The organism is Streptomyces sp. JH34 (assembly GCF_029428875.1).
GTDB lineage: Bacteria > Actinomycetota > Actinomycetes > Streptomycetales > Streptomycetaceae > Streptomyces.
This window is the reverse complement of the sequence record NZ_JAJSOO010000001.1, coordinates 2,684,040-2,739,749: the sequence shown is the minus strand read 5'-3', so window position 1 is coordinate 2,739,749 and position 55,710 is coordinate 2,684,040. Positions and strand designations below refer to the sequence as shown.

Here is a 55,710-nt window from a genome sequence, read left to right as displayed (position 1 = left end):
CCGACGCCAAGGTCGCGGTGGCCGACTCCGCCTACGCCAAGGAGAAGGGGCTCGCGGTCGGCAAGACCGTCAGCGTCTCCGGCACCAAGTACACGATCATCGGCGTCTCCACGGCGGACAGCGGTGATGCGGCCGCCAACGTCTACATCCCGCTGAAGCAGGCGCAGACCGTCGCCGACTCCGAGGACAAGGTCACCACGGTCTACGTCCAGGCCGCCGACTCCCAGCAGATCGACACCGTCAAGGCCGCCATCCAGAAGAACATCTCCGGTACGACGGTCACCACCTCCGCCGACCTCGCCGACACGGTGTCCGGCTCCCTCTCCACCGCCTCCGACCTGGCCTCCAGCGTCGGCAGGTGGCTCTCGATCGTGGTCCTCGTCGCCGCGTTCCTCGTCGCGGGTCTACTGACCTCCTCCGCGGTCAGCCGCCGCGTGCGGGAGTTCGGCACCCTCAAGGCCCTCGGCTGGAAGAGCGGACGCGTCACCCGCCAGGTCATCGGCGAAGCCCTGGTCAACGGCCTGATGGGCGGTGTCCTCGGTATCGCCGTCGGTCTCGCCGGCGCCTATGTCGTGACCGCCGTCAGCCCCACCCTCACCGCCCAGCTCGGCTCCACGGGCGGCGGAGGCGGCGGCGGCCCGATGGGCGGCGGCCCCGGCCGCCAGACCGCGTCCAAGACCCTCGACATCGCGCTGACCGCCCCGGTCTCCCTCACCACGATCCTCGTCGCCGTCGCCCTCGCGGTGGCCGGCGGACTCGTCGCGGGAGCCTTCGGCGGCTGGCGCGCCTCACGGCTGCGGCCGGCCGACGCCCTGCGGCGCGTCGCGTGACACCGCCCCGCCCCACCCCTTCCCGTACGTAGCAGCAGGAGTCCACACGTGTACCAGCTCAAGGGCGTCACCAAGCGCTACATGCGCGGCAGGAATCCCGTCGACGCGCTCGCCGGTGTCGATCTGACCATCGAGGACGGTGGCAGGCTCGTCATCCAGGGCCCGACCGGCGGAGGCAAGTCCACCCTCCTGCAGATGCTGGGCGGGCTGGACCGGCCCACCTCCGGCACCGTCGAGCTCGACGGTGTCGACCTGGCCGGGCTGCCCGAGTCCCGGCTCACCAAGGTCCGGGCCGAGTCCATCGGATTCGTCTTCCAGAGCTTCAACCTGATTCCGACGCTCACCGCCCAGGAGAACGTCGAGACAGCCCTCGTCCCCCTCGGCCTTGGGGCGAGGACGCGCCGCGAACGCGCCGCTGAGGCGCTGGAGTCGGTGGGCCTCGGCGACCGCCCCACCCACCTGCCGAGCGAGATGTCCGGCGGCCAGCAGCAGCGCGTCGCCATCGCCAGGGCGCTGGTCAAGCGACCGAAGGTGCTGCTCGCCGACGAACCGACCGGCAACCTCGACGAGTCCATGCGCGACGAGATCATGGACCTGCTCGACGGACTGTGGAAGGAGCACGGGCTGACCTTCGTGATGGTCACGCACGACAGCTCCCTGGCCCGCAAGGCGCCCCGGGTGGCGACCATCCGCAAGGGGAAGGTGACGGTGACGGAGAACGCGGCGGTCTGACCGGTGACCCCGCGGACCTCACAGCCGCCCTCCTCCGGCTGTGAGGTTCGCCACCCGCACGGCCCCGCGAAGCGGGTGCCGTGCGGCCCCTCGGCCCCGGCGGCAGAGGGGTGCGGGCGGGCGGAGGCGTGCGTACCGAAACGAACAGTGAGGGCCACTATGTGGATGTCGCCCGGGCAGGGCCGTGAGGCACTGCGAGACTTGCCGGGTGCAACGGCCCCCACGGGCCGGGGGCGCCTCCGGGGACAGGGAGCGCCGACGCGCAAGAGCCCACCCACGGAAGGTTGATCAGATGCCGGCCAGTTCCGACTCCCTCACCCCGCGCACCACCGGGAACCGTGTCATCGAGCCGCTCTACGCGGAGATCCTGCGGCGCAACCAGGGCGAGGGCGAGTTCCACCAGGCGGTGCGCGAGGTCCTCGAAACCCTGGGCCCCGTGCTGGCGCGGCGACCGGAGTTCGTCGACGCCCGCATCATCGAGCGGATCTGCGAGCCCGAGCGTCAGCTGATCTTCCGGGTGCCGTGGTCGGACGACGCGGGTGACATCCACGTCAACCGCGGCTTCCGCGTCGAGTTCTCCAGCTCGCTCGGCCCCTACAAGGGCGGACTGCGCTTCCACCCCTCCGTCAACCTCGGCATCGTGAAGTTCCTCGGCTTCGAGCAGATCTTCAAGAACGCCCTGACCGGCATGCCGATCGGCGGCGGCAAGGGCGGCGCGGACTTCGACCCCAAGGGACGGTCCGACGCCGAGGTCATGCGGTTCTGCCAGTCGTTCATGACGGAACTCCACCGCCACCTCGGTGAGTACACCGACGTCCCCGCCGGGGACATCGGCGTCGGCGGCCGGGAGATCGGCTACCTCTTCGGGCAGTACAAGCGGATCACCAACCGCTACGAGTCCGGGGTGCTCACCGGAAAGGGCCTCGGCTGGGGCGGCGCACAGGCCCGCACCGAGGCGACCGGCTACGGCTGCGTCCTCTTCACCGCCGAGATGCTGCGCGTCCGCGGGGAGTCCCTGGACGGCCAGCGCATCTCGGTGTCCGGCTCAGGCAACGTGGCCATCTACGCCATCGAGAAGGCCCAGCAGCTCGGCGCGACCGTGGTGACCTGCTCCGACTCGGGCGGCTACGTCGTCGACGAGAAGGGCATCGACCTCGAACTGCTCAAGGAGATCAAGGAGACCGGCCGCGGCCGGATCTCCGAGTACGCCGAGCGGCGCGGCGAGCACGTGCGGTACGTCGAGGGCACCGGCGTCTGGAGCGTCCCCGTGGACGTCGCCCTGCCCTGCGCCACCCAGAACGAACTCCACGAGGCCGACGCGCTCGCCCTCGTACGCAACGGCGTGAAGGCGGTCGCCGAGGGCGCCAACATGCCGACCACTCCTGAGGCCGTCCACATCTTCCAGGAGGCGGGTGTCGCCTTCGCGCCCGGCAAGGCGGCCAACGCGGGCGGCGTGGCCACCAGCGCGCTGGAGATGCAGCAGAACGCGTCACGCGACTCCTGGACCTTCGCCCACACGGAGGAGCGCCTCGCGCAGATCATGCGCCACATCCACGACTCCTGCCACACGACCGCCGAGAAGTACGGCAGTCCGGGCAACTACGTGGTCGGCGCGAACATCGCCGGCTTCGAGATCGTCGCGGAGGCCATGCTGGCGCAGGGCCTGATCTGACCCTGCCGCACCGGGGCCCGGGGCGGCACCGGGCCCCGGTGCGCCCGCCGAGGGCGTGACGAGGCGTCACCGGCTTCGGACGTGCTCCGCGCGCAGCCCGTGTCCGCCACCGGCAGCACGGCGAGGACCGCCGCCGTCGTCGTCCGGCCTGCCCGCTCGTCGGCGCCTCGTCGGGCAGCGCTGTTTCACGGACGTCATGCGGACGCCGGAGCCTCGTCCGCCCGTACCGCGTCGACCGTGTCGAGCGCCTCGCGCCGCCTCCGCTCGGCCCCCCAGGCACCGAGCGGCCCGAGGGCCTGGTTGAGCGTGCGTCCGTGCTCGGTGAGGGAGTACTCCACGCGCGGCGGCACCTCGGCGTACACCTTCCGGTGTACGAGGCCGTCCTCCTCCATCTCGCGCAGGTGCTGCGTCAGCATCTTCTCGCTCACTCCCACAAGACCGCGGCGCAGCTCACCGAAGCGGCGTGTCCCATGGGCTTCGAGCTCCCAGAGGATGAGCCCCTTCCACTTGCCGCTCACCACGTCGAGCGCGGCGTCGATGCCACAGATGTAGGGCCCGTTCCTCGGAGCCTTGGCCATGCGTAGTCCCCTTACTCAGAGGTAAGTACCGCAGTAATCAGTGGGTACTTCCGAGAGTAGTGACGCGCGCCGAGCATGGAGGGGTGAACGGACAACAGAACCCCACCACCAGCCGGAACAGCGGCGTCACGGTCATCGGACTCGGCCCGATGGGCCGGGCGATGACCCGCACACTCCTCACCGCAGGACACCCGGTCACCGTCTGGAACCGCACCGCGGGCCGGGCCGACGGCCTCGTCGAGGACGGGGCGACGCTCGCGGCGACACCCCGCGACGCGATCGAGGCGAGCGGCCTCGTGCTCCTCAGCCTCACCGACTACCAGGCCATGTACGACGTCCTCGACGGCGCCACCGCGTCGCTCGCCGGACGGACCCTGGTCAACCTGAGCTCCGACACCCCCGAGCGCACACGCGAGGCGGCGGCCTGGGCGGCGGGCCACGGCGCCGCCTTCCTCACCGGAGGCGTCATGGTCCCCGCGCCGATGGTCGGCACCGAGGCCGCCCACGTCTACTACAGCGGCCCCGAAGAGGTGATGCGGGCCCGCAGGGACACCCTCGCGCTGCTCGGCACACCCCGGTACCTGGGCGAGGACCCGGGCCTCGCCCAGCTGATGTACCAAGCCCAACTCGCCGTGTTCCTGACGGCCTTGTCCGGCCTGATGCACGCCACCGCCATGCTGGGCGCCGCCGGGATGAAGGCCGAGGAGGTGCTCCCCGAACTGCTCTCCATGGCCGACTCGACCGGCGGCATCCTGCGGGCGGGCGAGGAAAAGCCCGGCGCCGCGCTGGACGCCGGAGAACATCCGGGCGACCTCAGCACGGTCACCATGATGGGGGCGACGTCCGACCACATCGTCGAGGCCAGTACCTCGCTCGGGCTGGACCTCGCGCTCCCACGGGCGGTGCAGGCCCACTACCGGCGCGCGATCGAGGACGGGCACGGCGGCGACAACTGGACGCGCATCATCGACGGCATCCGCTCACCGCGCTGACCGGACGCGGTACGGGACCACGGCCTCGGGGACCGCGGGGCGAGGGCCGTTCTGCCGACGGCAGATACGCCCGGCGCGGAGGGCGAACCTCTCCCGCGCCGGGCGCACCGCTCCTAGGCTCGGACGATGAGCAGCCACACACCGGGCCGTGCCCGCGTGATCCCCCTGCGCCCCGTCCCCGCGGCGCCGGACAGGGAGCCCCTCTGGCGGGACGTCGTGGGTGGCGTCCTGCGCCGCGAACGCACCGGTCAGCAGCGGACGCTGAAGGACGTGGCGGAGGCCGCGCGGATCTCCGTCCCGTATCTCTCCGAGATCGAACGCGGGCGCAAGGAGGCGTCGTCCGAGGTGCTGGCGGCGGCGGCCCGTTCACTCGGGCTGGGACTGACCGACGTGCTCTCCCTCGCGCAGGACGAACTCACCCGCCGGAGCACGGCCTCCCGTGCGTCCACGATCCGGATGCCGAGGGGAGCGGTCCGGCTGGCCGCCTGACCCCACGTCCGGGTGACGTACGCGCAGGACTCGCGGACGCCGGTGAATTCGCCGATGGCATCCGGGGCCCGGGGCCCGAACCTTGTCGGACCAGGCACCCCCCCGATCCCCGCCAGGAGCGTTCCATGCGTCGTCGTTCACCCCGCCGGCTTCTCGGCGTCCTCGCGGCCGTCACCGTCGCGTTCTCCCTGTTCTCCTCGGCGTCGACGGCGGGCGCGGCCCCGGCCGCGAGGACCACCGCCACGTCGACGGCACAGGCCGGCGCCGCCGCCCAGCCGCTGTCGACGAGCACACCGGTCGTCTTCGTCCACGGCTACACCGGCAGCGCCTCGAACTGGGTCACCGCCATGAGCGTCTTCCAGCTCAACGGCTGGTCCAGCTCCAAGCTCTTCGCGTACGAGTACAACTCCTACGGCAACAACATCACCAACGCCCAGGGCCTGGCGTCCTTCGTCAACAACGTGAAGTCCCGGACCGGAGCGAGCAAGGTCGCGATCGTCAACCACTCGATGGGAGGCCTCGTCAGCCAGTACTACCTGAAGGTGCTGGGCGGGAACACCAGCGTCAGCCACCTCGCCTCGATCGCGGGCGCGAACCACGGGACCACGTTCGCCTCCGCCTGCCTGATCTACACGACCTGCCAGCAGATGTACCCGGGCTCCTCGTTCATCTCGCAGATCACCTCGGGCGACGAGACCCCCGGTGACACGAGGTACGCCACCTGGTACTCCGCGTGCGACGGCGTCATCCTGCCGTACACCAGCACCAGGCTGAGCGGCGCGACGAACAACCTCGTGGCATGCCAGACCCACATCGGGTTCCTGGCGGACACCATCGTGCTGGGCCAGATCGCGCGCTTCGTCGCCTCCTGACCCGGACGCGCCCCGTCCCCGGCACCCCGTGACGGGTGCCGGGGACGGGGCGCGTCGTGCGTCCGGGTCCGGGAAGCCTCAGGCCCCCGGTGCCGGGGCGATGCCCGTCGGGCAGGCGCGGCCCCAGTTGGTCTCGGAGGGGGACTCCAGAGTGGCGCCCGTGCCGCCGATGCCGCAGTAGCCGTCGGGGTTCTTGTCCAGGTACTGCTGGTGGTAGGCCTCGGCCGGCCAGAAGGTCCGGCCCTCCGCCGGCAGGATCTCCGTGGTGATCTCCTTGAAGCCCGCGCCCGTCAGCACCTGCTGGTACGCCTCACGGGACGCCTGGGCCGCCTCCGCCTGCTCGGGGGAGTGGGTGTAGAGCGCCGAGCGGTACTGCGTACCGACGTCGTTGCCCTGGCGGAAGCCCTGGGTCGGGTTGTGGGACTCCCAGAAGAGCTTCAGGAGCTCGGCGTAGCTCACGACCTTCGGGTCGAAGACGACCCGGACCGCCTCCGTGTGACCGGTGAGGCCGGAGCAGGTCTCCTCGTACGACGGGTTCTCGGTGTAACCGCCCTGGTAGCCGACGAGCGTCGTCCAGACGCCCTCCGTCTGCCAGAACTTGCGCTCGGCGCCCCAGAAACAGCCCAGCGCGAAGTCGGCGACCTCCAGGCCCTGCGGGTACGGGCCCGTCAGCGGGTTGCCGAGGACCGTGTGGCGGGAGGGCACCGTGAATTCGGGGGTGGGGCGGCCGCGCAGCGCCTCCTCCGGGGTGGGGAGCTGCGGGGTGCGGTGGGTCAGGAACATGCGGGGGCTCCTCCGGGGTCGGGGTTCGCTGGGTACAACGCCGCGGGGGCGCCGCGGATTCCGGGGCCTCAGGCCGCGGGGGCCGGAGGATCGCGACGTTCGTCACCTTCGCGGTTCGCACCGGCCGGGTACTCGTAGGAGGCCATGTACGCGGCCGTCTTCCTGCGTGCGCGCAGCCAGAAGAAGACGGCGAGGCCTATCAGGATCAGCGGGATCAGTCGTGCCATGGGTGCCGGTCCAATACTTCAGGGGGCGTGCCGGGTCAGTGGAGCAGGGTCGCGGGGCTGCCGCCGTTCGCCTCGTACCCGGCGACGGCCAGGGCGCGGTACACCGTGTACTCGGCGGCCGGGTCGGGGTTCTGGGTCCAGGGCAGGGCGCCGACGTGGCCGTCGACGTGGACGAACTGCTGCATCGCCTCCGACCAGCGTTCCATGCGGACCAGGAAGAGGAGCAGCAGGTGCCGCACGTGCGCGAGCATCGGGTCGTCGGCGCGGGCCGCGTGCACGGCGAACATCGCGCCCTCCACCGCCTTCGTCACGACGACACCGCGGTAGAAGCCCTGCACCAGATTGACCTCGGGCAGGTGCTCGTACACCGCGAACAGCGGCAGCGCGGCGAGCAGCGAGCCCTGCGGGGCGCGGGCGGCGGCCGTCGTCGCGAAGCGCTCGGCCTCCTCGCGGGAGCCGTGCCACTTCTCGCACCAGAAGTGCAGGGCCGCGATGTGTGCGCCCATGTGCGCGGGAGCACGGTCGATGATCTTCGCCCAGACCTGGTCGAACTGCTCGTGGGAGTACCCCAGACCCCGGGCGACGGCCAGCTCCACGATGTACGGGACGGGGTCGCCGGGGGCCAGCAGGGCGGCCTCGCCGCACACGGTGCGGGCCTCCTCCAGGATGATCCGGAAGTCGTCGGTGCCCACCGTGCCGGTGCGCCAGGCCTGCTGCACCAGGAACTCCGCGTGCACCGCCGCGGCGCCCGCGTCCTTCGGGGCCTCGGCCCGCCACGCCCGCAGCCACGAGCCTCCGGCCCCGGGCCGCTGCGCCAGCTCCAGGGAGGCGGCACCGGCGAACGCCTGCACCCGCTGCCAGCGGATCTCGCTCTCCTTGGGCGTACCCGCGAGCAACTGGGAGGCGGCCTTCCAGCTCTGGGTGCTCTGGACGACATCGAGGACGTCGAGCAGGTCCTGGTCGGGACCCGGCATCCGGACGTCGAGCTCCTCCTGACGTGCGAAGCCGTAGGTGTCCGGGTCGGCGGCGTCGGGCGAACCGGGCGCGACCTGGCGGATACCGCCACGGCGCCGCAGCATGATCGGGCCGACGACGGCGACGAGCATGCACAGGGCGAGCAGGAACCACAGAATCTCCATGCGGCCCATTGTCCCCGGACGGGCATCCGGGCGGCGAGTGGCCTGTAACTCCCCTCCCGACGAACTACGCTCGGGCCCCATGAGCGACCAGCACAGCTTCGAGACCCTTGCGATCCACGCCGGCAACACGGCTGATCCCCTCACCGGCGCGGTGGTCCCGCCGATCTACCAGGTGTCCACGTACAAGCAGGACGGCGTCGGCGGACTGCGCGGCGGCTACGAGTACAGCCGCAGCGCCAACCCCACCCGCACGGCGCTCGAGGAGAACCTCGCCGCGCTGGAGGGCGGCCGTCGCGGGCTCGCGTTCGCGTCGGGCCTCGCCGCGGAGGACTGCCTCCTGCGCACCCTGCTGACACCCGGCGACCACGTGGTCATCCCGAACGACGCCTACGGCGGCACCTTCCGGCTGTTCGCGAAGGTCGCCTCGCGCTGGGGCGTGGAGTTCTCGGTCGCCGACACCTCCGACATCAGCGCGGTCCGGGCCGCCCTCACCCCGCGCACCAAGGCGATCTGGGTGGAGACGCCGTCGAACCCGCTGCTCGGTATCACCGACATCGCGGCCGTCGCGGGAGTGGCCCGGCAGGCGGGCGCGCGGCTGGTGGTCGACAACACCTTCGCCAGCCCCTACCTCCAGCAGCCGCTCTCGCTCGGCGCCGACGTGGTGGTGCACTCCACCACGAAGTACATGGGAGGGCACTCGGACGTCGTCGGCGGGGCACTCGTCGTCAGCGACCCGGCGCTGGCCGAGGAACTGGCGTACCACCAGAACGCCATGGGCGCCGTGGCGGGGCCCTTCGACGCGTGGCTGGTGCTGCGCGGCATCAAGACCCTCGCGGTCCGCATGGACCGCCACGACGAGAACGCGACCAAGGTCGCCGACCTGCTGACCCGTCACCCCAAGGTCACCCAGGTCCTCTACCCGGGACTGCCGGAGCACCCGGGCCACGAGATCGCCGCCAAGCAGATGAAGGCGTTCGGCGGGATGGTGTCGTTCCGGGTCTCGGGCGGCGAGGAAGCGGCCGTCGAGGTCTGCAACCGCGCGAAGCTCTTCACGCTCGGGGAGTCGCTCGGTGGCGTCGAGTCGCTCCTGGAGCACCCGGGCCGCATGACGCACGCCTCCGCGGCGGGTTCTCCGCTGGAGGTGCCGGCCGACCTGGTCCGGCTGTCCGTCGGCATCGAGAACGCCGACGACCTGCTGGCCGACCTGACGCAGGCGCTCGGCTGACGAGCTGCTGGAAGGGGCGCGTGCCGTCAGAGCCGCGCCCCGCGTCCCTCAGCAGACCAGGTCGAGGAACAGGGCGGCGGCGAGCAGAGGTTCGCTGCCGCCGGCCCCCAGCTCGCGGGCGCGGAGCTTCTCGTCCAGGGTCCCGAGGGCTTCCCTGCCCCCGGCCGTCCCCACGCCTCCGGCCTCCAGGACCGCGCGCGCCCCGCCCTGCACCGGGCGGAGACCGTGCGGGCCCGCCACGTGCGGGAGCCCGGTGTCCTGGAGGGTGCTCATGACGCCCAGCAGGGCGTTCAGCCGGGCACCCTCCTCCTTGATCCCCTGCCCACGCGCGCCCCGGTAACGGGGTCCCTGGGGAACGTCCGTGCCCCGGCTGTGACGCGGCTGTGCGTGCGGCCACCGGGTGAACGGCCGACGTCCGGCGGCCGGGACGGTTCGGTCCCGGCGCCGGACGGCGCGTGACGAGGTCAGACTGCGACCCTCTCGTCCTCCAGCGAGCCCCGGATCTGCTCACGCAGTTCCGGGCTGTCGGTGTGCTCGTGGACCGAGACCGCGTGTTCGGCGGCGGCCCGGACGACTTCGTCCTCCTCACCGGAAATGGTGAGCGTGCAGTTCGAGACGCTCGGATACTTGCGGCAGTCCGCGATCTTCCGTGTCATGGCGGCCTCCTCGACTCGCGAGTGCGCACTTCCAGGGTAGATCCGCCGGGCCCGGCGGACAGCCGGGCGCACCGCGCGGGACCGCGGGTGCGGAGGGTCAGCCCTCCTGAGCCGGCTGGTTCGCCGCCTGCCGGGCCGCCAGGGAGGAGTTGAACCGGGTCAGCAGGGCGCAGAAGGTGTCACGCTCCTCCTCGGTCCACTCGCCCGTCACCTGCGACATCAGCTCACGCCGCGAGGCGCGGACCTCCTCGAGGCGGGACTGGCCGCGAGGTGACAGCTGCAGCACGACCGCGCGCCCGTCCTCCGGATGCGAGGTGCGCTTGACCAGGCCGGTGTCGACCAGCGGCGCGACCTGTCGCGTCACGGTCGAGGAGTCGATCCCCATGCCCGCGGCCAGCGCCTTGACGCCCATGGGCCCTTCCGCGTCGAGCCGGTTCAGCAGCAGATAGGCAGCCCGGTCCATCGAGTTGCGGACCTGGCCGACACCGCCGAGGCGGGTCTGCTCGGCACGGCGGGCGAAGACGGCCACCTGGTGCTGGAGTGCGTCGAGCAGGCGGTCCGTTCCCGGATGTCCGGGGGCGGCGCCCCCGGAAGGAGACGCAGCAGTCGTCATGTCCTGAGGGGGCATGGCCGGGGGCTCTCTTCGTGCGGTGTCGGATGGGTGGGGGACAGAGTACGCGGCCACGGGGCAACGTGTACCAGCGCTGCACAAACCTGTGGACACCACCGCAGGCCGCCATGAGATGCGACGGCTCCCAGGGCTCCGAGCTGCAAGACTTGCTGTCATGACCTTCCGTACGACAGGGCCCTTTCCTCCGCTGATCCTCGACGACGTCCGAGGGGCGCAGAAGATGCTGTCCGGGGTGGCCAGAACGACCGCGATGGAAGGCAGCCGTCATCTCAGTTCCCTCGTCGGCGCGCCGGTCCACCTCAAGTGCGAGAACCTCCAGCGCACCGGCTCGTTCAAAATCAGGGGCGCGTACGTGCGGATCGCCGGACTCGGCCCCGCCGAACGGGCGGCCGGGGTGGTGGCCGCGAGTGCCGGAAACCATGCGCAGGGTGTCGCACTCGCGTCTTCGTTGCTCGGCGTACGCTCCACGGTCTTCATGCCGGTCGGGGCACCCCTGCCGAAGGTGGCGGCGACCCGGGACTACGGCGCGGAGGTCAGGCTCCACGGCCACGTCGTCGACGAGACGCTGGCCGCCGCGCAGGAGTACGCCGAGGAGACCGGGGCGGTCTTCATCCACCCCTTCGACCACCCGGACATCATCGCGGGACAGGGCACCGTCGGCCTGGAGATCCTCGAGCAGTGCCCGGAGGTCCGGTCCGTCGTCGTCGGTATCGGCGGGGGCGGTCTCGCCGCGGGGATCGCGGTCGCGGTGAAGGCGCTGCGCCCCGACGTCAGGATCGTCGGTGTCCAGGCCGAGGGCGCGGCGGCCTTCCCGCCCTCGCTGTCCGCCGGGTATCCCGTGGCGCTCGACGCGGTCCAGACCATGGCCGACGGCATCAAGGTGGGACGGCCCGGCGACCTCACGTTCCCGCTGGTCCAGGAGCTGGTGGACGAGGTCCGAACGGTCACCGAGGACGAGCTGTCCAGCGCGCTGCTGCTGTGCCTGGAGCGGGCGAAGCTGGTCGTCGAGCCCGCGGGGGCGATCCCGGTCGCGGCGCTGCTGAGCGATCCGGAGTCGTTTCGCGGACCCGTGGTCGCCGTGCTGTCGGGCGGCAACGTGGACCCCCTGCTGATACAGCGCATCCTGACGCACGGCATGGTCGCGGCGGGCCGCTACCTGAGCCTGCGGCTCCGGCTCACCGACCGGCCCGGGGCGCTGGCCGCGATGCTCGCGACCCTGTCCGTCGCCGACGCCAACGTGCTCGACATCCAGCACGTACGGACCGACCCGCGGCTCGGGCTCACCGAGGCGGAGGTGGAACTCCACCTGGAGACGAAGGGGCCGGAGCACTGCGAGGAGGTCGCCGCCGCGCTGCGCGCCGCCGGCTACCTGGTGCGCTCCTGAAGGACCGGTTCCCTCGTGGAAAACCTGTTGTGTGTCGCGATGTATCGCGTTACGGTGCATCGCCGAACACTCGGTGTTCCCCGCCTGCGAAGGCCGGGAACTCTACGATCCGCTCAGGAATTCACGCGAAGCAACTGGGGGAGCACGTATGCCAGGCGCCATCTACGCCGAAGGCCTGGTGAAGACCTTCGGCGATGTACGAGCACTGGGCGGCGTCGATCTCGACGTGCCCGAAGGCACCGTCCTGGGCCTGCTGGGGCCCAACGGCGCCGGCAAGACGACTGCCGTCCGTGTCCTGACCACCCTGCTCCGGCCGGACAGCGGCCGGGCCGTCGTGGCGGGCATCGACGTCCTGAAGAGCCCTGACGAGGTGCGGCGCTCGATCGGCCTGTCCGGCCAGTTCGCGGCCGTCGACGAGTACCTCACGGGCCGCGAGAACCTCCAGATGGTCGGCCAGCTCTACCAGATGAGCTCGCGCGCCGCGAAGAAGCGGGCCGGGGAGCTCCTGGAGAAGTTCAACCTCGCCGACGCGGCCGACCGCACCGCCAAGACGTACTCCGGAGGCATGCGCCGCCGCCTCGACCTGGCGGCGGCGCTCGTCGTGTCCCCGCCGGTGATGTTCATGGACGAGCCCACCACCGGGCTCGACCCCCGCAACCGGCAGCAGCTGTGGGAGGTCATCGAGGAGCTCGTCGCGGGCGGTACGACGCTGCTGCTGACCACCCAGTACCTGGAGGAGGCCGACCGCCTCGCCCACGACATCTGCGTCATCGACCACGGCAAGGTCATCGCCCGCGGTACGTCCGACCAGCTCAAGGCCCGCACCGGCGGCGAGCGCGTCGAGGTCGTGGTGCACCGGCCGGACCAGATCGAGCCGGCCCGCTCGGTGCTCGCCGCGTACGGCAAGGGGGAGATCTCCGTCGCCGCGCACACCCGCAAGCTGACCGTCCCGGTCATCGGCGGGGCCAAGCTGCTGGCCGAGGTCATCCGCGACCTCGACACCCGGGGCGTGGAGATCGACGACATCGGCCTGCGCCGCCCCACCCTCGACGACGTCTTCATCTCGCTCACCGGCCACGCGGCCGAGCGGGAGAAGAACTCCGGCAACGAATCGAACGAGGCCGCACAGGGCCGGAAGGAGGGCGTGCGGTGAGCGCAGTGACGGACGCACGGGAACCAGCAGTGCTCAAGTCCCGTGGGGCGGTCAGCAGGTCGGTGGCCGACTCCCTGGTCGTGGCGCGGCGCAACCTGATCCGCATGGCCAGGATCCCCGAGATGGTCATCTTCGGCCTGGTCCAGCCCATCATGTTCGTGGTGCTGTTCACCTACGTGTTCGGCGGCTCCATCAAGGTGGGAAGCTCCCTCTCGCCCACGGCCTACAAGGAATTCCTGATGGCCGGGATCTTCGCCCAGACCGTCACCTTCGCCACCGCCGGCGCGGGCGCGGGTATCGCGGACGACATGCACAAGGGGCTGATCGACCGCTTCAGGTCACTGCCGATGGCCCGCGGCGCCGTCCTCACCGGACGTACCCTCGCCGACCTCGTGCAGACCGCGCTCACCCTCGTCGTCCTCGCCGGTGTCGCGCTGATCATCGGATGGCGGACCCACGAGAACCTCGGCAAGGTGCTGCTCGGCTTCCTGCTGCTGCTCCTGCTCGGGTACGCGTTCTCCTGGATCGGCGCGCTGATCGGTCTGGTCGTGCGCACCCCGGAGGCGGCCACATCCGGCGGACTGATCTGGCTCTTCCCGCTGACGTTCATCTCGAACGCCTTCGTGGACGCCAACCAGATGCCGACCGTCCTCCGCCACATCGCGGAATGGAACCCCTTCAGTGCCACCGTGGCGGCCTGCCGCGAACTGTTCGGCAACGTTCCGCCGGGCTTCGTCACCTCGGACGCCTGGCCGATGCAGCACCCGATCCTGGCCTCGGTGATCTGGTCGGTCCTGATCATCGTGGTCTTCCGGACGCTTGCGGTCCGCAAGTACCGCTCGGCGACCGCCTGACCCCGCCCACCACGGAGCCCCGGCCGCGCCTGCGGCCGGGGCTCCGTGGTGCTCCGGGGGTCAGCCCTGGTACGGCTTCGCCGAGACGATCTTCACCGAGGCCTTCTTGCCGTTCGGCAGCTCGTACTCCGCGTCGTCGCCCACCCGCTTGCCGTTCACGCCGGTGCCGAGCGGGGACTGGGGGGAGTAGGTCTCGATGTCCGTGCTCGCGTATTCGCGGGAGGCGAGCAGGAACGTGACCGTGTCGTCCGGGTCGCCGTCGAAGGCGATGGTCACGACCATGCCGGGCTCGACCACGCCGTCGTCGGCAGGGGCCTCGCCGACCTTCGCGTGCTCCAGGAGCTGGGTCAGCTGACGGACCCGGAGCTCCATCTTGCCCTGCTCCTCCTTGGCCGCGTGGTACCCGCCGTTCTCGCGGAGGTCACCCTCCTCGCGGGCCGCCGCGATCTTGACGGAGATCTCCGTGCGCGCGGGACCAGACAGGTACTCCAGCTCCGCCTTCAGCTGGTTGTACGCCTCCGGCGTGAGCCAGGTGACGTTATCGCTGGTCTGGGTCACAGGGTGCTCCTCGTCGGTGCTGGGAATACAAAGCAACGCCCTACCCCAAGCATGCGCTGCCACGGGTGGGCGAAACCACGAGCCTAACAATTCCGTGCGAAAAGGGGGAGAAGGTAAATCGTCACACGCGCGTCCGCGCAGGTCGGCGCGGGAGTGCGGGCATCCGGGGCGGCGCGCGCCCCCGGGCGCGGTCAGCCGCCGGCGGTACAGCCCTTCAGCTCCACCGCGGTCGCCCTGGAGGTGGTGCGCAGCGAGACGATCTCGTCGATCCGCCCGGAGCGCTCGTCGAACCGGAAGTCCGCCCGCCCGACCTCCGCGCCGTCCTCGCTCAGGGCGCGGAGCGTGCACTGCCCCTCGGCGTCCCGCTCCTTGCGGACCTCGAGGTGCGCCTCGGCGCGGCCGTCCGAGACGATCCTCGACTTGATGAGCTCGGCGCTGACGTCCTGACCGGCCACGTAGTCGTAACCGAACCAGCCGATCATGGCGAGGAACGCCACACCCAGCACGGAGCCGGTGATCTTCAGCTTGCGGTCCGCGCGTTCGTCCTGCGACCGGCCGTAGCGCCCCTCGGGCAAGGCCTCGCGTACCGCTGCCATGATCGTTCCTCCCGTACCGGGGATCGAGGAATTTTCCACCCCCCGGTTCAGTCACTATAGAAGCCGACCACCGCGACGAATCACTGAGGACCGAGACTTGACCGAGCAGCTGAGACTGATGGCCGTCCACGCCCACCCCGACGACGAGTCGAGCAAGGGCGCGGCCACCATGGCCAAGTACGTGTCCGAGGGGGTGGACGTCCTGGTCGTCACCTGCACAGGTGGTGAGCGGGGCTCCATCCTCAACCCGAAGCTCCAGGGTGACGCGTACATCGAGGCGAACATCCACGAGGTGCGCAAGAAGGAGATGGACGAGGCCCGGGAGATCCTGGGCGTCGGCCAGGAGTGGCTCGGCTTCGTCGACTCGGGCCTCCCCGAGGGCGACCCCCTGCCCCCGCTTCCCGAGGGCTGCTTCGCCCTGGAGGACGACGAGACGGCGGCGGGGCGTCTCGTCGCGAAGATCCGCTCGTTCCGGCCGCAGGTGATCACCACCTACGACGAGAACGGCGGGTACCCGCACCCCGACCACATCAAGACCCACACGATCTCGATGATCGCGTTCGAGGGCGCCGCGGACACCGAGAGGTTCCCCGAGGCGGAGTTCGGCCCGGCCTTCCAGCCGCAGAAGCTCTACTACAACCAGGGCTTCAACAAGCCGCGCACGGTCGCCCTGCACGAGGCGCTGCTCGCCCGGGGACTGGAGTCCCCGTACGGCGACTGGCTGGAGCGCTGGAAGGAGTTCGAGCGCGCCGAACGCACGCTGACCACGCACATCCCGTGCGACGACTTCTTCGAGATCCGCGACAAGGCGCTGATCGCGCACGCGACGCAGATCGATCCGGACGGCGGCTGGTTCCGGGTGCCGATGGACGTCCAGCGGGAGGTCTGGCCGACCGAGGAGTACGAGCTCGCCAAGTCCCTGGTCGATACATCCCTCCCCGAGAGCGACCTCTTCGCGGGCATCCGCGACAATGCCTGATATGTACGCGACCCAGGCACTGACGCAGCTCGTTCCGCTCGCCGCCGACGAGCTCGACAAGAACAAGGTGACTCCCGGCGTCCTCGGCTTCCTCGTCTTCGCGGCGCTCGCCGTGGGGGTGTGGTTCCTGATGAAGTCGATGAACCGCCACATGGGCAAGGTCGACTTCGAGGAGGCCCCCGACCCGGCGGCCGAGCCGGAGGCCGCCGACGGGAAGAAGCAGAGCGCGGCGGCCTCGGGCTGACGGGCGGGGCGCCGACGCCCCGCCCGCCCGCACGACGACGGCTCAGGGCCGCACGCCCACCGGCACCCCCATGACCTCGCGGGCGTGCCGGGACGGTGTCAGGCCGAGGCGCCAGGCCTGCCAGCCGTCGTCCAGGTCCACACCGCGGTTCAGGACCACCCGGAAGGCCTCCGCGCAGTCCTCCAGCTTGGCGTCCCGCAGCGGGTGGGCGGCCTCCAGCAGGTCGGCCAGCTCCTGCTGCGCCACGGCCGTGCCCACCTCGCTGCCGCCCGGTGAGGCGTACGGCAGCAGCGTGCACCGCAGGAACGCCGCCCAGTCGCCTCCCCGGACGTCGCCGTACGAGGCGAACAGGGCGACCGCCTCGCCGCAGAGCTCCAGCGCCTGCGCCGCGCGGTTGTTGCCGCCGTCGATCAGGGCCAGCTCCAGGCAGGTCCAGGCCTCGCCGTGCGCCACCCCGATCCGGCGGAAGTCGGCCCGGGCGTCCGCCAGCAGCTGCCGGGCGAAACCGGAGTTGCGCAGGTTGCCCGTCTGCGCGGCCCGCTGGTCGCGGGTGACGCGCCCCGAGTGGTGGCGGGCGCACGCCAGCCCGTACACGTCCCGCATCCGGGAGAACATCGTGCGGGCCCGCTCCAGCTCCCGTACCGCCTGGACGGTGTCGCCGTCCTCCTCCAGGGCCTGGCCCAGGTAGTAGCGCGTCCACGCCTCGCCCCGCGCGTCCTCGTTGCCCCGGTGCCGGTCGAGGGCCCCGCGCAGTTGCTCCACCGCGGGCGTGGGGTCGCCGTCCAGCAGCCGGGCACGGGCCAGCTGGGTCAGGGCCCACGCCTCGCCGCGCTCGTCCCTGGTACGGCCGTACAGCTCCAGCGCGGTCGACAGCTCCTCCTCCGCGCGGGCGACCTCGCCCATCCGCAGGCAGACCTGGCCGAGCTGGAAGTGCGACCAGGCCTCGCCGTGCAGCGACTCGCCCTCGCGGTGCAGGGCCAGCGCGGTGTCCAGCAGGGTCAGGGCCTCGGCCAGATTGGCCCGGTCGCGTTCCACCGCGGCCAGGGCGTGCAGGGACCAGGCCCGGTCCTCGGCCTGCTCCGGTGACTCCTGCAGCGCGAGTGCCTCCCGCAGCCGCGCCGAGGCCTCCGCCAGGTTCCCCTGGTGGTGCAGCGTGATGCCGAGCGAGCAGAGCGCGAGGGCGGCACCCGCGTCGTTCTGCGCCTCGCGGTACAGGCCGACGACGGAGGACAGGGTGGTGCGGGCCTTGTCGAGCTCTCCGAGCTGCCTGGCCGCGATGCCCGTACGCCACTGGACCGACCGCTCCAGGAGCCCTTGGTCGACGGCGCGCGTCAGCTCGCTGATCTCCCCGAGCCGGTAGAGGTCGCCGCGCAGCAGGCAGTAGTCGCACAGGGCGCCCAGCAGGTGGAGCACCGCTCCCTGGTCGACGCCCTCCGTGTGCCGCAGCGCCGAGGTGATGAAGCTCGACTCGTCGTCCAGCCAGCGCAGGGCGGCGTCCAGCGAGCTGAAGCCGTGCGAGCCGAACTGCCCGGCCCGCGTCGACATCTTGCCGTCGACCATGCGGATCACGGCGTCGGCGAGCTCCGCGTAGTTCTGGATGAGGCGTTCCTGCGCGGCCGTGCGGTCGGCCGCCGCCTCCTCGTCGAGCAGCCGGGCCAGGGCGAAGTCCCGCACGAGGTCGTGCAGCCGGTAGCGCGCGCCCCGCACATGGACCAGGAGTCCGGCCCGGGCCAGGGACTCCAGCAGCCGGCCCGCCTCCTGCTCGTCGGAGGACAGCAGCGACGCGGCGGCCGCGGCCCCGAGACTGGCGCGTCCGGCCAGGGCGAGCCGCCGCAGCAGCCGGCGGGCCGCCTCGGACTGGTCGGTGTAGCGCAGCCACAGGGCACGCTCGGCGGGGGCCACCGGACCGTACGCCCCGAGGGCGGCGGCGAGCTCGGCCCGGGTGCGCGCGCCGAGCGAGGATCCCGCCACCCGCAGGGCCAGCGGCAGCCCGCCGCACAGCTCGACGACCGTCTCGGTCGAGGGGAGGTCGTACGGACCGCCCTCCTCGTCCTGGGCGGACTCGCGCAGCAGCTCCTCGGCGCCCGCGGCCTCCAGACCGCCGACGGGCAGGTGGTACACCCGCGCGGGGATGTCGCCGGGCAGGTCGAGGGGCTCGCGGGCGGTGACGAGGACCAGGCTGTCGGAGCGCTCGGGCACCAGCGTGCGCACCTGGGCGGCGTCGGTGGCGTCATCCAGGACGATCGTGACGGGCGTTCCCGTCAGATGCTGGTGGTAGAGCTCGCTCAGGCGCCGCACCTGCTGCTCGGCGGAGGACCTCTCCCGGAAGAGCAACTGCTCGCGCGGAGCCCCCAGCCGGTTGAGGAGATGCAGCAGCGCGTCCCGGGTCGGCAGCGGGGTCTCGCCGGCCACGTCGCCCCGCAGATCGACCACGCACGCCCCGCGGAACTGGTCCTTGAGCTCGTGCGCCGCCCGCACGGCGAGCGTGGTGCGCCCGGAGCCCGGGGGACCGTGCAGGACGACCACGGTCGGCCGGGTCTCGGTCGCCGCGCGGGCCGCGTGCACCCACTGGGCGATCTGCGCCACTTCACCGCGACGGCCGGCGAACGGGCCGTCGGCGGCGGGCAGATGACCGAAGGACTGTTCGAGGAGTGAGCGGGTCCGTGCGGCTGCGCTGCGGTCACCGCCGCGCAGCTGCGCCACCACGGACGCGCTCGACTTCTTCGGCGGTCGGGTGGACGCGGTCAGCATCCGCTGCTGGTCCAGGAACGGGCGGATGCCTCGTACCTCCAGCGCCGTCAGCCACTCCAGCCGCAGCTGCTCGGGCCCGCCGGGCTGGTTCCGTTCGCCCGCCCTGCGGTGCGCGGCGGGCCAGTGCGAGGCGGTCACCCTGGCCATCGTCGCGGTCGTCCCCGCCACGGCGACGACCGCGCCCGCGCCCAGGGCGAGACCGGTCGCGGTGCCGAGCGCCAGGTCCGCCCCGAACGCCGCGGCGGCCGCAACACCCGTCACCAGCAGTGGTGTTCCCAGCGTCGCCCTGCTGAATCGCGCCGACAGGGGCTGCTGTCCGGCCCCCGCGGCGTCCAGCGCCCGGGTGTAGGCGGCGTACTCGTCGGCCGCGCCCACCGCCATGCTGTCGAGCGCGCCGCGCCCCCGCGACAGCAGCACGCCGGAGTCCGTCCGGCCTCCCGTCCGCCGCGCCTCCTCCTCCACGGCACGTACCAACAGCCGTTCGGCTTCCGCCCGATGGCTGTCCCGCATGCGTCCCCCTAGGTCCCGGTGACTTCGATCCGTCCGGCTGTCACACGTCCCCAGTGTCCTGCGTACGGCGCGTCGGCGCGAGACCCTGCCGGGCCCCGCACGGTTCCTCGGGAGAGGCCGGTCAGTCCGAGGCGAGCGCGGCGGTGAGCGGCGCGGTGAGCTCCTCGGGCAGTACCCTCTCGGCGCGTACGTGTGTGCAACCGACCCACTCGGCCGCCTCCCGCAGCGCCTTCGCCGCAGCCGGTACGTGGGTGGCGCCGGTGAGCGAGACCTGGCGCGCCACCAAGGTCCGTCCCTCGCGCGCCGGATCCACCCGGCCCACCAGGCGCCCACCGGAGAGCAGGGGCATGGCGAAATAGCCGTGGACGCGCTTCCCCTTGGGGACGTACGCCTCCAGGCGGTGGGTGAATCCGAAGACCCTCTCGGTGCGCGCCCGGTCCCACACCAGCGAGTCGAAGGGCGAGAGCAGCGTGGTGCGGTGCCGGCCACGCGGCCGCTCGACCAGGGCGGCGGGGTCCGCCCAGGCGGCAGCCGTACGGCCGTCCTTGCTCCAGCCTGCCACCGCGACCTCGACCAGCCCGCTGCTGGGCAGGGCCGAGAGGACCTGTTTGACCGTCAGCCGCTGGTAGTCCGCGAGGTCCTTCACCGTGGCCACCCCCAGCGCCGCCCCCGCCCGTGCGGTCAGCTCGCGCAGGCAGGCCGCGTCGTCCATGTCCCGCGCCAGCAACTCGGCGGGTACCGCCCGTTCGGCCAGGTCGTACACACGCTTCCAGCCCCGGCGTTCGGTGCAGACGACCACACCGGTGTCCAGCAGCCACTCGATGGCGATCTTCGATTCCGACCAGTCGTACCACGGGCCGTCCTTCTTGGCGCCGCCCAGCTCGGTGGCCGTCATCGGGCCCTCGCCGCGCAGCCGGGCCAGTACCTCCGCGCAGGAGCGTTCCTTGTCCGTCATCTTGTGCCAACGGTGACCGCGCTCGACGAACGCCCGGCGCCGGAAGGCGTACAACGGCCAGGCGTCGATGGGGAGTACACAAGCGGCGTGCGACCAGTACTCGAACGCGCGGGTCTCCTGCCAGTACGCCGCCTCCACCGTGCCGCGGCCGACCGCTCCCAGCCGGGCGTAGGGCACCAGTTCGTGCGAGCGCGCCAGCACCGAGATGGTGTCGAGCTGCACGGCGCCCAGCCGCCGCAGCACGGCCCGGGGACTGCCACGTCTGCCGTACGGGGATCCGAGCAGACCCTGGGCGTGCAGGAAGATCCGGCGCGCCTCGTCGGCGGCGAGGGTCAGTTCTGGCATGAACGCAGCCTAACGATCTCGTACACGGGAACGGACTCCGGCAGCCGCCTCGTCAGCCGCCGGCAACCGGCCCTCACCGGTCGGCTGCGGGGTGTGCTCGGCCCTGGGCGCGGGCGGCGGCCCAGGATGCCCGTGAGGCCGCCGCCCTCCAGGTCGAATCCGCGCGCGCTCTCGAAGAGCAGAGGGATGCAGTCGCCGCCCAGGTGCGGGCGACAGGGCACGACGCGCGGCCCGTGGGGAGCGACGCCACCAGGGTGCGGGACGGGCCGGAACGTTATCCGAGCGCGGTCCCGCATACCGCGAGATCGCCCTCACCGCCCGAGGTCAGCCCCCAGGGCGTGAGTCCTTGTGTTTGCCGGCGAGGAAGCGTTCCTTCTTCTCACGGTTCCCGCAGGTGTTCATCTCGCACCACCTGCGTGTGTGGCCCCGGCTTGTGTCGAAGAACGCGGCTCGGCACGTCGGTGATGCGCACAGGGCGATCTTTCCGAGGCGCTCTCCCGCAATGACACCGATCGCGTCGGCGGCGATCACGCTGAGAGCGTCTTCCACGGACGCGGAATCCAGTCGCCACCGCCAGTTGCCCTCGGGCGTCAGGATCTGCGCGGCCCCACCGTGCGTACTGGCGTCATTGATGACCTGGACGGCCGAAGGGGGAAGCGGGTCCTGCTGCGCGACGGCGGTGGCAGCGGCATGAATTGATTCCCGCAGTTCCCGGGCGTGATTGAGCTGGAGTTCGGTGCAGGAGCCGACCATCAGCCCATTGACTGCCAACCAGTCCACGAGTCGGGACGGCACGGGAATGCGCTCCAGTGAATCGCCGCAACGCTCCGTCAGAGTCGCCGTGAAACTGGTCGCCAGTACCTTGCCGAGTCGAAACTCAGGGACATGCACAACGGACATGGAACCACCTTAGCCGGTCCTCATCAGGATGCAAACGCGAGGGGCGCGCTCCGGAGGAGAAGGCGAAGGCGTACCTGCCTCCGTCGTACCGCCGTGCATCGCGTCGGGCGTGACGTCCGGCGTGTCCCGGAGGGCGTGCGGCGAACCGTTCTGGCCGGTTGCCGCCGTGGTGCGGGCGCGGTAGAACCGTCTAAGGTGGTTCTGGATCGCATCGGGCGCGGAGCGATCGTCATCAGGACCGCGAAACTCCTTCTCGCGACGCCAGGGGCCGGAGGTACTCGACGACAGTGGATCTGGCGGTACTGCCGGACTTCCTCGCAGTGATCCTGTTCTTTCTCCACTCGCCACAGAATTCCTACCGGGACGAGGTCTGCCATGTCCGTAAGTGTCCTTTCCCCGGCGCGATCCCTCGTGCCCAAGAAGATTCTCTTCCCTCTGCTCCTGGTCCCCATGTTCCTCGGTGGCGTGGACTCCACCCTGTTCAACTCCATCGCCTACGACCTGCCGGTACTGACCGATTCCTGGCGTCTGTGGTTCATCGACGGATACACGATCGCGCTTGCCTCGAGTGTCGTTCTCGGGTCCCGTCTGGGTGCGCGATGGGGCCCCGGCGTGACATTGGCGACCGGGCTTTTCGTATTCGCGCTCGCGGGTGCCGCTCCCGCACTGCTGGATTCACCGGCGACATGGACGGCGACCCGCTTCGTGCAGGGCTTCGGCTATGCGCTGATCGTTTCCAGCGTCGCCTCGGTCATCGGCGGACTTCCGAACACCACGGAACGCACACTGGGTTACTCCCTGTGGATCACGACGTACAGCATCGGGGCCGGTACAGGGCCACTCATCGGCCGGGCGTTCGTCGACATGGGCGCGTACACCCTGCTGTTCTGGCTGCCGGCCGCGGTCGCCGTGGTGTGCGGAGTGCTTGCGACCCTGCTGTTGCGCGGGATCGATCTGGGACAGGCCGTGTCGCAGAAAATCGACGTCGCTTCCTCAGCCCTGGCCTTCCTCGGATTCGGACTCTTCGTGGCGGGTCTGCAGAGTCATGGCGAGGCACTCGGGCGCATGCTGGCGACTGTCGCCGGCTGCGGAATTCTGGCGGTGTTCTGCATGCGCCAACTCCGCTCCCGGGACCCGCTCATCGATGTGCGCATGCTCCCCTTCTCCCGGTTGGGCGCCTGTTCGCTCTCGCTCGTCGTCGGTTCGGCGTGCTACACCGGGTCGGTATTCCTCTTCGGCGTGCAGTCCGATTCGCTTCTCTCGATCCTGCCGGTGTCGGTCCTGGCCTTGTGGGTTTCGCTCGGAGGATTCGCCTTCCACAAGCTGCAGTCCCGGTTCTCTCCCGTGCACATGTTGCAGGTCAGCCTGGCCGCGTGTGCTCTCGGTCTGGTGGTCGCCGCTTTCGTCGGGCTGTGGCCGGCGAGTTTCTTGATCGGCCTGGGCGTGGGCGTCTCCATGGCATCCGGGGACGCGTACCTGCTCGGGAGCGTTCCGCCCAAGGACGTCGCACGTGCTGCGGCTCTCCAGGAGACCAGCCTCGCTGTGGGCGCGGCCCTGGGCGTGGCCGGGTTCGGCGGCATCTTCGCCGCCATCGGCTCGGTCGCGGGAACGTCCGTCATCGCAGCGGTCCTCGTCGTCACCGTCGTATGGGCTCTTCGCTTCAATCGCGGCGTCATCACGGCCTGAGGGCTTACAGGGAAGCGACACCTCGATTCCCTGCGAGCCCCTGGACCGACCGGCCTCGCGACTCCCGTGCCGGCCGCCGCGGACGGCGTGGGACGTTCCCGCGAGGGTGCGGCGAACCTCCCCCGGAGCCCGGTGAGCCCGTCCCCCCGCCTCCACCCCGGGTACGCAAGGATGAGGGGTATGGCCAACCGACTCGCGCAGACCACGTCCCCGTACCTCCTCCAGCACGCCGGTAATCCCGTCGACTGGTGGCCGTGGTCGCCGGAGGCGTTCGAGGAGGCCCGCCGGCGCGGCGTCCCCGTGCTGCTCAGCGTCGGCTACGCCAGCTGTCACTGGTGCCACGTGATGGCCCACGAGTCCTTCGAGGACGCGTCCGTCGCCGACTACCTCAACGCGCACTTCGTCCCCGTCAAGGTCGACCGCGAGGAGCGGCCCGACGTCGACGCCGTGTACATGGAGGCCGTGCAGGCCGCGACCGGCCAGGGCGGCTGGCCGATGACCGTCTTCCTGACCGCCGAGGCCGAACCCTTCTACTTCGGCACGTACTTCCCGCCCGAGCCCCGCCACGGCATGCCCTCCTTCCAGCAGGTCCTCGAAGGGGTCGCGGCAGCCTGGACGGACCGGCGCGAGGAGGTCGACGAGGTGGCCGGGCGCATCGTGCGCGACCTCGCGGGCCGCTCCCTGGCGGCCGCAGAGGGCGGACTGCCGGGCGAACCCGAGCTGGCCCAGGCCCTGCTGAGGCTGACCCGCGACTACGACGAGAAGCACGGCGGCTTCGGCGGCGCGCCCAAGTTCCCGCCGGCCATGGTCATCGAGTTCCTGCTGCGCCACCACGCCCGCACGGGCGCCGAGGGCGCCCTGCAGATGGCCGCCGACAGCTGCGCGGCCATGGCCCGCGGCGGGATCTACGACCAGCTCGGCGGCGGCTTCGCCCGCTACTCCGTGGACCGCGAGTGGGTCGTCCCGCACTTCGAGAAGATGCTCTACGACAACGCCCTGCTGTGCCGTGTGTACGCCCATCTGTGGCGGGCCACCGGCTCGGACCTGGCCCGCCGGGTGGCCCTGGAGACGGCCGACTTCATGGTGCGTGAGCTGCGGACCGCCGAAGGCGGGTTCGCCTCCGCGCTGGACGCCGACAGCGAGGACACGCAGGGGCGTCACGTCGAGGGCGCGTTCTACGTCTGGACACCCGCGCAGCTGCGCGACGTGCTGGGTGAGGAGGACGCGGCGTTCGCCGCCGCGTACTTCGGTGTGACCGAGGAGGGCACCTTCGAGGAGGGCTCGTCCGTCCTGCGGCTCGTACCGCCGGGGGAGGCCGAGCACGCCGACGCCGAGCGGATCGCCGGTGTACGGGCCCGGCTGCTCGCGGCCCGTGAGCTGCGGGCGCGCCCCGAGCGCGACGACAAGATCGTCGCCGCCTGGAACGGCCTGGCGATCGCCGCGCTCGCCGAGACCGGGGCGTACTTCGACCGCCCGGATCTGGTCGAGCGCGCCACCGAGGCCGCCGACCTGCTGGTACGGGTCCACATGGGTGATGTCGCCCGGCTGTGCCGCACGTCGAAGGACGGGCGGGCCGGGGAGAACTCCGGGGTCCTGGAGGACTACGGCGACGTCGCCGAGGGCTTCCTCGCCCTGGCCTCCGTCACCGGGGAGGGCGTCTGGCTGGAATTCGCCGGCTTCCTGCTGGACATCGTGCTGCAGCACTTCACCGGGGATAACGGCCAGCTGTTCGACACCGCGGACGACGCGGAGCAGCTGATCCGGCGCCCCCAGGACCCCACCGACAACGCCACCCCGGCCGGCTGGACCGCCGCCGCGGGAGCGCTGCTCTCCTACGCGGCACACACCGGCTCCGAGGCGCACCGCACGGCCGCCGAGGGGGCCCTCGGGGTCGTCGGGGCGCTCGGCCCGAAGGCACCCCGGTTCATCGGCTGGGGCCTTGCGGTCGCCGAAGCCCTGCTGGACGGCCCGCGCGAGGTCGCCGTGGCCGGCCCGGTCACCGGGGAGCTGCACCGGACGGCCCTCCTGGGGCGGGCCCCCGGCGCGGTCGTCGCGGCCGGTGAGGGTCCGGACGCGGGCAGCGAGTTCCCGCTGCTGGTGGACCGGCCGTCGGTGGGCGGCGAGCCGACCGCGTACGTCTGCCGGCACTTCGTGTGCGACGCGCCGACGACGGACCCGGAGGAGCTGGCCGCGAAGCTGGGCGGCTGAGCCGGGCCGCTCCAGGGGTACGACGAGGGGCCCGGCCGTCACGGCCGGGCCCTCAGTCGTGCGGAGCGGCGGTCACTGCTGGTAGGCGACCAGCGAGATGCTGACGTAGTGCACGATGAACGCCGCCAGCGTCAGCGAGTGGAACACCTCGTGGAAGCCGAACCAGCGCGGTGACGGGTTCGGGCGCTTCAGGCCGTAGATGACGCCCCCCGCGCTGTAGAGCAGCCCGCCGACGACGACGAGGACCAGCACCGCGATGCCGCCGCTGCGCATGAAGTCGGGCAGGAAGAACACCGCGGCCCAGCCCATGGCGATGTAGCACGGGGTGTAGAGCCAGCGAGGGGCTCCGACCCAGAACACGCGGAAGGCGATGCCGGCCGCCGCGGCGCTCCAGATCGCCCACAGGAGCGGGCGGCTGGTGGATTCGGGCAGCAGCAGGAGGGTCAGCGGCGTGTAGGTGCCCGCGATGATCAGGAAGATGTTGGCGTGGTCGAGCCTGCGCAGCACGGCCTCGCCGCGCTGGCCCCAGGTGCCCCGGTGGTAGACCCCGCTCACACCGAACAGCAGGCAGGCGCTGAGCACGTACACGGCGCAGGCGACCTGTGCCCGTGTGCCGTCGGCGAGGGCGACCAGGACGATTCCGGCTATGACCACCGCGGGGAACATGCCGGCGTGCAGCCAACCGCGCATCCGTGGTTTGACCGGGACGGGGTCGGTGAGCTCGACGGGTCCGGACGCGGAGGCGGCAGAAGTCATATCCGCATGCTACCTACGCTCCCGTAGGTAACAGATCCGAGTGGCGATGCTCACGTGTGCGGCCCTCTGGACAGATGGGCGGCTTAGTCGGATGATCAAATGAGTGCGGTCGGCACCGGATGAGCGCCAGGGGAATTCGAAGGGGTCAGCATCCGGGTCGCAGCCCCCACGGGGCCTGACAACACACCCTCTTCACAAGGAGCGATCGTGGCGCGAGACATCGCGGCTCCCCTCACTGTTCCCACTCGGCACCAGGAGCTCGTCTCCTGGGTGGACGAGATCGCCGCCCTCACCCAGCCGGACCGCGTGGTCTGGTGCGACGGCTCCGAGGCCGAGTACGAGCGCCTGTGCGGGGAGCTCGTCGCCAAGGGCACCTTCACGAAGCTCGACCCGGTCAAGCGCCCCAACTCGTACTACGCCGCCTCCGACCCGAGCGATGTCGCCCGCGTCGAGGACCGCACCTACATCTGCTCCGCGAAGGAGGAGGACGCGGGCCCGACCAACCACTGGAAGGCACCCGCCGAGATGCGGGAGATCTTCGCGGGGGAGAAGGGCGTCTTCCGCGGCTCCATGCGCGGCCGCACGATGTACGTCGTCCCGTTCTGCATGGGCCCCGTCGGCTCGCCGCTCTCCGCCATCGGAGTCGAGATCACCGACTCCGCCTACGTCGCCGTCTCCATGCGCACCATGACGCGCATGGGCCAGGCGGTCCTGGACGAGCTCGGCACGGACGGCTTCTTCGTCAAGGCCGTCCACACCCTCGGCGCCCCCCTGGCCGCAGGCGAGGCCGACGTCCCCTGGCCCTGCAACTCCACCAAGTACATCTCGCACTTCCCCGAGGACCGCGAGATCTGGTCCTACGGCTCGGGCTACGGCGGCAACGCCCTGCTCGGCAAGAAGTGCTACGCCCTGCGCATCGCCTCCGTCATGGCCCGCGACGAGGGCTGGCTCGCCGAGCACATGCTGATCCTCAAGCTCACGCCGCCGCGCGGTGAGTCGAAGTACGTCGCGGCGGCCTTCCCGAGCGCCTGTGGCAAGACCAACCTCGCCATGCTGGAGCCGACGATCTCCGGCTGGACCGTGGAGACCATCGGCGACGACATCGCCTGGATGCGGTTCGGCGAGGACGGCCAGCTGTACGCGATCAACCCCGAGGCCGGATTCTTCGGTGTCGCGCCCGGCACCGGCGAGCACACCAACGCCAACGCCATGAAGACCATGTGGGGCAACTCCGTCTTCACCAACGTCGCCCTCACCGACGACGGCGACGTGTGGTGGGAGGGCATGACCGAGGAGCTCCCCGCGCACCTCACGGACTGGAAGGGCAACGACTGGACCCCCGGGTCCGGCACGCCCGCCGCCCACCCCAACGCCCGCTTCACCGTCCCCGCCGGGCAGTGCCCGATCATCGCGCCCGAGTGGGAGGACCCGAAGGGTGTGCCGATCTCGGCGATCCTCTTCGGCGGCCGCCGCGCGTCCGCGGTCCCGCTGGTCACGGAGTCCTTCACCTGGCAGCACGGCGTCTTCCTCGGTGCCAACGTCGCCTCCGAGAAGACCGCGGCCGCCGAGGGCAAGGTCGGCGAGCTGCGCCGCGACCCGTTCGCCATGCTGCCGTTCTGCGGCTACAACATGGGCGACTACATGAAGCACTGGGTCGAGGTCGGCAACGACAAGGCGGACCCGTCGAAGCTGCCGAAGATCTACTACGTGAACTGGTTCCGCAAGAACGACGCGGGCAAGTTCGTCTGGCCCGGCTTCGGTGAGAACAGCCGTGTCCTCAAGTGGATCGTCGAGCGGCTGGAGGGCAGGGCCGAGGGTGTCGAGACGCCGATCGGCATCCTGCCGGCCAAGGGCTCCCTGGACACCGAGGGCCTGGAACTCTCCGAGTCCGAGCTCGACTTCCTGCTCTCCGTCGACAAGGAGGTCTGGCGCGAGGAGGCCGCGCTGATCCCCGAGCACCTCAACACCTTCGGCGACCACACGCCGAAGGAGCTGTGGGACGAGTACCGCGCGCTGGTCCAGCGCCTGGGCTGACCCGCTCACGATCCCGTGGCCGGGCCTCATCGGAATCCGCCCTGACCTGTGGGGCCGACGGCCCGCCGCGGCACGGCACCCGGAGCCCCCTCATGGTTCCGGGTGCCGCCCTTCCAGGAGACCCTCTCCGGCGGAGCGACACCCCATTTCAGGGGGAACGTCCATGAATCGCCGACCATCTGTGCGCGGGACCTTCACATCTGCCCGGCTCCTCGTGTGTGGCACCCGGTCCACGCGTCTTCGCGACCCGTGGACCGGGGCCGTCAGGGGGCGCCGACCAGGACGGTCGGCGCGGTGGCGGTGGACAGGGCCGCGGCGTGCGCGTCCATGGCCTCCGCCGCGAGGATCGCGACGGCGGTGTCGGCGCGGGACGCGGCCACCACGAGAGCCCGGCCGGCGAGGGCGTGGGCGCGGCGGTGCAGAGCGGCCGGGGGCGCCTCGCTCTGCCCGGCGTGCCGCGCGGGCGGAGCGGCACGGAGCCTGGCCACCTGCTCGGCGATGCGGTCGCCCATGGCGGCGAGGCCCAGCTCGTCGGTGACGGCGAGCAGGGCCGCGAGGTGTCCGGCGAGCTGGATGTCCAGCTCGTCCTCGCGGCTGCGGTGCGGGAAATCGGCGTCGTCGGCCGATGTGTGGACCGACTTGGCGCGGATCGGCTCGTACATGGGTGGCCTCCTGTATTGCGGTAAGGCCATCCTATCTTAGATTCAATCTAAAGTTATGCCAGATCCGGAAAGCCTTGTCCGTGAAGACCCCGCCGGGCCGCTCAGGGCTGGCTGTAACCGTCCAGGAAGTTCCCGATACGCGTCACGGCATCGGTCAGGTCCTTCACCGGCGGCAGGGTGACCACCCGGAAGTGATCGGGTTCCGGCCAGTTGAAGCCCGTGCCCTGGACCACCATGATCTTCTCGGCCCGCAGCAGGTCGAGCACCATCTGCCTGTCGTCCTTGATCTTGAAGACCTTGGGGTCGAGCCTCGGGAAGAGGTACAGCGCGCCCTTCGGCTTCACACAGGTCACCCCGGGGATCTGCGTCAGCAGGTCGTACGCCACGTCCCGCTGCTCCAGGATCCGCCCGCCCGGCAGCACCAGCTCGTTGATCGACTGCCGTCCGCCGAGCGCGGTGGCCACCGCGTGCTGTGCGGGCATGTTGGCGCACAGGCGCATGTTGGCCAGGACCGTGAGGCCCTCGATGTACGAGGAGGCGTGCGCCTTCGGGCCGCAGACCGCCATCCAGCCGGAGCGGTATCCCGCGATCCGGTAGTTCTTGGAGAGCCCGTTGAAGGTGAGCACCATCAGGTCCGGGGCGATGGCGGCGGTCGGGGTGTGCGTCGCGCCGTCGTAGAGGATCCGGTCGTAGATCTCGTCGGAGCAGACCACCAGGTTGTGACGCCGGGCGATCTCCGTCAGCCCGCGCAGCATCTCGTCGTCGTAGACCGCGCCGGTCGGGTTGTTCGGGTTGATGATCACCAGCGCCTTGGTGCGGTCGGTGATCTTCCGCTCGATGTCCGCGAGGTCGGGCATCCAGTCGGCCTGCTCGTCGCACCGGTAGTGCACCGCCGTGCCGCCGGCCAGCGAGACCGAGGCCGTCCACAGGGGATAGTCCGGTGCGGGGACGAGCACCTCGTCGCCGTCGTCGAGCAGCGCCTGCATCGACATCTGGATCAGCTCGGAGACACCGTTGCCGAGGTAGACGTCCTCGACGTCGAGGTCGATCCCCTTGGTCTGGTAGTGCTGCATCACCGCGCGCCGCGCGGACAGCAGGCCCTTCGCGTCGCCGTAGCCGTGCGCGCCCGACAGGTTGCGCAGGATGTCCTCGAGGATCTCCGGCGGGCACTCGAACCCGAACGCGGCCGGGTTGCCGGTGTTCAGCTTCAGGATGCGATGACCTGCCGCTTCGAGCCGCATCGCTTCCTCGAGGACGGGGCCGCGGATCTCGTAACAGACGCCGGAGAGCTTCGTTGACTGGATGACCTGCATGTCCGCGAGCTTACGACCGTGTTTCGCGCGGTGCTCCCGGTTCGCGCACCGGTTGCTCCCTACGGGCACACGCGCCGGCGCCCGGGGTCTTCCATCGGCATGCCTCCCCGGCCGCGGACCGTGGGAACGGCCGGTCGGGGCGGCGCCGCGGCTTGGAAAGCGGGCATCGGGCGCGTACCGGGTGAGATGCGCCACGCGGGGCGCGCGCATGGCCCCGCGCACGCCCCGGCCGGGGCCCGTACCCCGGTCAGCCGGGCAGGACGGTCCCTTCGGGAAGGCGTACGCCGAAGTCCTCGGCCAGCACCCGCAGCACCTCGGCGGAGTCGGCCAGCTCCCGCTCCGCGACCGTGCCGTCGTCTGCGGTCTCCACCAGCGTCCGCCCGGACAGGGCCCGGTGCAGGCCCGGCAGGGTGCGCTGGGCGTAGACCGCCTGCCGGAACGGCGAGCGCGGGTTCGTGGCGATGTGCCAGTTGATGACCTCGTAGTCCGGGGCCTCGAACGGCTCCAGGGTGAACTCGTACTGCGGCTCCCAGTAGCCGCCCTTGTCCGCCTGGAGCTCCCACATCTCCAGCGGCCCGTCGTGCGGGGCGTGCACGAGGCGGTGGCGGCGCGGGGTGTCGAGCAGCTCGGCGTCCACCACCAGCGGGATCGGCTCCAGCAGCGCCCCGTGCGAGCCGAAGCCGACATCGGCCACGTAGGGGGCGGACTCACCTTCCACGTCCACCTGCATGAGCATGTGCGTGCGGGGCCGGACGTCACCGGGCGCGGCGCCCACCACCACCCGCGCGGTCAGCAGCGTCACCCGGAACCCGAGCTGGGTCAGGACGGCGGCCAGGAGGGTGTTGTGCTCGTAGCAGTACCCGCCGCGCTCACTGCGGACGAGCTTCCTCTCCAGGTCCGGGAGCGCGAGGGAGGGGGCGCTGCCGAGGAGGGGTTCCAGATTCTCGAACGGGATGCCCAACATGTGGGCGCGGTGCACGGACCGCAGCACCTCCACGGTGGGGCGGCGGTCCGTGCTCCCCGCCCAGCCGATGCGGGCGAAGTAGGCGTCGAGGTCGAGTGTCATACATCGACAGTACGCAGAGGCCACGCGGAGACCTCAGGGGGTTTCACTGTCCTGTGCGTACAGGAGGCGGGGGAATCCGCTCCGTCTCGCTCATGCGCACCGGAATGCCGTACCGGTCGCTCACCGCCCTTACGGCCGCGTTGCACGTGGCTATCAGTGCGGAAATGGTGCTCTTTCTCGTCAGGCGCCGCTAAACAGCCTTGACCGTCCTCCTCGAGCCCGGACGCCGTGACGTCGCGGTGGAGAGGCCGGCCCCGCCGGGAAGTGAGGACGTGTCATTCGCCCGAAGTTCAGCTGCGGTTGTTCCCCCGGCAGTGCACTCGCGTCTGTCAGGAGAGTGTGCTGGTGACGGGGTACCGCGCCGAGCGCGTGCTTTCTGATTTGACGCCCGACTATCGATTCGACCTCCGGCAAAAAAAGCTCTGTCACGCTACCTCTACGTAATGTACTTTCAATGGACACACCATCAATCATGGCTGCACCGGCTCTTGCTCTGGTCGCAGGGCCGGCTGCTGGATCACGGGGGCCTGATGAATGCTGGCGTTCTGTCCGTACTGGGGCTTTCTGGGTTGGAAGAGGAGCTTTACCGGGACATCCTGAGATGCCCCGGAACGGCGGCGGAGAACTTGTGCGAGCTTTCGGACGCTCCCCCGCACGAGGTCGCGAGCGCGCTGGAGCGGCTCGCGGACCTCGCCGTCGTCGTCGTGGGGCCCGACGGCCGTTACTGGCCGGAGTCTCCGGAGTCGGTCGTGGACAGCCTGGCCGATCTGCGGTTGCGGCATTTGCATGCGGAGATGCGCGCCGTCACGCAGGCCAGGCACCTCGTCGCGTCGCTCGAGGCGGAACAGGAGATCGCCCCGGCCAAGAAACCGGTGGTGGAGAAGATCGAGAGCCTCGACACGATACGCAGCCGCATCGAGGCGCTCGCTTTCTTCGCCCGTGAGGAGATCATGTCCGCCGAGCCCTACACCGCGCTGACCCACGAGAACATCCAGCACTCCAGACCGCTGGATCTCCGGTGCATCAGACGAGGCGTGCGGATGCGGAGCGTTGTCCTGCGCCAGGCGCTGGAGGATGCCGTCACTTTCGGGTACCTGTGCGAACTGGCCTCGAAGGGTGCGGAGATACGTGTGGTGGAGGACATGTCCGCACGTATCCTCGTCTACGACCGCTCCGTCGCCCTGACGCCGGTCGACCCCGCCGACAGCGCGCGCGGCGCGCTGGTGGCACAGGAGGCGGGGCTGGTCGCCAACGTCATGGATCTCTTCGAGAAGATCTGGAGTGACGCCCTTGAGCTCTCCGTCTTCTGCGAGGAGACGGGGGAGTGTCCCGAGGGCCCCGAGGTCCATCTGCCGCAGATGGAGCAGCTGGTCCTGAAGGCCATGTGCCGCGGCACGAAGGACGAGATCGGTGCGCGTGACCTGGGGGTCTCGGTGCGCACCTACCGTCGTTACGTCGCCAACATCCTGCAGCTCCTGGAGGCGGCCAGTCGTCCTCAGGCGGCACTCCTCGCCCGTGAGCGCGGCTGGATCTGACTCCTCGGTCAGGAGGGGTGTCGACGGACCGCACCCGAAGCACTTGCCATGATGGAAAGTCAAGGTAGACTTTCCATTATGGAAAACAGCGAACGGAAAGACCCTGCCCTCGCGCGTGCCGCTCTCGACCACGCCCACACCGCACGCGCCGCCCTCGCGGACCTGGCCCCTGCTCCCTGGTGGTACCACGCCGGTCTCGGACTCGGTGTGGGCCTCGTCTTCGCCTCGATCGACGTGGGTGGAAGCATGGTGCCCTCGGGCGTCATCGTGGGCGGGGTCGTGCTGCCCGTCGCGTTGACCCTGGCCGTCGCGCGCTCCCGGGGCGTCTCCTTCAACCGTTCCCTGCCGGTGGCCGGCACCCGCCAGCTCAACGGTCTGTACGCGATCACGCTCCTGGTCCTCGGCGCGGTGGGCCTGATCCTCAAACTCGCCGTGGACGTCCCGGGCGCCATGTCGGTCGCCGGTCTGCTGGCGCTGGCCTTCACCGTTCACGTCAGCAGGCGCAATGACGAGGCACTCCGCCGTGAGCTCGTCAGCCGGGCCTGATCATGGGCGGCTTCGACGAAGTGATCCATCCGGTGCACAGGCTGCAGATCTGCAGCATGCTCGCCGCGGTCGAGTCCTTGGAGTTCTCCGTGCTCCGTGACGCCCTCACGGTGAGCGACTCCGTCCTCAGCAAGCAGGTGAAGGTGCTCCAGACGGCGGGCTACGTGACGATCACGAAAGCGCCCATGAATTCCCGGACCCACACCTGGCTCGCCCTCACCCCGGCCGGCCGTGAGGCCCTCGCCGGGCATCTGACGGAGCTGCGTCGCATCGCCGGGCTGGCACAGGCGTAGCCCGGCACGCGAAAGCGGCTCCATGCCGGGCCCGGTGCACTCCTCGGCGGTGCACCGGGCCCGGCACGGCTTCTCCCGGGCCCGGTGCGCGCGGCGACGCTCAGGCAGTCCCCGCACGCAGCGGCGCCGAGGCGATCTCCGCGGCCCGGTCGGCCGTGACAGGGCCGAACAGCACCGTGTCCATGGCCGGGGTGGCGAAGAGCTCGCGGCCGGCACGTGCCACGTCGTGAGCGGGGACTCTCCGGAGCAGCTGCGGCAGGTGGAACAGCCCGCCCGGGTCCCGGCCCGCGGCTGTCAGCTGTCGCAGCTGGTCCGCCTGGGTCGCGGGTGAGTCGAAGGCTCCGAGCGCCTGCGCGGCGCAGAACTCGCGGGCCGCCTCCACCTCCGCGTCCGTGAAGGGGTTCTCTTCCGCCAGGCGCAGCTCCTCGCGGATCCCGTCGAGCGCGGCCTCGGCCAGGTGCGGTGCGACGCGCGCCCGTACGAACACCCGGGGGAGGTCCAGCACGACATCCCGGCCCGAGTACACCTCGTAGCCCTCGAGCGCGCTCACGCGCATGCGCGTGGCCAGCCGGGAGCCGAAATAGCCGCCGAACACGGCGGTGGCCAGATAGCGGGCCGCCTCGGCGGCCCCGGCGTCCATCTCCGAGATCTCCGGCTCCGGGGCGCACACCGTCAGATGCACTTCGCCGGCGGCGGGGGAGCGCAGGACCAGCAGCCGGCCGCCCTCCGGTCTGCGGCCGGGCGCCTCGGGGAGCGGGGCCGCGGGCGGCCACGCCTCCAGGGCCTTGCGCGCCGCCGCGGACGCGCGTTCCGGGTCGATGTCCCCGAGCAGGACGAACGCGCCGCCGCGCGGGTCCCACGCCGGTGTCCCGGTCACGGACGTGTCCGCGCGACCGTCCGACCAGTGGCGCCGTACCGCGTCGTCCATGAGCTGCGGAGGTGTCGGGCGTACGGACCGGAGACCGGCCGGGGCGCCGTCGTCCCGCCTCGGTGGTGCGACCACCGAGGCCAGCAGGGCCAGCCAGGCCGGCAGCTGCCCCGGCGGGAGGTGACCAGTGACATCCACCCACTGTCCGTCGACGGACGCGGTCAGGCTCCCCCCCAGTGCCGCCGCACGCTCGGCGGCACGCGTACGGGCCAGGCGGGCGCGCACCGAAGCCTCGGGTCCGGCGGCCCTCAGCCATCCGAGCGGGCCCAGCGGCAGCCGCAGCCGGGCCTCAAGGGACGGGCTCCGGCGGTCGGCGACAGTGATCACGCGCAGGCCGTTGTCCAGGGTCGAGTCACGCATGGCCGCGGGTTCCGGGGCGCCGGGCGATCCGTACCCCGGCAGCGGAAACGCCGGCGCCGCGCCCGGCACCGGCACGAGGCCCGGACCGGCGACGGGCGGCACCGGCGCACCGCACTCCCCGGTGGAGGACCGGGCCGGGCGGGTGCGGACAGAACCCGGGCGCATCACCAGAACCGTCGCCGGGAGACCCGCCAACTCGCCTGCTGCCGCGGCGACTTCGGCCGGGCCCACCGCAGCGAGGAGGTCCGGGAGCCGATCGAGAAGGTCCGCCCGTCCGAAGAGGCTCTCCAGACGGCCCAGGGCACGACACCGGGTCTCCAGGTCGCCGTGGTCGCGGTGATGCTCCCCGACCATCCGCCGCACCGTCCGGTGGACCGCCTCCGCCGGCGGATTCCGCGACCAGCCGGCCCATTGCCGGGCGACCGCGGCGGTTGCCTCCTTCGGGTCGGTGCCCGGCTCCAGCAGCGCGGTCACCACCAGCGCGTCGGGGTCCCGCGCGTCCAGCGGGCCGAAGAAACCGCAACTGGTGCTGACGGCGGGCAACCCGGGCGCGGGCGGGCCCTGCTCGCTGGTGAGCCTGGCCAGCACGGCGTGTGCCAGATAGCCGGGCAGGTCCTCCGCCGGGTCGGGCAGCCGGTGGCCCGTCGCCACTGCTGTCGCGGCGATTCCCGGCTCGGTGCACTCCACCCACCGCTCCGCGTGGCGCCGGGGCTCGGCACGTGCGGGAGGAGGCGTGACCGGGCGTGCGGGTATGCCTCCGAAGTGCCGTTCCACCAGCGCCCGGGTGTCCCCGGGGCTGCCCGTGCCGAGGACGGTCAGCACGGCGTTGCCGGGTGCGTAGTGAGTGGCGAAGAACTCCGCACAGTCCGCGACGGTCGTGGTGCGCAGCCGCTCGGCCTCGCCGTAACCGTCGTGCGCGTTGGCGAACCTGTCGAAGAGGACGCCGGGCATCAGGGGCCAGGGGAAGCCTCCGTACGGCCTGCTGTGCACCGCTTGATCGATCTCCGCCTCCACACCGCGCAGCTGCTCGGCCAGCGCGGTCGGTGTGAAGAGGGGAGCCCGCATCCGGTCGGCTTCGGCGAACAGCGCACGCTCCAGCGCCTGGGCCGGGACCACCTGGTAGTAGTCGGTGTAGTCCTGGTGCGTGGTCCCGTTCGCATGGCCGCCGAAGCGGTGCACATGGTCGTAGAAGCGCCCGTCGGGAAGGCTCGCGCTGCCGCGGAACATCAGATGCTCGAAGAGATGCGCGAAACCCTCACGGCCCGGTGGTTCGGACCGGAACCCGGTGCCGTAGTGCACGGCGACCGCCACCCGAGGCCGTGGGGACCTGGTGTCCAGCACCACCCGCAGTCCGTTCGGCAGGGTGAACCTGTACAGCCTGGGCTGCGGGCGGGCGGTACTCATGGGGTACTTCTCTCCTCGCTGGTCATGGAGTCCGGGGCACCGGATCGCGGGGGCACGGGACTCAGAGGTCGATCAGGAAGATCAGGAACGTCGTGTAGTGGTCGAACCCGGCGGTGTGCCAGCCGACGTACGCGGCGATGTCGTGGACGTGCAGCAGGATCCGCAGGACCGCCATCCGGTTCCACTCCTCGCCCGCGTCCCGGCCGTATCCCTCGAAGAGCGCCTCCAGGAGCACCTGCCAGCCCTGCCGGTCGCCTCCCAGCTGCCACCTCAGCTCGACCAGTTCGCCCAGGACCCAGCCCAGGTCGAAGTACCAGGGAGCCACGGCGAGGTCCTCGCCCGAGAGCAGAGAGGCCTGCCCCGTGTCGCTCTCGACGACCAGGGAGCCGATCCCCGGCGCTCCGTGCACGAGGGTGACGTCGGTGTCCTCGGTGACGTCGCGGCACCAGCCGGTGACACGGGCCCAGCGTTCCGGCCCCAGACGGCGCTGCAACTGGGCTCCGACGTAGGCGGCGCGGGCAACCGGCGCGCGGCCCGACAGCCAGGTGTCGAGCCGGACCAGTCCGCGGGGCGGGCCGAGCGGTTCCGTTCCCGGCGGCGGGCCGTCCGCGTGCAGCCCGGCCAGCGCGAGTCCGAGCCCGTGCAGCGGCTTGTGCAGCACCGGCAGCGGACCGTCCGACAACAGCCGGTTTGCGACCGACTCCTGCCCTCCGACGGCATAGACCCGGCCCGGTCCCTCCGTCCGGCCCACCGCAAGGCGGACGGAGCCCTCCCGTCCCACGGCGGCCAGCCGGTCGCCGAGGCCGGTGAGCGGCTGGAAGGCCACGGGCGCCAGCGGGCCGGTCGTCCTGGTCCACTCCCACCCGCGGTCGCGGGGGACGGGACGGACGGAGGTACGCAGCAGGTCGGTGCCGTACACCGTCGGTTCCTGGACGGTGGCGTGCCGCGTGCCGTCGGTCCCCGCTCCCCCGACCTCTTCCTGGCCGCTCACGGCCGGGCCAAGTCTGCGGCGTAGGCGGACGGGGTGGCGGGCGGCAGCCGGCCCGCGGAGCCGGCCTCCAGCTCGGCACGGCGGTGTTCCAGCATGGCGATGACCTCCGGCAGCAGGGGCGGCACCCACGCTTCGGCCCGGCCCGTGGTCAGGCTGACGCCGGGGTGGGGCGGGGCGAGTACGACGTCGGGGCGCGCGGCCAGCGCCGCCCAGTGGTTCTGGAAGGCGGCGCTCTCCAGGCCGCCCGGGGGCAGGGCCGGGGCCACGGCCACAGGGGCACGGGTGCAGTGGCAGGCGAGCAGCGCGGGCGAATCGGCCAGGCCCAGTGCCAGCCGGGCCACGAAGTGGAAGGTGGCGGGATAGACCACGACCGCCTGGGCCCACTCGGCCAGCTCGACATGGCGGGCTGTTCCTTCGTGCTCGGGCCACTCGTCGAGCAGCACCTCACCACTGCGGTGCAGCCGCCCGGCCAGTGCCTGGCGGGTGACGAAGCGCTGGGCACTGCGGGTCAGCACCATCTTGACGGCCAGCTCCGGGTAGGACAGCCGCAGCCAGTCGACCCAGTACGGCATTCCCGTGGCGAAGGCGGAACCGGTGGTGACCAGCAGAAGCCTCTCGACGTTCAGGGCGGGCGCCTGGCCGCCGTCCGGCGGACTCGCCGTGACCGGCGCGCCAGACCCGTCCACCGCCGTCACGAGGTCACTTCCGTGAGGATGGTCTCCAGCTCGCGCAGCGCGGTCTGACCGCCGTACGTGCCGTGCACCCCGGTCACGTTCAGCACGATCTCGTCGACTCCCGCCTCCCGGAACGCAGCGAACTCCTCGGCGAGGACCTTCGGTTCCCCGTACAGGAAGGCCCGGCCCTCGACGAGCGCGGCGGCACCGGAAGCCGGGTCGGCGCTGTCGGTGCTGATACCGGAACGGCGCAGCATGTCGACGTAGTGAGGCAGCCGCAGATGGCCGATGTTGCCGGCCAGGGCCAGAGCGGCGGCGTCACGCTCCGGGGCGGCCAGGGCGACGGGAACGATGGCCACCAGGCGGGGCACGGGGCGTCCTGCGGCCTCGGCGCCCTCGCGTAGGGCCGGAGCGACGGTGTCGCGCAGATAGGCGGCGGGGGTGAGCCAGGTGATGGCCGTGTCGGCCACCTCGCCGGCGAGCCGTGCCATGCCGGGCCGAAGCACTCCGAGCCCCACCTCGATGGGCGGCCGCGGCACCGGGAGGAGTTTGCCGTGGCAGGTGAAGTACTCGCCCTCCTGCTCGACCAACTCGCCGTCGAGCAGGCCGCGTACGGCTGTCAAGTATTCGCGTGAGGCGGTCAGGGGGCTGCGGTAGGGGGCGCCGCACATGCTGCGTTGGAGCACCGACGCACCAGGTCCGAAGCCGGCCACCACGGAGTGTCCGGTCGCTGCCGCCACCGACTGCGCCTGGAGCGCCGCCTCGTAGGGGTGGGTGAAGGGCATGAGCGTCACGCCGAGCCCGACCGGGACGCGGAAGCCCGAGGCCGCCGCGTAGGTGAAGGCCTGGTGCGGCTGATTGAGCATGGCCTGGCCCTGCCACAGCCGGTGTGCCCCGCTCCACTGGGTGAGTGCCGCGTACGGAAGTATCTGTTCCGGCCTCGGTGGTGCGAATGGCATGAGGATGGAGTACGTGGTCATGGTGGGGTCCCTCAGGTCACTCGTGGGGTGGCTTCCGGCCGGTGTCATGCGCGGGTTCCGGCAGGCAGGACGGGTTCGCGGGCCGCGGTGTCCCCGCCGGGCAGGGGGTTCTCGCGGGGCGAGCCACTGAGGGCCTGACCGCTCACCAGCTCGGCGTAGTCGGGGCAACGGTCTAGCAGGCCGAGGTGTGTGCCCTGGTCCACCACCCTTCCGGCGTCGAGCACGATCACGTGGTCGGCGTGCTGGACGGTGGAGATGCGGTGGGCGACGACCAGTACGGCGCGTTCGGCCGCGAGGTCGTCCACCACGTCCCTCAGCTTCTGCTCGTTGACGGAGTCCAGGTGGGAGGACGGCTCGTCGAGGAGCACCAGCCGGGCATCGGCCAGCACGGCCCGTGCGAGGGCCAGACGCTGACGCTGCCCTCCGGACAGGTCGGCCGCTCCGCCCAGGACCGTGTCCAGCCCCGCAGGTAGCCGCCGGATCTCATCGGCGAGACCGACCCGTTCGAGGGCGGTCATCAGAGCGGGGTCGGCGGGGGTGTCCTCGCGGCCCAGCAACAGGTTCTCCCGGACGGTGTCGTGCAGCAGGGTGCAGGACTGGTCCACGTACGCGATACGGGAGCGCAGGTCGGCCAGGGGCCAGTCGGTCAGGTCCCGCCCCAGCACCTCGATGCGGCCGGAGTCCGGCTCCATGAAGCCCTCGACGAGGCCCAGCGCGGTGGTCTTGCCAGATCCCGACAGCCCCACCATGGCGGTCAGGCCGCGGGCGGGAACCGTCAGCCCGACATCGCGCAGCGCGGGCACGCCCCCGTATCCGTACGCGACGTTCTCGAAGCGCACGGCCGGCGTGACACCGGACGCGTCCGTCCCGGACGGCGCGGACGCCGGGCGTGCGCCGAGAGCGGTGCGTGCCGACGTCTCCGTCGGCAGCGCGAACAACTCGTCGAATCGCTTACGGGCGACCAGCCCCATCTGCAGACCGCTCACGCCCGAAGCCGCCATGATCAGGGGCGCGGTGAGCTGGAGCAGATACAGCAGGAACGCCACGAAGTCGGCCAGCGTGAGATGGCCGTCGAGCATCCGGCTGCCGCCGCCGATCACCACGCTGACCAGCGCGATCTGCTGTCCGAGGTTGATGATCGGAACCATCAGGGACTCCATCCGGGCCGCCCCGGTCTCCAGCCGGGCCACCGTGGTGGCGCGTTCGGCCAGCTGGTCGCCCACGATCTTCTCGGCGCGGTAAGCCTTGATGATGGTGAGCGCGTCGAGAGTGGCGACGAACCGCTGGGCGAGCCCTCCGACCTCCGTCTGTACCGCCGTGTACTGGCGGCGCAGACCCTTGACCACCAGAGTGATGAGCCCTACGGCCACGACGAAGGCGCTCACCGTGATGAGCAGCAGGATCCAGTCCAGCAAACCCATGATCACCAGGGTGCCCAGCACCGTGATACCTGCCATCGGCAGCTGGATGGGGCCGATGTCGATGAGGTTCTTGACCATGGCCGCGTCGGCCGTCAGCCGGGCCACCAAGTCGCCGGGTCCCACACTCCGGGTGTCACTCAGCCGTAGTTCCAGGGTGTGCCGCATGGTGCGTATGCGCAGCCGGCGGATCAGCTGCTGGCCCATCCGGCTCAGCAGATACGTGGCCAGCGCGCCTGCGGCGGCGGAGCCGAACCCGGCCGCGACCATCGCGAGCACCCACCCGGTGGTGCTGTCACCGCTCTGGACGACGGCCAGCAGCCTGCCCACCACCGTGGGCAGCGCCAGCGTCGCTCCGGCGGACACCAGTGCGAGCAGACCGATGAGGGCCATCTGGAGACCCTTGCCCCGGGTCAGCTCCCGCATGACGCGGAGCTGCGTCGGTGCACCGGAGGGCGGTGCCGTGCCCGGGTCCACCGGGGGATCCGCCTTCCCGGCTTGCTTCGTGTCGTCCGTGTTCCTCGGCTCGTTCATGCCCAACTCCCCTTAGCGGCAACGCTGTCAGTACGACGCACTACGCAGGACCTCTCTGAGCCTGACGATCCCGCCGTACCTGAGCAGGCCGCCGCGGTAGACCCGGCCGCCGACGCGGACCAGGCCCGCGATCGCCAGCAGCATCAGGACGAACGCCACGGACACCTGCCACCACGGCACGTCCCCGGCCGCCATCCGCACCGGCATCGCGGCCCATGACAGGCCGGGGACCATCGAGACGACGGTCAGCAGCGACTCGTCGGAACTGCCCTGCACCGCCAGCACAGGCCCCACCAGGCTCAGCATCTGGAGCATGTTCACCGGCCCGATCACGTGGCTGACGTCCTCCTGGCGGGAGACCAGCGCGCCGGCCACCGCGTAGAGGGTCACGAACAGCACGTATCCCGGCACGAACCAGAGCAGCAGGTTGGCGGCGGTGCCGATCGCGTCCAGCGGTGCGTGGAGCACGCCGAAGCTGATCGCCCCGCCCAGAGCCACGGTCATCATCAGCAGGATCTGGACCAGTGCGGCCGCCCCGAGACCGACGATCTTGCCCGCCAGCAGGTGCCAGGCCTGGACCTTCGCCAGCAGCACCTCGACGATGCGGCTGGACTTCTCCTCCGCGACACCCTGGGCGATCCCGAGGCCGGAGATCAGCATCAGGACGAACAGGAGGAACACCCCGAGGCCCGCGGTCATCGTCCGCTCCTGCACCTCGGCGGCGTCCTCGTCGAGGGCGGTGACACTCAGCCCCCGTGACACGAACGCCCGTTCCGCCTCGCCGGGAGTGGCGCCGAGCTCCCGCAACCGCTCGACGTGGTCCGCCGTCCGCTCGGCCTGCTGGATCGTACGGGCCAGGGCTTCCGGCAGCTCCCGCAGGACGATCACCTCGCCGGCGGGCAGCACAGCCGCGTCGACCGCCTCTTCCCGCACAGCTGCCCGGGCGCTGCCCACGTCCGGGTACTCCTTGACCGTGGCCTCGGACCGCAGTGCCTCGGTGACCGTGCTCCGGCCGTCCGTCACGCCCACCGTCACGGGGCCGTCATCCCCGTCGCCCAGGACACCGGACAGCGAGAAGGACAGGCAGAGCATGGCGGCGGTCACGAGTAGCGACGCCCAGAAGGCCTTGCTGCGCAACTGCCCGGTGATCTCACGGGCAGCGACGACCCTGATGAGCGCCAGGTCGGTGTTCCAGCCCCTGCTCATGCCACCGACTCCCTGAATATGTCCGCGAGTTCGGCTTCCTGCCGACCGAAGTACTCCACACGCCCCACGACCTGCGCCGCGGCCAGGGCCCCCCGCGCGGCCAGGTCGGACTCCAGCTCCAGGGTGGTCACCCCGTCCTCCTCGGTCAGCGTCCGTACCCCGGAGAGACCTCGCGCCCAGCCGGGTGGGACGTCCGACACCGAAAGCCGGATCCGCTCCGGGCCGCCGACGTCACGGCGCAGCTCCCTGACGGTCCCGTCGGCGACCAGACGGCCGCCGTGCAGGATCCCGATGCGGTCGCACAGCCGCTCCACGAGCCCCAGTTGGTGACTGGAGAAGACGACCGGTGCCCCGTCGCGCGCGCGTTCGAGCAGTACGTCGGCCATGGCGTCCACGGCCACCGGGTCCAGTCCGGAGAACGGCTCGTCGAGGATCAGTACGGCGGGATCGTGGATGAGAGCCGCTATGAGCTGGACCTTCTGCTGGTTGCCGAGGGACAGCTTCTCCAGCGTGTCCTTCGGGCGGGCCACCACACCGAGCCGCTCCATCCACTCCGCCGCGCTGCGCCCGGCCTCTCGAGGCCGTACGCCGCTCAGCCGCCCGAAGTGGACGAGTTGGTCGAGGGGCGTCATCTTTGCGTAGAGGCCGCGCTCCTCCGGCATGTAGCCGAACCGCTGCCGGGAGAGCGCGTCCACCTCTGCACCGCCCCAGAGCACGGAGCCCGAGTCCGCCCTGGCCACTCCCAGCGCGATGCGCATCGCGGTGGTCTTGCCGGCACCGTTGGCACCGCAGAACCCGAAGAGTTCGCCCGGCTTCACGTGGAAGGTGAGGCCGTCCAGGACGCGGCGCTCACCGAAGCTCTTGCTGACGGCGTCGAAGCTCAGCACGGCGAGAACTCCAGGATCGACCGTACGGGGGTCGCCGGGCCCTCCCACGTCACGCGCAGGCCCGCCGCCGCCCCCAGGGCCTTCAGCTGCTCGGCCGAGCGCACCGGAGCGGGCATGGTGGCCCGCAGCCACAGCTCCATGGCGGCTGACCCGGGTGCCTCTCGTGGCACCTGGAGGCTGACTTCCGCGAGCACGACCTTCCCAGAGGGGCCCGCGGCCTCCGCGCAGCGGCGCAGGATCGCCGTGGCCTGTTCGTCGGACCAGTCGGCGAGGATCGCCGAGAGCAGGTAGACGTCGCCGCCGGTGGGCAGTGGTTCGAAGAAACTCCCTGTGACCGCCTCGGCCCGGTCACCGAGGCCCTCCGCGGCGAACCGGCGCCCCGCGACCTCGGCCACGTTACGCAGATCAACCAGCGTGCCGTGCAGGTGGGGCTGTTGCCGCAGGAGTTCCATGAGGATGGCTCCGCTGTGGCCGCCCACGTCCACGACCCGCCCGACGCCGCCCCAGTCGTAGCTGTCGAAGATCAGCTCTGCCCCCCAGCCGAGCTGGGGCTTGCTCTCGCTCTGTTCCAGGGCCTCGACGAAAGCGGGGTCCTCGTTGACGCTCTCCCAGTAACCGCGCCCGAAGACGGTGGCGTGGGCGGGCTCACCGGTGCGGACGGTGTGCAGGATGTTCACCATGGACAGCTCGGCCCGGCCGTAGAGGCCCTCTGCCGTCAGGTGGTCGCGCAGACTGTCCGGATGGTCCGCACGCAACCGGTCGCCGAGCTCGGTGACGGCGTACCTGCCGCCCTCCTCCGTCAGGACGCCCTTCGACGCCAGATGCCGCAACAGCAGATCCAGCAGGTCCGGGCGGGTGCCGGTGAGCTCAGCGAGTTTCTCCGGCACATCGACACCGGAGGCGAGATGGTCCGCTATGCGGAGCGTTGCCGCGGCACGGATCGTGGAGGGTGTGAGGAGGTCCGCCATCTCCAGCAGATCTCCGCGGTCCGCTTCATGTGCCATCGGTCTGGTGTCCGTCCCGTGTGTGAGTGAGCGAGGTCGTCGGATCGAGGCGCCGGGAGGGCGGGCCGGAGAGGCCGATCGGGCCGGGCCCGGCTCCGGCGACCCGGTCTCGGAAGGGGTGAGGGAGGGGGGGGAAGACCGCCGGCCGGCCGGCCGCGGGTATACGAAGTACGGTTCCGCGACCGGCCGACCGGCGAGCCACGATCAGCAGCCTCCGGCGATGGTCTTCGCGGAGAACTGGCTGGCCACGAAGCTGGCGGTGGCGCTGGCGAGGCAGGCGGGCGTGGTGGCGGGCGCCTCGGCGGCGGCCGTCACGTTCAGCTCACGCGCGTCGCTGTAGGCCTCGTATCCGGCCATCAGCTCCATGATCGCGGTGGTCTTCTCCATGGGATTTCCCTTTCTCGTGCTCTCCTGGTGGAGAGCTGCCGGCGGTCACCGGCAGGTTCGGGTCGGTCAGCAGGTCAGCTCGTACGTGGCACCGCTGACCGCGCTCGCCGACGCGGCGCACCAGCTGGAGCTGGCGATACTCGCCGCGCACACGGGGGTGGTCGCCGGCGCGTCGGCGGCGGCCGTGATGTTCAGCTCGTCGACGTCCGCGTAGGCGTCGTAGTTCGAAACGAGCTCCATGATGGCCATGGACTTGTCCATTTTTGTTCCTCTTTCATTTCCTTAGGTCAGCGCCCGGGCGGTTGCTCGGGCGCCGTCGACGGGGCGAACAGAGAGTCCCCGGGTTCAGCAGCCGCCGGCGATCGTCCTGGCCGAGAACTGGCTGGCCACGAAGCTGGCGGTGGCGCTGGCGAGGCAGGCGGGCGTGGTGGCGGGCGCCTCGGCGGCGGCCGTCACGTTCAGCTCACGCGCGTCGCTGTAGGCCTCGTATCCGGCCATCAGCTCCATGATCGCGGTGGTCTTCTCCATGGGTCTCCCTCTCCTTGCCGTGACTGCCGGCCATCGCCGGCAGGCTTGAGGGAGCGTTCGGTCAGCAGCAGGTCTCACGTCGCAGCTGACCGCGCGCGCCGATGCGGCACACCGGCCTGAGCCGGCGGCGCAACGGCAGTGGAACTGTTCACTGCTCGCTCCTCGCTGCGAGGCGAAGGCCTCGACGAGGGAGGAGCGATCTTGCGACCCGTGTCCGCCGTTACTTCAGGCGGATACGAGGTTCGCTTCCCGCGGGCCGTCAGGCGCCGTCGGAAAATCAGGGGAGGCGGTGTTCCTCGCCGGACGAGCGGGGTCGATTCCCGCCTCGGTGAACCGGCTGACGACCGCGCGTTCCTCGGGAACTCCGTCCACAGCGCTGTCGAGCAGGGCATGGGCCAGAGCGGTGGCCCGGTGCTGTCCGAAGCTCAGTCCGGACATGCCGGGACGATCGTCCTCGGGCTCCCAGGCCACGGCGACACCAGGGGCCACCGGCTCGGAGAAGACGGAGGTCTCCTGCCCGAGGCCGTCGACCCCGCGCAACGCCTCGGCCAGCGCGGACACCTGATGCCATGACTCCTGGCCCAGATAGACCACCAGAGCGTCCCTCCGGGGGTACAGCGCCTTGGCCGAGAGGATCTTCGAGCGGTACGCGATGCCGTTCCCCTCGAGATGCCCGAGGGCTTTCCGCCAGACAGCGGCGGCGTCCTGCCAGCGGGTGATGTGGATGTACACGCGCAGGAGTTCGCGTTGCGGGCTGCGGGGCACGGTGCCGTCCACGACGAAGAAACCGGGTGAGAGCGCGGGGCGCCGTGCGGGCACGTCGAGCGTCACGACCTGACCCGCGGTGAGGGGCCCGCCCTCCCGGATGCTCCCGGCCTCCACCCACACCCGTACCCCGTCCCGTTCGACCAGGACACGTCCCGGACGGCCCCCGTCCGGTGGAAGCTGCACCCGGGCACGGGCCGTGCTCCACTCGTGCGGAGCCGCGGTGCCGAGGACCTTCTCGAACGCCTCGTCGCGCAGGCGGAAGGAGAGTGCCCCCTTCTCCACGAACTGTCCGGCGTGCAGGATGTCGTACAGGGCCTCGGCCAGCAGCCGGCGCATCTCCCGCGGGCTGTCCGCCTCGATCTCACGGTCGCTCACCGTGGCCCGTGAGCCGTCCGGGGCGACGGTCACGAGGCCGAGAGCCTCCCGCAGCCGTGGCGGCAGCGAGGTGGAAAGGGAACCCACCGAGTCCTCACTCATGCGGCTGCCTCACGTTCGCCCGCGCGCACATCCGCTGCTGTCCCGAGGAGTTCAGGACGTTCATCCACGTCTTCCTCACGTTCCTCGAATCCGAGTGTGGTCACGAAGTTCCCGGGGTTGATCAGCGCGGCCCGTCCGATACCGGCCGCGGCCCGCTCGATGCCCGAGAGCCGGGAGGCCCTGGACGCGCCGGCCATCAGCCGGTCGAGCAGGTGCCAGCCCGCGTAGGCGGTGGCCCGGGTGGCGAGTCCGGCATCCAGGTGCGGGCGGACCTGCCGGTATCCGTGCCAGAAGCTCCGCACCAGCGGCAGCAGGCGCTGCATCTTCTGCACGCCGCGGCTGAGCACCACCTCGTGCGTCAGCTCGATGTCCAGGAAGCCCGAGTCACCACGGGTCGTGACGATGTCGAGAATGGAGCGGTGCAGCCATTCGCCGGCGAAGGCCCCGACGTCACGGGCCGGGTCCGCAAGCCGGAACTCCTCCCAGTCGGTCACCAGGAAGTCGTCGCCCGTGACCAGGAACTGGTCCACGCGCAGATCGCAGTGGGACGGCACACGGGGAGCTCCCCGCTCTCGTTCCCGCAGTTGCCCGATGGCCGTGACCAGCGCCTCGTCGGTCTGCATCAGTCGCCAGCCCTGTAGCTCGGCGAAGCTCAGCGACTCGAACACCGGGAGCGGAAGACCCCGCAGAAAGCCCTGCGGAGGATGCGGCGGCGGGGAGTCGTCGAGCGTCGGCGCGCTGGTCAGGGGCGCCTCGTGCAGCAGGCCGATGGCCCGGCCGATGTTCTCCGCGAGTAACGGGCCGAAGGTCTGGTCGATCATCAACTCGGCACCACTGCGGGCATCTTCGATGTAGTCGTACGCCACGAGACTGCTCTTCTCGTCGGCGCCCAGGAACGCCGGACCGCGCAGCGCCGCGGTGGGCAGCCCCTCGGCGAACTGCTCGAAGGACAGCAGCCTGCCCATCCGTGCCCTGACATCCGGGCCGGGCCCGATCAGATGCTTGACGAAGACCTTCCGCCCGCTGGTGGTGGCGCCCACCCAGGAGTCATTCCGCCCGACGGGCGCCGTCAGCGTGTCCCGGACGAACGGTCCGGTCCCCAATTGCACGAGGAGCGCGTCCACCGACGGGACTTCGTCCAGATCTCGCGGCTTGAACGTCGCCGCCATGTTCTTCCCCACAAGCCCTCACAGAATTCAAAGATTTGAATTGTTCAGGGAGCCGAATGGCCTTCTACTGCCATCCGTTGATCGGCCCGGGCCTGCGGATGAGGCCCTTGTGGATCTCGGATACCAGATCCGAGGCGCCCCCGGTGAGCTGCTCGACGACGCGCGGGGCGGGACGGGCGTCGGTCTCCGCCGTCCCTTCCGCGAAGGCGCTTCCGGTCAGCATCGGCGACACGCTGACCACCAGGACCGCCCCGGCTGCGACAACCGCACGGACGACGGACCTGGAAACGGTCGTATGGGCTTTCCTGCTCATCTTTTTTCCCCCTTGTTTTCCTCTGCCCATGACTTTGTCAGCGTCCTGGCACGCACTCCACCGAAACCGCTGGCATGTTGCTGCACGGGGTGAGCAGCTTGATGCAGCCGGGTGCGGGGGCAGAGAAAGAGGAGGGGCGGCCGTCTGCCGCGTGGCCAGGGGCCCCGGGCCACGCGGCAGACCGGGCGGGGTCAGGCGGCTCGCCGGCCGCTGCCCCGGACCGCCCGGCCCGCGAGGGTGGGGGTGCGCTTTCCGTCCTCGATGACGAAGCGGCCGTCGATCAGGACGTGGGGGATGCCCACCGGGAGGGTCCGCGGCTCGTCGAAGGTCGAGCCGGCCGCCACCGTGGCCGGGTCGAAGAGGACCAGGTCCGCGCGGTAGCCCTCGCGGACGAGGCCGCGGTCGGGCAGGCGCAGGCGGGCGGCCGGGCGGGAGGTGAGGTGGGCGACGCACTCCTCCAGGGAGAGGATGCCCAGTTCCCTCACGTAACGGCCGAGGTACTGGGGGAACGTGCCGTACGCGCGGGGGTGCGGCTTGTCGCCCTGGAGGATGCCGTCGCTGCCGCCGGTGTGGACCCGGTGGACCATGATCTGCCGGACGTTCTCCTCGTGGCCGACGTGCTGGAGGATCGTCGTGCCGAGCCGGTCCTCGATCAGTATCCGGCGGGCCGTCACCCAGGGCTCCTCGCCGCGCAGTCGCGCCGACTCGGCGACCGTCCGGCCCACGTATCCGGACAGGTCCGGGTTGTTGACGCCGGAGATCTCTATCGAGTCCCACTCGATAGGGACGCCGTGGCAGCCGTCGGAGCCCAGGACCTCCACGTGGTGGCGGATCCGCTCCGCGGTCTCCTCGTCCGCGAGCCGCGTCAGGATCGACTCGGGCCCGCCCTCGCTCGACCAGCTCGGCAGCATCGCCACGAGCGTCGTGCACCCCGGCGTGTACGGGTAGGTGTCGAGGGAGATGTCCGCGCCCGACGCGAGGGCCTCGTCCAGGAGGGCCAGGAGCTCGGGGGCCTTCCCCTTGTTCACGCCGAAGTTCATGGTGGCGTGGGCGAGATGGAGGGCGCACCCGGCGTCGCGGGTGAGCTGCACCATCTCCTCGTACGCCTGGAGGGCTCCGGCGCCGTACGAGCGGTGATGGGGGCAGTAGTAGCCGTCGTGCGCCGCGACCACCCGGCACAGCTCGGTGAGTTCGGCGTCCTTCGCGTACATCCCCGGGGTGTAGGTCAGGCCCGAGGACATGCCGACCGCGCCCTCGGCCATGCCCTGCGCGACGAGCTCCCTCATGCGGTCCAGCTCGGCGTCGGTGGCGGGGCGGTCGTCCCAGCCGACGGCGAACATCCGGACCGTGCCCTGCGGGATCAGGTAGGCGGCGTTGACGGCGATGCCCTGACCGCCGAAGTTGCGGTCGAGACGGTCCAGATAACCGCCGACGGTGCGCCAGTCGAAGTCGATGTCACCGCCGTCGCCGTTCCAGCCGGCGATGGCGCGGCGGACCTCGGCGAGGGTGCGGTCGTCGGCGGGGGCGTACGACAGGCCGTCCTGGCCGAGGACCTCCAGGGTGACGCCCTGGGCGGCCTTCGCGCTGTGGTCGGGGTCGCGCAGCAGGGCGAGGTCGCTGTGCGCGTGCATGTCGATGAAGCCCGGCGACAGCGCGAGGCCGTCGGCGTCCAGGGTGCGGGCGGCGGTGAGGCGTGGGCCGCCGCCCTCCCGGCGGATCTCGGTGATCCGGCCGTCCGTGACGCCCACGTCGGCGCGGTAGGAGGGGGTACCGGTGCCGTCGACGACGCGGGCGTCGCGGATGACCAGGTCCATGGTTGGTCGCCTTTCGGGTGGGGGAGGGGGCCCGCCGGGATCAGAAGAAGGTGCGGATGTAGTCGGTGACGGTGCCGTCCGCCTCCACCAGCGGGATCAGCTGCCACTTGTCGAACGACGTGCAGGGGTGGGAGAGGCCCATGCCGATCCAGTCGCCGACCTCCAGCTCGGCGCCCGGCTCCGTGCGGACCCAGCCGTGCTGGTCGGACAGTCCGCTGACGGTGATTCCCGTGGCGGGCCGCACCGAGCCGTCCCGCGCGGAGCGGACGACCTGCGCCTCGGGGAGGTCCAGGTCGTAGGCGGCGTCCCGCTTCCCGGCGTTGACGAAGGCCTGTTCGGGGGTGGGGCGGGAGACCACCTGCGCCCACAGGCGGAAGGCGGGCTGCAGCGCGCCCTCCTCGGGGACCCGGTTGAAGGGGGTGAGGTGGCGGTAGTGGCCGTCGTCGTGGCTGACGTAGGCACCGGAGCGCAGCAGCTTGAGGGCCGGCCTGCTCAGGGCGGGGATCTCGGCGAAGACGTCGGCGACGGCGTCGAACCACGCGCTGCCACCCGCGCTGACCAGGATCTCCTCGCCGTCCGCCAACTCGCCGAAGCGGCCCGCGGCGTCGAAGCCGGCGGCGAGCGCGACGAGCCGTCGCAGCCATTCCCGTACCCGCTCCGGGGAGGCGTCGGGCACCTCGCCCTCGTAACCGGCGACGCCCACCAGGCGCAGGGTGGAGGCGGCGGCCACCGCGTCGGCGACCTCCGCGCAGTCGGCCTCCGTGCGGGCGCCGGTGCGGGCACCCTGGCCGGCTCCCAGCTCCACCACCACGTCGACGGGGCGCACGGCGCCGGCCGCGCGCAGGGCCTCGTCCATCAGCTCGACGCCGCGCACGGAGTCCACGTAGCAGGCGAAGACGAAGTCCGGGTCGCCGTCCAGCTCGCGGGCCAGCCAGCGCAGCGCGACCGCGTCGACGAGCTCGTTGGCGAGGAAGATCCGCCGGATGCCGTGGGCGCGGTACACCCGGGCCTGGTGGGGGACGGCGGCGGTGATGCCCCAGGCTCCGTACTCCAGCTGGCGGGCGAACAGCTGCGGGGACATCGACGTCTTGCCGTGCGGCGCGAAGGCCAGGCCGTGCCGCTCCGCGTACGTCTCCAGCAGGGCGAGGTTGGCCTCGACCGACTCGGCGGACAGAGCCAGCACCGGGGTGGTGAAGCCGCCCGTGAAGAGATCGCGGCGCTCGGCCGCCAGGGCGCCGACGGTCAGCCCCTCCGCGTCGGGCGGCAGCGCCTTGAAGCGGTGGTCGACCACTTCACCCGCGAGGGCCGTCACGGACTGTTCGGCGGACTGCTGGGCGGCCAAGGGATCCTCCTCGGGAACTCGATCGTTGCATTGTCTGCAACGGTCATTGCGCATATCGCTTAACGCTGTCTAACATCCGAGCCGATGCCGGGTCAATGGTGAGCACCGGCGCCCACGGCCGACCATGAGGAGCCCAGAGTGTCCGGACACGCAGCCAGGACAGCCACCGCGGACGTCGTCTGCCTCGGCGAGTCCATGGTGACGTTCCTGCCCTCGCAGCCCGGCCGCCTCGCCGACGTCCCCTCCTTCGGCCGGGGCATCGGCGGCGCCGAGTCCAACGTCGCCTGCGCCCTCGCCGCCGCGGGACACCGCGCGAAGTGGGTCGGCAGGGTCGGCGCCGACGGCTTCGGCGACCACCTCGTCGACGCGATCGCGGGCTACGGCGTCGACACCTCGGCCGTGCGCCGCGACCCCGACCGCCCCACCGGCATCTACTTCCGCACCGCGACGGACCGGGCGACCGACACCCACGAGGTGGCCTACTACCGGGCCGGCTCCGCGGCCTCCGCGATGTCCCCGCACAACGTCCCGTACGAGGACCTCCTCTCCGCCCGCGTCCTGCACCTGTCCGGCATCACCGCCGCGCTCTCCGCCGACTGCCTGGCCCTCCTCCACGACCTCACCGCCCCCCGCGACGGCCGCCCCCTCATCTCCTTCGACGTCAACCACCGCCCCGGTCTGTGGCGCGAGGGAGAGGCCGGCCCCGAGGTGCTGCTCGCCCTCGCCCGCCGCTGCGACCTCGTCCTCGTCGGAGAGGACGAGGCGGAGGATGCCTGGGGAGTCGACGGCACCGAGGCGGTCCGCGCGGCCCTGCCGGAGCCGGACGTCCTGGTCGTGAAGCGGGGAGCCGAGGGCGTCACCGTCTTCTCACGCACCGGCGACGCGACCGGCGGTGGCCCGCCGGAGGACACCGTCACCACCGTCCCCTCCCTGCGCGTCGACGTCGTCGCCGCCGTCGGCGCCGGTGACGCCTTCGCCGCCGGGTTCCTCTCCGCCACCCTGCGCGGGCTGTCCGTACGCGACCGGGCCCGGCACGGACACCTCATGGCCGCCGCCGTCCTCACCGTCCCCGGCGACCTCACCGCCCCTCCGTCCCGCGCGTACGCCGACCGCCTCGCCGCCCTCGACGACGAGGCCTGGGGCACACTTCGTCTCGGCCCCGGATGGACCCTCGCCGACGGGGCGAACGAGGAGGTACGAGTCACATGAGCCAGACCGTCGACCGCGCGCTGAGCATCCTGCCGCTGCTCGCCCAGGGCCCCGCCGACCTCGGCCAGGTCGCCGAGCGGCTCGGCGTCCACAAGTCCACGGCGCTGCGCCTGCTCCGTACGCTCCACGAACACGGCCTGGTCTACCGCCAGGAGGACCAGCGCTACCGCCTCGGCGCCCGCCTCTTCGCGCTCGCGCAGGAGGCCGTCGAGAACCTCGACGTGCGCGAGATCGCCCACAGCCACCTCGTGGCGCTCAACGAGCAGTGCGGCCACACCGTCCACCTCGCGGTGTACGAGGAGAACGAGGTCCTCTACATCGACAAGGTCGAGAGCCGCTACCCCGTGCGGATGTACTCACGGATCGGCAAACCCGTCGCGATCACCGTCGCCGCGGTCGCCAAGCTGCTCCTCGCCGACCTCACCGAGCCCGAACGGCGCGCGATCGCCGAACGGCTCGACTACCCCATGTACACGTCCCGTTCGCTCCCGAACGCCGGCGCCTTCCTGAAGGAGCTCGCCGTCGTGCGCGAACAGGGCTGGGCCACCGACCTCGGTGGCCACGAGGAGTCCATCAACTGCATCGGCGCCCCCATCCGGGGCGCGGACGGGCGGGTCGTCGCCGCCATGTCGGTGTCCGCACCGAACGTGGTCGTCACGGCCGAGGAACTCCTCACCCTGCTCCCGCTGGTGCGACGCACCGCGGACACCATCAGCCGGGAGTACTCCGGCACGACCCCCACCAAGAAAGCCTGAACCGTCATGACCGAGAAGACCGCCCTCACCCCCAGCACCCACACCGCCCCGCCGGCGAAGTTCTCGCACGGCGTGAAGAAGGGGAACATCCTCCAGGTCGCCGGTCAGGTCGGTTTCCTGCCCGCCGTGGAGGGTCAGGCCCCGACCCCGGCCGGCCCCACCCTGCGCGAGCAGACCCTCCAGACCTTCGCCAACGTCAAGGCGATCCTGGAGGAGGGCGGCGCGAGCTGGGACGACGTCATGATGATGCGCGTCTACCTGACGGACGTCGACCACTTCGCCGAGATGAACGCGATCTACAACGAGTACTTCGAGGAGCAGGGCCTCACGGCCCCGGCGTCCGCACGTACGACGGTGTACGTCGGCCTCCCCAAGGGACTGCTCATCGAGATCGACGCGCTCGCGGTCCTCGGCTGATCACCTGATCCCCGGGCCCGGCCCGTCCGCCCCCGGACAGCCGGCTCTCCGGACCACCCGCCCCACCGCACCACCCAGCAGTAGGGCACGGCGCCCGACCGCTCCCGCACACGGGGCGCCGTGCCGCGCTCCTCCCTGCCCCGAAGGGCCCCGTCACCAACGGAGTTGACCGCTCATGATGCTCGCCGCCGCCCCCGCCCCCGAGGTCCCACCCCACACCGGTGGACTGCTCCTGCTGATCGGCGGGACCCCCGGTCTCCTGACCGTCGCCGCGCTCGGGATCGCACTCCTGCTCTTCCTGATCATCAAGGTCAGGCTGCAGCCGTTCGTCGCGCTGCTCGCCGTGTCCATAGCCGTCGGCCTGGGTGCCGGTCTCTCCGTCACCGAACTCTTCGGCACGGTCCAGAAGTCCGCCGCCGTCTCCGTCATCGAGTCCGGCATGGGCGGCATCCTCGGACACGTCGCGATCATCATCGGTCTCGGTACGATGCTCGGCGCGATCCTGGAGGTGTCCGGCGGGGCCGAGGTGTTGAGCGCCCGGCTGCTGAACCTCTTCGGCGAGAAGCGCGCCCCGCTCGCCATGGGCCTCACCGGCCTCATCTTCGGTATCCCGGTCTTCTTCGACGTCGGCATCTTCGTCCTCGCGCCGATCGTCTACGCCGCGGCCAAGCGCTCCGGCAAGTCCGTCGTCCTGTACGCGATGCCGCTGCTGGCCGGACTCTCCATGACCCACGCGTTCCTGCCGCCGCACCCCGGACCGGTCGCCGCCGCGGGCCTCTTCAACGTCTCCCTCGGCTGGGTCATCCTGATGGGTGTCCTCGTCGGCATCCCGTCCGTCCTCGCCGCCTGGGGCTACGCCGCCTGGATCGGCAAGCGCATCTTCGTCGATGTGCCCCAGGACATGGTCGAGGCCGCGGAGGAGTCGAAGGCCGCGGTCGTCGCCGAACAGCGCGCCGCCGGTGTCACCCCCCACGAGAAGCCCGTCCCGCTCGGCACCGTGCTGGCGATCATCGGGACCCCGCTGATCCTCATCCTGGCCGCGACGTTCTCCTCGATCGCGCTGGACCCCTCCACCCCGCGCTCCGTCATCGAGTTCTTCGGCAACCCCTTCGTCGCGCTGACGATCGCCCTCTTCCTCGCCTACTACCTGCTGGGCATCCGGCGCGGCTGGTCCCGCAAGTCGCTCGAGTCGGTCTCCACCGCCTCGCTGAAGCCCGTCGGCAACATCCTGCTGGTCGTCGGCGCGGGCGGGATCTTCGGAGCGGTGCTCAAGGGCAGCGGCATCGCCGACGCGCTCGCCGACACCTTCAACGACGTCGGCCTGCCGGTCATCCTGCTCGCCTGGCTGATCTCCGTCGTCCTGAGGGTCGCCCAGGGCTCGGCCACGGTCGCCATCGTCACCACCGCCGGCATCGTCGTCCCGCTCGTCGAGGGCCAGGACATGTCGCAGGCGCACCTCGCGCTGATCATCATGGCGATCTCGGCGGGCTCCATCTTCGCCTCGCACGTCAACGACGGCGGGTTCTGGATGGTCTCGAAGTACTTCGGCATCTCCGAGCGCGACACCCTCAAGACCTGGACGGTCCTGGAGACGGTCCTCTCGGTCGCCGGGTTCGTGGTCGCGGCAGCGCTGAGCCTGGTGATCTAGCTCCCGCCGGGGCCGGGGCGGGCCGTGGCGGACGGCCAGGCCCGGTCGGTGCGTCGGGTCCGAGGCGTACGGGAGCCCGTACGCCTCAGACCCACGTGGCCAGCCAGAGGACCAGGAGGGCGGCGACGGCGAGCGCCACCAGCCAGACCACGGCTGACGACGCCTTGGACGGAGCGGGCGCGGGCGGTGGTGTCCGGGCCGGATCCGGGCGGGACGACGGCCTCGACGTTCCGGACGCGGCTCCCGCCGAGGCGGACGAAGGACCGGAGGCATGCTGACGGGCCCTCGCCCTGGCGGCCCGCTCCCGGGCCTTCTCCTCGGCCCGCTCCCGGTCCTTGTTCTC

55 protein-coding genes (2 of these 55 running past the window's edge) are annotated in these 55,710 nt (G+C 71.2%); 22 read left to right on the top strand and 33 right to left on the bottom strand.

The window, feature by feature from the left end:
• The 3 genes from LWJ43_RS11875 to gdhA form a co-directional block, all read left to right on the top strand.
• Positions 1–830, top strand: the 3' portion of a protein-coding gene (locus LWJ43_RS11875) for an ABC transporter permease (RefSeq protein ID WP_277332253.1). The gene continues 631 nt to the left of window position 1, outside the view; only the last 830 of its 1,461 coding nucleotides appear in the window; the start codon falls outside the window, past its left edge; its stop codon occupies positions 828–830.
• A gap of 48 nt (positions 831–878) precedes the next feature.
• On the top strand, positions 879–1,562 hold the full coding sequence (locus tag LWJ43_RS11870) for an ABC transporter ATP-binding protein (RefSeq protein ID WP_277332252.1): 684 nt from the start codon (positions 879–881) through the stop codon (positions 1,560–1,562).
• 292 nt (positions 1,563–1,854) lie between these two features.
• The gene (gene gdhA / locus LWJ43_RS11865) at positions 1,855–3,234 is read left to right on the top strand and encodes an NADP-specific glutamate dehydrogenase (RefSeq protein ID WP_277332251.1); all 1,380 of its coding nucleotides are present in this window, start codon (positions 1,855–1,857) and stop codon (positions 3,232–3,234) included.
• Positions 3,235–3,428: 194 nt separating this feature from the next.
• Here the strand turns inward: gdhA and LWJ43_RS11860 are convergent, their stop codons facing one another.
• Entirely contained in the window at positions 3,429–3,812 is a 384-nt protein-coding gene (locus tag LWJ43_RS11860; protein ID WP_277332250.1) for a winged helix-turn-helix transcriptional regulator, read from the bottom strand.
• Positions 3,813–3,895: 83 nt separating this feature from the next.
• Here LWJ43_RS11860 and LWJ43_RS11855 point away from each other — a divergent pair, with 83 nt between their 5' ends.
• The 3 genes from LWJ43_RS11855 (at position 3,896) to LWJ43_RS11845 (ending at position 6,165) form a co-directional block, all read left to right on the top strand.
• Complete coding sequence (locus tag LWJ43_RS11855) at positions 3,896–4,804, top strand: NAD(P)-dependent oxidoreductase (protein WP_277332249.1); 909 nt, start codon at positions 3,896–3,898, stop codon at positions 4,802–4,804.
• A gap of 126 nt (positions 4,805–4,930) precedes the next feature.
• The gene (locus LWJ43_RS11850) at positions 4,931–5,293 is read left to right on the top strand and encodes a helix-turn-helix domain-containing protein (protein ID WP_277332248.1); all 363 of its coding nucleotides are present in this window, start codon (positions 4,931–4,933) and stop codon (positions 5,291–5,293) included.
• Between the two features lie 125 nt (positions 5,294–5,418).
• A complete protein-coding gene (locus LWJ43_RS11845) occupies positions 5,419–6,165 on the top strand; it encodes an esterase/lipase family protein (RefSeq protein WP_277332247.1) in 747 nt (248 codons plus the stop codon).
• 78 nt (positions 6,166–6,243) lie between these two features.
• On the opposite strand, the gene msrA is transcribed toward LWJ43_RS11845, so the two are convergent.
• The 3 genes from msrA to LWJ43_RS11830 all read right to left on the bottom strand — a co-directional run bounded on the left by msrA (position 6,244) and on the right by LWJ43_RS11830 (position 8,314).
• On the bottom strand, positions 6,244–6,948 hold the full coding sequence (gene msrA / locus LWJ43_RS11840; RefSeq protein ID WP_277332246.1) for a peptide-methionine (S)-S-oxide reductase MsrA: 705 nt from the start codon (positions 6,946–6,948) through the stop codon (positions 6,244–6,246).
• A gap of 68 nt (positions 6,949–7,016) precedes the next feature.
• The gene (locus LWJ43_RS11835) at positions 7,017–7,175 is read right to left on the bottom strand and encodes a hypothetical protein (RefSeq protein WP_187282133.1); all 159 of its coding nucleotides are present in this window, start codon (positions 7,173–7,175) and stop codon (positions 7,017–7,019) included.
• Positions 7,176–7,210: 35 nt separating this feature from the next.
• Positions 7,211–8,314 (bottom strand): hypothetical protein, encoded by a 1,104-nt coding sequence (locus LWJ43_RS11830; RefSeq protein WP_277332245.1) that lies wholly within the window; start codon positions 8,312–8,314, stop codon positions 7,211–7,213.
• 79 nt (positions 8,315–8,393) lie between these two features.
• On the opposite strand from LWJ43_RS11830, the gene LWJ43_RS11825 reads away from it, so the two are divergent.
• On the top strand, positions 8,394–9,539 hold the full coding sequence (locus LWJ43_RS11825; protein WP_277332244.1) for a cystathionine gamma-synthase: 1,146 nt from the start codon (positions 8,394–8,396) through the stop codon (positions 9,537–9,539).
• Between the two features lie 48 nt (positions 9,540–9,587).
• On the opposite strand, the gene LWJ43_RS11820 is transcribed toward LWJ43_RS11825, so the two are convergent.
• The 3 genes from LWJ43_RS11820 to LWJ43_RS11810 form a co-directional block, all read right to left on the bottom strand.
• Positions 9,588–10,007, bottom strand: a complete 420-nt coding sequence (locus tag LWJ43_RS11820) for a triphosphoribosyl-dephospho-CoA synthase (protein ID WP_462100945.1) — start codon at positions 10,005–10,007, stop codon at positions 9,588–9,590.
• Positions 10,004–10,195 (bottom strand): DUF1059 domain-containing protein, encoded by a 192-nt coding sequence (locus tag LWJ43_RS11815; RefSeq protein ID WP_014154395.1) that lies wholly within the window; start codon positions 10,193–10,195, stop codon positions 10,004–10,006. Before LWJ43_RS11815 ends, LWJ43_RS11820 begins: the two co-directional genes overlap by 4 nt.
• A gap of 97 nt (positions 10,196–10,292) precedes the next feature.
• Complete coding sequence (locus tag LWJ43_RS11810; RefSeq protein ID WP_277332243.1) at positions 10,293–10,823, bottom strand: MarR family winged helix-turn-helix transcriptional regulator; 531 nt, start codon at positions 10,821–10,823, stop codon at positions 10,293–10,295.
• 157 nt (positions 10,824–10,980) lie between these two features.
• Here LWJ43_RS11810 and ilvA point away from each other — a divergent pair, with 157 nt between their 5' ends.
• From ilvA to LWJ43_RS11795, 3 genes are all read left to right on the top strand, one after another.
• Positions 10,981–12,210 (top strand): threonine ammonia-lyase, encoded by a 1,230-nt coding sequence (gene ilvA, locus LWJ43_RS11805; protein ID WP_277332242.1) that lies wholly within the window; start codon positions 10,981–10,983, stop codon positions 12,208–12,210.
• 148 nt (positions 12,211–12,358) lie between these two features.
• Entirely contained in the window at positions 12,359–13,363 is a 1,005-nt protein-coding gene (locus LWJ43_RS11800; protein WP_277332241.1) for an ATP-binding cassette domain-containing protein, read from the top strand.
• A gap of 5 nt (positions 13,364–13,368) precedes the next feature.
• Positions 13,369–14,217, top strand: a complete 849-nt coding sequence (locus LWJ43_RS11795) for an ABC transporter permease (RefSeq protein WP_385457212.1) — start codon at positions 13,369–13,371, stop codon at positions 14,215–14,217.
• A gap of 60 nt (positions 14,218–14,277) precedes the next feature.
• Here LWJ43_RS11795 and greA read toward each other — a convergent pair whose 3' ends face one another.
• Both greA and LWJ43_RS11785 read right to left on the bottom strand, forming a co-directional pair.
• Positions 14,278–14,775: a transcription elongation factor GreA gene (gene greA, locus LWJ43_RS11790; protein WP_277332239.1), complete on the bottom strand. Its 498-nt coding sequence runs from the start codon at positions 14,773–14,775 to the stop codon at positions 14,278–14,280.
• A 191-nt stretch (positions 14,776–14,966) separates the two neighbouring features.
• Positions 14,967–15,371 (bottom strand): DUF4307 domain-containing protein, encoded by a 405-nt coding sequence (locus LWJ43_RS11785; RefSeq protein ID WP_277332238.1) that lies wholly within the window; start codon positions 15,369–15,371, stop codon positions 14,967–14,969.
• Between the two features lie 97 nt (positions 15,372–15,468).
• Here LWJ43_RS11785 and mca point away from each other — a divergent pair, with 97 nt between their 5' ends.
• The gene (gene mca, locus LWJ43_RS11780; RefSeq protein ID WP_277332237.1) at positions 15,469–16,350 is read left to right on the top strand and encodes a mycothiol conjugate amidase Mca; all 882 of its coding nucleotides are present in this window, start codon (positions 15,469–15,471) and stop codon (positions 16,348–16,350) included.
• A gap of 1 nt (position 16,351) precedes the next feature.
• Positions 16,352–16,594 carry a hypothetical protein gene (locus LWJ43_RS11775; RefSeq protein WP_277332236.1) on the top strand — a complete coding sequence of 81 codons (243 nt, stop codon included), beginning with the start codon at positions 16,352–16,354 and terminating at the stop codon, positions 16,592–16,594.
• 42 nt (positions 16,595–16,636) lie between these two features.
• Here the strand turns inward: LWJ43_RS11775 and LWJ43_RS11770 are convergent, their stop codons facing one another.
• From LWJ43_RS11770 to LWJ43_RS11760, 3 genes are all read right to left on the bottom strand, one after another.
• A complete protein-coding gene (locus LWJ43_RS11770) occupies positions 16,637–19,855 on the bottom strand; it encodes a tetratricopeptide repeat protein (protein ID WP_277332235.1) in 3,219 nt (1,072 codons plus the stop codon).
• Between the two features lie 121 nt (positions 19,856–19,976).
• The gene (locus LWJ43_RS11765) at positions 19,977–21,155 is read right to left on the bottom strand and encodes a winged helix-turn-helix domain-containing protein (protein ID WP_277332234.1); all 1,179 of its coding nucleotides are present in this window, start codon (positions 21,153–21,155) and stop codon (positions 19,977–19,979) included.
• A 324-nt stretch (positions 21,156–21,479) separates the two neighbouring features.
• The gene (locus tag LWJ43_RS11760) at positions 21,480–22,055 is read right to left on the bottom strand and encodes a CGNR zinc finger domain-containing protein (protein WP_277332233.1); all 576 of its coding nucleotides are present in this window, start codon (positions 22,053–22,055) and stop codon (positions 21,480–21,482) included.
• A 375-nt stretch (positions 22,056–22,430) separates the two neighbouring features.
• Between LWJ43_RS11760 and LWJ43_RS11755 the strand changes: the two genes are divergently transcribed.
• A complete protein-coding gene (locus LWJ43_RS11755; protein ID WP_277332232.1) occupies positions 22,431–23,741 on the top strand; it encodes an MFS transporter in 1,311 nt (436 codons plus the stop codon).
• Between the two features lie 180 nt (positions 23,742–23,921).
• Complete coding sequence (locus LWJ43_RS11750; RefSeq protein WP_277332231.1) at positions 23,922–25,949, top strand: thioredoxin domain-containing protein; 2,028 nt, start codon at positions 23,922–23,924, stop codon at positions 25,947–25,949.
• Between the two features lie 72 nt (positions 25,950–26,021).
• Here LWJ43_RS11750 and trhA read toward each other — a convergent pair whose 3' ends face one another.
• Positions 26,022–26,705: a PAQR family membrane homeostasis protein TrhA gene (gene trhA, locus LWJ43_RS11745; protein ID WP_277332230.1), complete on the bottom strand. Its 684-nt coding sequence runs from the start codon at positions 26,703–26,705 to the stop codon at positions 26,022–26,024.
• 207 nt (positions 26,706–26,912) lie between these two features.
• Between trhA and LWJ43_RS11740 the strand changes: the two genes are divergently transcribed.
• Positions 26,913–28,739, top strand: a complete 1,827-nt coding sequence (locus LWJ43_RS11740) for a phosphoenolpyruvate carboxykinase (GTP) (RefSeq protein WP_277332229.1) — start codon at positions 26,913–26,915, stop codon at positions 28,737–28,739.
• A 263-nt stretch (positions 28,740–29,002) separates the two neighbouring features.
• On the opposite strand, the gene LWJ43_RS11735 is transcribed toward LWJ43_RS11740, so the two are convergent.
• From LWJ43_RS11735 to LWJ43_RS11725, 3 genes are all read right to left on the bottom strand, one after another.
• Positions 29,003–29,401, bottom strand: a complete 399-nt coding sequence (locus tag LWJ43_RS11735; protein WP_277332228.1) for an SCO4983 family protein — start codon at positions 29,399–29,401, stop codon at positions 29,003–29,005.
• A 101-nt stretch (positions 29,402–29,502) separates the two neighbouring features.
• Complete coding sequence (locus LWJ43_RS11730) at positions 29,503–30,714, bottom strand: pyridoxal phosphate-dependent aminotransferase (RefSeq protein ID WP_277332227.1); 1,212 nt, start codon at positions 30,712–30,714, stop codon at positions 29,503–29,505.
• A 247-nt stretch (positions 30,715–30,961) separates the two neighbouring features.
• Positions 30,962–31,780, bottom strand: coding sequence for an arylamine N-acetyltransferase family protein (locus LWJ43_RS11725; protein WP_277332226.1), 819 nt, complete (start codon positions 31,778–31,780; stop codon positions 30,962–30,964).
• A 530-nt stretch (positions 31,781–32,310) separates the two neighbouring features.
• Here LWJ43_RS11725 and LWJ43_RS11720 point away from each other — a divergent pair.
• The 3 genes from LWJ43_RS11720 to LWJ43_RS11710 all read left to right on the top strand — a co-directional run bounded on the left by LWJ43_RS11720 (position 32,311) and on the right by LWJ43_RS11710 (position 34,154).
• A complete protein-coding gene (locus tag LWJ43_RS11720; RefSeq protein WP_277332225.1) occupies positions 32,311–33,315 on the top strand; it encodes a helix-turn-helix transcriptional regulator in 1,005 nt (334 codons plus the stop codon).
• Positions 33,316–33,393: 78 nt separating this feature from the next.
• The gene (locus LWJ43_RS11715; RefSeq protein ID WP_277332224.1) at positions 33,394–33,861 is read left to right on the top strand and encodes a hypothetical protein; all 468 of its coding nucleotides are present in this window, start codon (positions 33,394–33,396) and stop codon (positions 33,859–33,861) included.
• Between the two features lie 2 nt (positions 33,862–33,863).
• Positions 33,864–34,154, top strand: coding sequence for a transcriptional regulator (locus LWJ43_RS11710; protein WP_277332223.1), 291 nt, complete (start codon positions 33,864–33,866; stop codon positions 34,152–34,154).
• Positions 34,155–34,254: 100 nt separating this feature from the next.
• Here LWJ43_RS11710 and LWJ43_RS11705 read toward each other — a convergent pair whose 3' ends face one another.
• From LWJ43_RS11705 to LWJ43_RS11630, 16 genes are all read right to left on the bottom strand, one after another.
• A complete protein-coding gene (locus LWJ43_RS11705) occupies positions 34,255–36,846 on the bottom strand; it encodes a M16 family metallopeptidase (protein WP_277332222.1) in 2,592 nt (863 codons plus the stop codon).
• Between the two features lie 61 nt (positions 36,847–36,907).
• Positions 36,908–37,837, bottom strand: a complete 930-nt coding sequence (locus LWJ43_RS11700) for a hypothetical protein (protein WP_277332221.1) — start codon at positions 37,835–37,837, stop codon at positions 36,908–36,910.
• A complete protein-coding gene (locus LWJ43_RS11695; protein WP_277332220.1) occupies positions 37,834–38,532 on the bottom strand; it encodes a flavoprotein in 699 nt (232 codons plus the stop codon). The genes LWJ43_RS11700 and LWJ43_RS11695 overlap by 4 nt, the downstream gene beginning before the upstream one ends.
• Complete coding sequence (locus tag LWJ43_RS11690; protein WP_277332219.1) at positions 38,529–39,491, bottom strand: LLM class flavin-dependent oxidoreductase; 963 nt, start codon at positions 39,489–39,491, stop codon at positions 38,529–38,531. The genes LWJ43_RS11695 and LWJ43_RS11690 overlap by 4 nt, the downstream gene beginning before the upstream one ends.
• A 44-nt stretch (positions 39,492–39,535) precedes the next feature.
• Positions 39,536–41,443: an ABC transporter ATP-binding protein gene (locus LWJ43_RS11685; protein WP_277332218.1), complete on the bottom strand. Its 1,908-nt coding sequence runs from the start codon at positions 41,441–41,443 to the stop codon at positions 39,536–39,538.
• A gap of 27 nt (positions 41,444–41,470) precedes the next feature.
• Positions 41,471–42,649, bottom strand: coding sequence for an ABC transporter permease (locus LWJ43_RS11680; RefSeq protein ID WP_277332217.1), 1,179 nt, complete (start codon positions 42,647–42,649; stop codon positions 41,471–41,473).
• Positions 42,646–43,536: an ABC transporter ATP-binding protein gene (locus LWJ43_RS11675; RefSeq protein ID WP_277332216.1), complete on the bottom strand. Its 891-nt coding sequence runs from the start codon at positions 43,534–43,536 to the stop codon at positions 42,646–42,648. The genes LWJ43_RS11680 and LWJ43_RS11675 overlap by 4 nt, the downstream gene beginning before the upstream one ends.
• On the bottom strand, positions 43,530–44,540 hold the full coding sequence (locus tag LWJ43_RS11670; protein ID WP_277332215.1) for a methyltransferase: 1,011 nt from the start codon (positions 44,538–44,540) through the stop codon (positions 43,530–43,532). The genes LWJ43_RS11675 and LWJ43_RS11670 overlap by 7 nt, the downstream gene beginning before the upstream one ends.
• Positions 44,541–44,744: 204 nt before the next feature.
• Positions 44,745–44,927 (bottom strand): LxmA leader domain family RiPP, encoded by a 183-nt coding sequence (locus tag LWJ43_RS11665; RefSeq protein ID WP_277332214.1) that lies wholly within the window; start codon positions 44,925–44,927, stop codon positions 44,745–44,747.
• A 66-nt stretch (positions 44,928–44,993) separates the two neighbouring features.
• On the bottom strand, positions 44,994–45,188 hold the full coding sequence (locus LWJ43_RS11660; protein WP_277332213.1) for an LxmA leader domain family RiPP: 195 nt from the start codon (positions 45,186–45,188) through the stop codon (positions 44,994–44,996).
• A gap of 84 nt (positions 45,189–45,272) precedes the next feature.
• On the bottom strand, positions 45,273–45,455 hold the full coding sequence (locus LWJ43_RS11655) for an LxmA leader domain family RiPP (protein WP_277332212.1): 183 nt from the start codon (positions 45,453–45,455) through the stop codon (positions 45,273–45,275).
• 225 nt (positions 45,456–45,680) lie between these two features.
• Complete coding sequence (locus tag LWJ43_RS11650) at positions 45,681–46,700, bottom strand: T3SS effector HopA1 family protein (protein WP_277332211.1); 1,020 nt, start codon at positions 46,698–46,700, stop codon at positions 45,681–45,683.
• The gene (gene lxmK, locus LWJ43_RS11645) at positions 46,697–47,869 is read right to left on the bottom strand and encodes a class V lanthionine synthetase subunit LxmK (RefSeq protein ID WP_277332210.1); all 1,173 of its coding nucleotides are present in this window, start codon (positions 47,867–47,869) and stop codon (positions 46,697–46,699) included. The genes LWJ43_RS11650 and lxmK overlap by 4 nt, the downstream gene beginning before the upstream one ends.
• A 64-nt stretch (positions 47,870–47,933) precedes the next feature.
• Positions 47,934–48,182, bottom strand: coding sequence for a hypothetical protein (locus tag LWJ43_RS11640; protein WP_277332209.1), 249 nt, complete (start codon positions 48,180–48,182; stop codon positions 47,934–47,936).
• A 191-nt stretch (positions 48,183–48,373) separates the two neighbouring features.
• Entirely contained in the window at positions 48,374–49,996 is a 1,623-nt protein-coding gene (locus LWJ43_RS11635) for an N-acyl-D-amino-acid deacylase family protein (protein ID WP_277332208.1), read from the bottom strand.
• A gap of 40 nt (positions 49,997–50,036) precedes the next feature.
• Entirely contained in the window at positions 50,037–51,338 is a 1,302-nt protein-coding gene (locus tag LWJ43_RS11630; RefSeq protein ID WP_277332207.1) for an alanine racemase, read from the bottom strand.
• Between the two features lie 138 nt (positions 51,339–51,476).
• Between LWJ43_RS11630 and LWJ43_RS11625 the strand changes: the two genes are divergently transcribed.
• The 4 genes from LWJ43_RS11625 to LWJ43_RS11610 all read left to right on the top strand — a co-directional run bounded on the left by LWJ43_RS11625 (position 51,477) and on the right by LWJ43_RS11610 (position 55,367).
• Positions 51,477–52,547, top strand: a complete 1,071-nt coding sequence (locus LWJ43_RS11625) for a sugar kinase (RefSeq protein ID WP_277332206.1) — start codon at positions 51,477–51,479, stop codon at positions 52,545–52,547.
• On the top strand, positions 52,544–53,302 hold the full coding sequence (locus LWJ43_RS11620; protein ID WP_014154362.1) for an IclR family transcriptional regulator: 759 nt from the start codon (positions 52,544–52,546) through the stop codon (positions 53,300–53,302). The genes LWJ43_RS11625 and LWJ43_RS11620 overlap by 4 nt, the downstream gene beginning before the upstream one ends.
• 6 nt (positions 53,303–53,308) lie before the next feature.
• Positions 53,309–53,719: a RidA family protein gene (locus LWJ43_RS11615; protein ID WP_277332205.1), complete on the top strand. Its 411-nt coding sequence runs from the start codon at positions 53,309–53,311 to the stop codon at positions 53,717–53,719.
• A 175-nt stretch (positions 53,720–53,894) separates the two neighbouring features.
• The gene (locus LWJ43_RS11610; RefSeq protein WP_277332204.1) at positions 53,895–55,367 is read left to right on the top strand and encodes a GntP family permease; all 1,473 of its coding nucleotides are present in this window, start codon (positions 53,895–53,897) and stop codon (positions 55,365–55,367) included.
• Between the two features lie 85 nt (positions 55,368–55,452).
• Here the strand turns inward: LWJ43_RS11610 and LWJ43_RS11605 are convergent, their stop codons facing one another.
• Positions 55,453–55,710, bottom strand: partial view of a serine/threonine-protein kinase gene (locus LWJ43_RS11605; RefSeq protein WP_277332203.1) — the final stretch only. The gene runs 1,191 nt beyond the window's last position; only the last 258 of its 1,449 coding nucleotides appear in the window; its start codon lies off the right edge, out of view; the stop codon is at positions 55,453–55,455.

Bases quoted from the DNA above. Each gene is read 5' to 3' on its own strand.
- gdhA (WP_277332251.1), top strand. From the start codon at position 1,855: ATGCCGGCCAGTTCCGACTCCCTCACCCCGCGCACCACCGGGAACCGT.
- LWJ43_RS11860 (WP_277332250.1), bottom strand. From the start codon at position 3,812: ATGGCCAAGGCTCCGAGGAACGGGCCCTACATCTGTGGCATCGACGCC.
- LWJ43_RS11850 (WP_277332248.1), top strand. From the start codon at position 4,931: ATGAGCAGCCACACACCGGGCCGTGCCCGCGTGATCCCCCTGCGCCCC.
- LWJ43_RS11845 (WP_277332247.1), top strand. From the start codon at position 5,419: ATGCGTCGTCGTTCACCCCGCCGGCTTCTCGGCGTCCTCGCGGCCGTC.
- msrA (WP_277332246.1), bottom strand. From the start codon at position 6,948: ATGTTCCTGACCCACCGCACCCCGCAGCTCCCCACCCCGGAGGAGGCG.
- LWJ43_RS11835 (WP_187282133.1), bottom strand. From the start codon at position 7,175: ATGGCACGACTGATCCCGCTGATCCTGATAGGCCTCGCCGTCTTCTTC.
- LWJ43_RS11830 (WP_277332245.1), bottom strand. From the start codon at position 8,314: ATGGAGATTCTGTGGTTCCTGCTCGCCCTGTGCATGCTCGTCGCCGTC.
- LWJ43_RS11825 (WP_277332244.1), top strand. From the start codon at position 8,394: ATGAGCGACCAGCACAGCTTCGAGACCCTTGCGATCCACGCCGGCAAC.
- LWJ43_RS11815 (WP_014154395.1), bottom strand. From the start codon at position 10,195: ATGACACGGAAGATCGCGGACTGCCGCAAGTATCCGAGCGTCTCGAAC.
- LWJ43_RS11810 (WP_277332243.1), bottom strand. From the start codon at position 10,823: ATGCCCCCTCAGGACATGACGACTGCTGCGTCTCCTTCCGGGGGCGCC.
- ilvA (WP_277332242.1), top strand. From the start codon at position 10,981: ATGACCTTCCGTACGACAGGGCCCTTTCCTCCGCTGATCCTCGACGAC.
- LWJ43_RS11800 (WP_277332241.1), top strand. From the start codon at position 12,359: ATGCCAGGCGCCATCTACGCCGAAGGCCTGGTGAAGACCTTCGGCGAT.
- LWJ43_RS11785 (WP_277332238.1), bottom strand. From the start codon at position 15,371: ATGGCAGCGGTACGCGAGGCCTTGCCCGAGGGGCGCTACGGCCGGTCG.
- LWJ43_RS11775 (WP_277332236.1), top strand. From the start codon at position 16,352: ATGTACGCGACCCAGGCACTGACGCAGCTCGTTCCGCTCGCCGCCGAC.
- LWJ43_RS11770 (WP_277332235.1), bottom strand. From the start codon at position 19,855: ATGCGGGACAGCCATCGGGCGGAAGCCGAACGGCTGTTGGTACGTGCC.
- LWJ43_RS11765 (WP_277332234.1), bottom strand. From the start codon at position 21,155: ATGCCAGAACTGACCCTCGCCGCCGACGAGGCGCGCCGGATCTTCCTG.
- LWJ43_RS11760 (WP_277332233.1), bottom strand. From the start codon at position 22,055: ATGTCCGTTGTGCATGTCCCTGAGTTTCGACTCGGCAAGGTACTGGCG.
- LWJ43_RS11755 (WP_277332232.1), top strand. From the start codon at position 22,431: ATGTCCGTAAGTGTCCTTTCCCCGGCGCGATCCCTCGTGCCCAAGAAG.
- LWJ43_RS11750 (WP_277332231.1), top strand. From the start codon at position 23,922: ATGGCCAACCGACTCGCGCAGACCACGTCCCCGTACCTCCTCCAGCAC.
- trhA (WP_277332230.1), bottom strand. From the start codon at position 26,705: ATGACTTCTGCCGCCTCCGCGTCCGGACCCGTCGAGCTCACCGACCCC.
- LWJ43_RS11735 (WP_277332228.1), bottom strand. From the start codon at position 29,401: ATGTACGAGCCGATCCGCGCCAAGTCGGTCCACACATCGGCCGACGAC.
- LWJ43_RS11730 (WP_277332227.1), bottom strand. From the start codon at position 30,714: ATGCAGGTCATCCAGTCAACGAAGCTCTCCGGCGTCTGTTACGAGATC.
- LWJ43_RS11725 (WP_277332226.1), bottom strand. From the start codon at position 31,780: ATGACACTCGACCTCGACGCCTACTTCGCCCGCATCGGCTGGGCGGGG.
- LWJ43_RS11720 (WP_277332225.1), top strand. From the start codon at position 32,311: ATGAATGCTGGCGTTCTGTCCGTACTGGGGCTTTCTGGGTTGGAAGAG.
- LWJ43_RS11715 (WP_277332224.1), top strand. From the start codon at position 33,394: ATGGAAAACAGCGAACGGAAAGACCCTGCCCTCGCGCGTGCCGCTCTC.
- LWJ43_RS11710 (WP_277332223.1), top strand. From the start codon at position 33,864: ATGGGCGGCTTCGACGAAGTGATCCATCCGGTGCACAGGCTGCAGATC.
- LWJ43_RS11705 (WP_277332222.1), bottom strand. From the start codon at position 36,846: ATGAGTACCGCCCGCCCGCAGCCCAGGCTGTACAGGTTCACCCTGCCG.
- LWJ43_RS11690 (WP_277332219.1), bottom strand. From the start codon at position 39,491: ATGACCACGTACTCCATCCTCATGCCATTCGCACCACCGAGGCCGGAA.
- LWJ43_RS11685 (WP_277332218.1), bottom strand. From the start codon at position 41,443: ATGAACGAGCCGAGGAACACGGACGACACGAAGCAAGCCGGGAAGGCG.
- LWJ43_RS11680 (WP_277332217.1), bottom strand. From the start codon at position 42,649: ATGAGCAGGGGCTGGAACACCGACCTGGCGCTCATCAGGGTCGTCGCT.
- LWJ43_RS11670 (WP_277332215.1), bottom strand. From the start codon at position 44,540: ATGGCACATGAAGCGGACCGCGGAGATCTGCTGGAGATGGCGGACCTC.
- LWJ43_RS11665 (WP_277332214.1), bottom strand. From the start codon at position 44,927: ATGGAGAAGACCACCGCGATCATGGAGCTGATGGCCGGATACGAGGCC.
- LWJ43_RS11660 (WP_277332213.1), bottom strand. From the start codon at position 45,188: ATGGACAAGTCCATGGCCATCATGGAGCTCGTTTCGAACTACGACGCC.
- LWJ43_RS11655 (WP_277332212.1), bottom strand. From the start codon at position 45,455: ATGGAGAAGACCACCGCGATCATGGAGCTGATGGCCGGATACGAGGCC.
- LWJ43_RS11650 (WP_277332211.1), bottom strand. From the start codon at position 46,700: ATGAGTGAGGACTCGGTGGGTTCCCTTTCCACCTCGCTGCCGCCACGG.
- lxmK (WP_277332210.1), bottom strand. From the start codon at position 47,869: ATGGCGGCGACGTTCAAGCCGCGAGATCTGGACGAAGTCCCGTCGGTG.
- LWJ43_RS11640 (WP_277332209.1), bottom strand. From the start codon at position 48,182: ATGAGCAGGAAAGCCCATACGACCGTTTCCAGGTCCGTCGTCCGTGCG.
- LWJ43_RS11635 (WP_277332208.1), bottom strand. From the start codon at position 49,996: ATGGACCTGGTCATCCGCGACGCCCGCGTCGTCGACGGCACCGGTACC.
- LWJ43_RS11620 (WP_014154362.1), top strand. From the start codon at position 52,544: ATGAGCCAGACCGTCGACCGCGCGCTGAGCATCCTGCCGCTGCTCGCC.
- LWJ43_RS11615 (WP_277332205.1), top strand. From the start codon at position 53,309: ATGACCGAGAAGACCGCCCTCACCCCCAGCACCCACACCGCCCCGCCG.
- LWJ43_RS11610 (WP_277332204.1), top strand. From the start codon at position 53,895: ATGATGCTCGCCGCCGCCCCCGCCCCCGAGGTCCCACCCCACACCGGT.